General features: G+C 71.2%; 47 protein-coding genes (1 of these 47 cut by a window edge). 32 read left to right on the forward strand and 15 right to left on the reverse strand.

Annotated features, from left to right (window positions below; all coding sequences use genetic code 11):
* A protein-coding gene (locus ACLQ25_RS14510; protein WP_425731394.1) for an NAD(P)-dependent oxidoreductase crosses the window boundary here: on the reverse strand, positions 1-58 show its 5' portion. 842 nt of this gene lie to the left of the window's left edge; only the first 58 of its 900 coding nucleotides appear in the window; the start codon lies at positions 56-58; its stop codon lies off the left edge, out of view.
* Between the two features lie 58 nt (positions 59-116).
* Here ACLQ25_RS14510 and ACLQ25_RS14515 point away from each other — a divergent pair, with 58 nt between their 5' ends.
* Positions 117-485 (forward strand): MerR family transcriptional regulator, encoded by a 369-nt coding sequence (locus tag ACLQ25_RS14515; RefSeq protein WP_425731395.1) that lies wholly within the window; start codon positions 117-119, stop codon positions 483-485.
* Between the two features lie 42 nt (positions 486-527).
* Here ACLQ25_RS14515 and ACLQ25_RS14520 read toward each other — a convergent pair whose 3' ends face one another.
* Entirely contained in the window at positions 528-1,559 is a 1,032-nt protein-coding gene (locus ACLQ25_RS14520) for a hypothetical protein (protein ID WP_425731396.1), read from the reverse strand.
* A gap of 145 nt (positions 1,560-1,704) precedes the next feature.
* Here ACLQ25_RS14520 and ACLQ25_RS14525 point away from each other — a divergent pair, with 145 nt between their 5' ends.
* Positions 1,705-2,457 (forward strand): TIGR03089 family protein, encoded by a 753-nt coding sequence (locus ACLQ25_RS14525; protein ID WP_425731397.1) that lies wholly within the window; start codon positions 1,705-1,707, stop codon positions 2,455-2,457.
* Between the two features lie 7 nt (positions 2,458-2,464).
* Here ACLQ25_RS14525 and ACLQ25_RS14530 read toward each other — a convergent pair whose 3' ends face one another.
* The gene (locus ACLQ25_RS14530) at positions 2,465-3,127 is read right to left on the reverse strand and encodes a tetratricopeptide repeat protein (protein WP_425731398.1); all 663 of its coding nucleotides are present in this window, start codon (positions 3,125-3,127) and stop codon (positions 2,465-2,467) included.
* A gap of 218 nt (positions 3,128-3,345) precedes the next feature.
* On the opposite strand from ACLQ25_RS14530, the gene ACLQ25_RS14535 reads away from it, so the two are divergent.
* A complete protein-coding gene (locus tag ACLQ25_RS14535) occupies positions 3,346-4,290 on the forward strand; it encodes a zinc metalloprotease (RefSeq protein WP_425731399.1) in 945 nt (314 codons plus the stop codon).
* A gap of 82 nt (positions 4,291-4,372) precedes the next feature.
* Here ACLQ25_RS14535 and ACLQ25_RS14540 read toward each other — a convergent pair whose 3' ends face one another.
* On the reverse strand, positions 4,373-4,660 hold the full coding sequence (locus ACLQ25_RS14540) for a hypothetical protein (protein WP_425731400.1): 288 nt from the start codon (positions 4,658-4,660) through the stop codon (positions 4,373-4,375).
* 492 nt (positions 4,661-5,152) lie between these two features.
* Here ACLQ25_RS14540 and ACLQ25_RS14545 point away from each other — a divergent pair, with 492 nt between their 5' ends.
* The 7 genes from ACLQ25_RS14545 (at position 5,153) to ACLQ25_RS14575 (ending at position 14,979) form a co-directional block, all read left to right on the forward strand.
* The gene (locus ACLQ25_RS14545; protein WP_425731401.1) at positions 5,153-5,362 is read left to right on the forward strand and encodes a winged helix-turn-helix domain-containing protein; all 210 of its coding nucleotides are present in this window, start codon (positions 5,153-5,155) and stop codon (positions 5,360-5,362) included.
* Between the two features lie 235 nt (positions 5,363-5,597).
* Complete coding sequence (locus ACLQ25_RS14550; protein WP_425731402.1) at positions 5,598-6,695, forward strand: hypothetical protein; 1,098 nt, start codon at positions 5,598-5,600, stop codon at positions 6,693-6,695.
* 11 nt (positions 6,696-6,706) lie between these two features.
* Positions 6,707-7,567, forward strand: coding sequence for a hypothetical protein (locus tag ACLQ25_RS14555; RefSeq protein WP_425731403.1), 861 nt, complete (start codon positions 6,707-6,709; stop codon positions 7,565-7,567).
* 134 nt (positions 7,568-7,701) lie between these two features.
* The gene (locus tag ACLQ25_RS14560) at positions 7,702-8,043 is read left to right on the forward strand and encodes a type II toxin-antitoxin system HicB family antitoxin (protein WP_425731404.1); all 342 of its coding nucleotides are present in this window, start codon (positions 7,702-7,704) and stop codon (positions 8,041-8,043) included.
* 146 nt (positions 8,044-8,189) lie between these two features.
* A complete protein-coding gene (locus ACLQ25_RS14565) occupies positions 8,190-8,918 on the forward strand; it encodes a hypothetical protein (RefSeq protein WP_425731405.1) in 729 nt (242 codons plus the stop codon).
* 147 nt (positions 8,919-9,065) lie between these two features.
* Entirely contained in the window at positions 9,066-13,997 is a 4,932-nt protein-coding gene (locus tag ACLQ25_RS14570; RefSeq protein ID WP_425731406.1) for a carbohydrate-binding protein, read from the forward strand.
* A 286-nt stretch (positions 13,998-14,283) separates the two neighbouring features.
* A complete protein-coding gene (locus ACLQ25_RS14575; RefSeq protein ID WP_425731407.1) occupies positions 14,284-14,979 on the forward strand; it encodes a hypothetical protein in 696 nt (231 codons plus the stop codon).
* A 101-nt stretch (positions 14,980-15,080) separates the two neighbouring features.
* Here ACLQ25_RS14575 and ACLQ25_RS14580 read toward each other — a convergent pair whose 3' ends face one another.
* Positions 15,081-15,449 (reverse strand): DUF4267 domain-containing protein, encoded by a 369-nt coding sequence (locus ACLQ25_RS14580; protein ID WP_425731408.1) that lies wholly within the window; start codon positions 15,447-15,449, stop codon positions 15,081-15,083.
* 89 nt (positions 15,450-15,538) lie between these two features.
* Between ACLQ25_RS14580 and ACLQ25_RS14585 the strand changes: the two genes are divergently transcribed.
* From ACLQ25_RS14585 to ACLQ25_RS14595, 3 genes are all read left to right on the forward strand, one after another.
* Positions 15,539-16,111: a TetR/AcrR family transcriptional regulator gene (locus ACLQ25_RS14585; protein WP_425731409.1), complete on the forward strand. Its 573-nt coding sequence runs from the start codon at positions 15,539-15,541 to the stop codon at positions 16,109-16,111.
* A gap of 102 nt (positions 16,112-16,213) precedes the next feature.
* Complete coding sequence (locus tag ACLQ25_RS14590; RefSeq protein WP_425731410.1) at positions 16,214-16,894, forward strand: NAD(P)-dependent oxidoreductase; 681 nt, start codon at positions 16,214-16,216, stop codon at positions 16,892-16,894.
* 4 nt (positions 16,895-16,898) lie between these two features.
* Entirely contained in the window at positions 16,899-17,777 is an 879-nt protein-coding gene (locus tag ACLQ25_RS14595) for a sigma-70 family RNA polymerase sigma factor (protein WP_425731411.1), read from the forward strand.
* Positions 17,778-17,854: 77 nt separating this feature from the next.
* On the opposite strand, the gene ACLQ25_RS14600 is transcribed toward ACLQ25_RS14595, so the two are convergent.
* Positions 17,855-19,534 carry a DNA repair helicase XPB gene (locus ACLQ25_RS14600; protein ID WP_425731412.1) on the reverse strand — a complete coding sequence of 560 codons (1,680 nt, stop codon included), beginning with the start codon at positions 19,532-19,534 and terminating at the stop codon, positions 17,855-17,857.
* A gap of 173 nt (positions 19,535-19,707) precedes the next feature.
* Here ACLQ25_RS14600 and ACLQ25_RS14605 point away from each other — a divergent pair, with 173 nt between their 5' ends.
* Together ACLQ25_RS14605 and ACLQ25_RS14610 are read left to right on the forward strand one after the other, a co-directional pair.
* On the forward strand, positions 19,708-20,592 hold the full coding sequence (locus tag ACLQ25_RS14605) for a L,D-transpeptidase family protein (protein WP_425731413.1): 885 nt from the start codon (positions 19,708-19,710) through the stop codon (positions 20,590-20,592).
* A gap of 96 nt (positions 20,593-20,688) precedes the next feature.
* Complete coding sequence (locus tag ACLQ25_RS14610; RefSeq protein WP_425731414.1) at positions 20,689-20,925, forward strand: hypothetical protein; 237 nt, start codon at positions 20,689-20,691, stop codon at positions 20,923-20,925.
* A 25-nt stretch (positions 20,926-20,950) separates the two neighbouring features.
* On the opposite strand, the gene ACLQ25_RS14615 is transcribed toward ACLQ25_RS14610, so the two are convergent.
* Positions 20,951-23,434 (reverse strand): helicase-associated domain-containing protein, encoded by a 2,484-nt coding sequence (locus tag ACLQ25_RS14615; protein WP_425731415.1) that lies wholly within the window; start codon positions 23,432-23,434, stop codon positions 20,951-20,953.
* A gap of 84 nt (positions 23,435-23,518) precedes the next feature.
* Here ACLQ25_RS14615 and ACLQ25_RS14620 point away from each other — a divergent pair, with 84 nt between their 5' ends.
* Together ACLQ25_RS14620 and ACLQ25_RS14625 are read left to right on the forward strand one after the other, a co-directional pair.
* The gene (locus ACLQ25_RS14620) at positions 23,519-24,142 is read left to right on the forward strand and encodes an HAD family hydrolase (RefSeq protein WP_425731416.1); all 624 of its coding nucleotides are present in this window, start codon (positions 23,519-23,521) and stop codon (positions 24,140-24,142) included.
* 27 nt (positions 24,143-24,169) lie between these two features.
* Positions 24,170-24,556, forward strand: a complete 387-nt coding sequence (locus ACLQ25_RS14625) for a cold-shock protein (protein ID WP_088986676.1) — start codon at positions 24,170-24,172, stop codon at positions 24,554-24,556.
* Here the strand turns inward: ACLQ25_RS14625 and ACLQ25_RS14630 are convergent.
* Complete coding sequence (locus ACLQ25_RS14630; RefSeq protein WP_425731417.1) at positions 24,517-25,347, reverse strand: 1,4-dihydroxy-6-naphthoate synthase; 831 nt, start codon at positions 25,345-25,347, stop codon at positions 24,517-24,519. The genes ACLQ25_RS14625 and ACLQ25_RS14630 overlap by 40 nt on opposite strands.
* 532 nt (positions 25,348-25,879) lie before the next feature.
* On the opposite strand from ACLQ25_RS14630, the gene ACLQ25_RS14635 reads away from it, so the two are divergent.
* On the forward strand, positions 25,880-26,011 hold the full coding sequence (locus tag ACLQ25_RS14635) for a hypothetical protein (RefSeq protein WP_425731441.1): 132 nt from the start codon (positions 25,880-25,882) through the stop codon (positions 26,009-26,011).
* On the forward strand, positions 25,990-26,784 hold the full coding sequence (locus ACLQ25_RS14640; protein WP_425731439.1) for a helix-turn-helix domain-containing protein: 795 nt from the start codon (positions 25,990-25,992) through the stop codon (positions 26,782-26,784). The genes ACLQ25_RS14635 and ACLQ25_RS14640 overlap by 22 nt, the downstream gene beginning before the upstream one ends.
* Positions 26,785-26,851: 67 nt before the next feature.
* Here ACLQ25_RS14640 and ACLQ25_RS14645 read toward each other — a convergent pair whose 3' ends face one another.
* Both ACLQ25_RS14645 and ACLQ25_RS14650 read right to left on the reverse strand, forming a co-directional pair.
* Entirely contained in the window at positions 26,852-27,502 is a 651-nt protein-coding gene (locus ACLQ25_RS14645; RefSeq protein WP_425731418.1) for a futalosine hydrolase, read from the reverse strand.
* The gene (locus tag ACLQ25_RS14650; protein WP_425731419.1) at positions 27,499-29,130 is read right to left on the reverse strand and encodes an MFS transporter; all 1,632 of its coding nucleotides are present in this window, start codon (positions 29,128-29,130) and stop codon (positions 27,499-27,501) included. Before ACLQ25_RS14650 ends, ACLQ25_RS14645 begins: the two co-directional genes overlap by 4 nt.
* An 89-nt stretch (positions 29,131-29,219) precedes the next feature.
* On the opposite strand from ACLQ25_RS14650, the gene ACLQ25_RS14655 reads away from it, so the two are divergent.
* Positions 29,220-30,059, forward strand: coding sequence for a DUF3027 domain-containing protein (locus ACLQ25_RS14655; RefSeq protein WP_425731420.1), 840 nt, complete (start codon positions 29,220-29,222; stop codon positions 30,057-30,059).
* A gap of 26 nt (positions 30,060-30,085) precedes the next feature.
* Here the strand turns inward: ACLQ25_RS14655 and ACLQ25_RS14660 are convergent, their stop codons facing one another.
* Positions 30,086-30,331, reverse strand: coding sequence for a DUF2530 domain-containing protein (locus ACLQ25_RS14660; RefSeq protein ID WP_007454822.1), 246 nt, complete (start codon positions 30,329-30,331; stop codon positions 30,086-30,088).
* 88 nt (positions 30,332-30,419) lie between these two features.
* On the opposite strand from ACLQ25_RS14660, the gene ACLQ25_RS14665 reads away from it, so the two are divergent.
* The 5 genes from ACLQ25_RS14665 to thpR all read left to right on the forward strand — a co-directional run bounded on the left by ACLQ25_RS14665 (position 30,420) and on the right by thpR (position 35,052).
* On the forward strand, positions 30,420-31,898 hold the full coding sequence (locus tag ACLQ25_RS14665) for an NCS2 family permease (protein ID WP_425731421.1): 1,479 nt from the start codon (positions 30,420-30,422) through the stop codon (positions 31,896-31,898).
* A gap of 118 nt (positions 31,899-32,016) precedes the next feature.
* The gene (locus tag ACLQ25_RS14670) at positions 32,017-32,466 is read left to right on the forward strand and encodes a MarR family winged helix-turn-helix transcriptional regulator (RefSeq protein ID WP_396800347.1); all 450 of its coding nucleotides are present in this window, start codon (positions 32,017-32,019) and stop codon (positions 32,464-32,466) included.
* 79 nt (positions 32,467-32,545) lie between these two features.
* Positions 32,546-33,829: an MFS transporter gene (locus ACLQ25_RS14675; protein ID WP_425731422.1), complete on the forward strand. Its 1,284-nt coding sequence runs from the start codon at positions 32,546-32,548 to the stop codon at positions 33,827-33,829.
* Positions 33,830-33,952: 123 nt separating this feature from the next.
* Positions 33,953-34,462 (forward strand): hypothetical protein, encoded by a 510-nt coding sequence (locus ACLQ25_RS14680; RefSeq protein WP_425731423.1) that lies wholly within the window; start codon positions 33,953-33,955, stop codon positions 34,460-34,462.
* 11 nt (positions 34,463-34,473) lie between these two features.
* Entirely contained in the window at positions 34,474-35,052 is a 579-nt protein-coding gene (thpR, locus tag ACLQ25_RS14685; RefSeq protein ID WP_425731424.1) for an RNA 2',3'-cyclic phosphodiesterase, read from the forward strand.
* A gap of 100 nt (positions 35,053-35,152) precedes the next feature.
* Here the strand turns inward: thpR and sepH are convergent, their stop codons facing one another.
* From sepH to ACLQ25_RS14700, 3 genes are all read right to left on the reverse strand, one after another.
* Entirely contained in the window at positions 35,153-36,235 is a 1,083-nt protein-coding gene (sepH, locus tag ACLQ25_RS14690; RefSeq protein ID WP_425731425.1) for a septation protein SepH, read from the reverse strand.
* Positions 36,236-36,420: 185 nt separating this feature from the next.
* Positions 36,421-37,548 carry a phosphoserine transaminase gene (gene serC, locus ACLQ25_RS14695; RefSeq protein ID WP_425731426.1) on the reverse strand — a complete coding sequence of 376 codons (1,128 nt, stop codon included), beginning with the start codon at positions 37,546-37,548 and terminating at the stop codon, positions 36,421-36,423.
* 202 nt (positions 37,549-37,750) lie between these two features.
* The gene (locus ACLQ25_RS14700) at positions 37,751-38,857 is read right to left on the reverse strand and encodes a citrate synthase 2 (RefSeq protein WP_425731427.1); all 1,107 of its coding nucleotides are present in this window, start codon (positions 38,855-38,857) and stop codon (positions 37,751-37,753) included.
* Between the two features lie 280 nt (positions 38,858-39,137).
* Between ACLQ25_RS14700 and pdxH the strand changes: the two genes are divergently transcribed.
* The 7 genes from pdxH to ACLQ25_RS14735 all read left to right on the forward strand — a co-directional run bounded on the left by pdxH (position 39,138) and on the right by ACLQ25_RS14735 (position 45,224).
* Positions 39,138-39,767 carry a pyridoxamine 5'-phosphate oxidase gene (gene pdxH / locus ACLQ25_RS14705; protein ID WP_425731440.1) on the forward strand — a complete coding sequence of 210 codons (630 nt, stop codon included), beginning with the start codon at positions 39,138-39,140 and terminating at the stop codon, positions 39,765-39,767.
* Positions 39,764-41,062, forward strand: coding sequence for an MFS transporter (locus ACLQ25_RS14710; RefSeq protein WP_425731428.1), 1,299 nt, complete (start codon positions 39,764-39,766; stop codon positions 41,060-41,062). The genes pdxH and ACLQ25_RS14710 overlap by 4 nt, the downstream gene beginning before the upstream one ends.
* An 18-nt stretch (positions 41,063-41,080) precedes the next feature.
* Positions 41,081-42,010 (forward strand): aldose 1-epimerase family protein, encoded by a 930-nt coding sequence (locus ACLQ25_RS14715; RefSeq protein WP_425731429.1) that lies wholly within the window; start codon positions 41,081-41,083, stop codon positions 42,008-42,010.
* The gene (locus tag ACLQ25_RS14720) at positions 42,010-42,612 is read left to right on the forward strand and encodes a nitroreductase family protein (RefSeq protein ID WP_425731430.1); all 603 of its coding nucleotides are present in this window, start codon (positions 42,010-42,012) and stop codon (positions 42,610-42,612) included. The genes ACLQ25_RS14715 and ACLQ25_RS14720 overlap by 1 nt, the downstream gene beginning before the upstream one ends.
* A 187-nt stretch (positions 42,613-42,799) precedes the next feature.
* Positions 42,800-43,105, forward strand: coding sequence for a type II toxin-antitoxin system VapB family antitoxin (locus tag ACLQ25_RS14725; RefSeq protein ID WP_393219867.1), 306 nt, complete (start codon positions 42,800-42,802; stop codon positions 43,103-43,105).
* A 64-nt stretch (positions 43,106-43,169) separates the two neighbouring features.
* On the forward strand, positions 43,170-44,330 hold the full coding sequence (locus ACLQ25_RS14730) for an acyl-CoA dehydrogenase family protein (protein WP_425731431.1): 1,161 nt from the start codon (positions 43,170-43,172) through the stop codon (positions 44,328-44,330).
* Positions 44,331-44,429: 99 nt separating this feature from the next.
* Positions 44,430-45,224: a DUF4230 domain-containing protein gene (locus ACLQ25_RS14735; protein ID WP_425731432.1), complete on the forward strand. Its 795-nt coding sequence runs from the start codon at positions 44,430-44,432 to the stop codon at positions 45,222-45,224.
* Between the two features lie 508 nt (positions 45,225-45,732).
* Here the strand turns inward: ACLQ25_RS14735 and ACLQ25_RS14740 are convergent.
* The gene (locus tag ACLQ25_RS14740; protein WP_425731433.1) at positions 45,733-45,942 is read right to left on the reverse strand and encodes a PspC domain-containing protein; all 210 of its coding nucleotides are present in this window, start codon (positions 45,940-45,942) and stop codon (positions 45,733-45,735) included.
* Positions 45,943-46,313: the final 371 nt, after the last annotated feature.

Raw genomic sequence — 46,313 nt, forward strand, 5'->3', positions numbered from 1 at the left:
GGCCGAGCCCCAGGACGGCGACGGCGGCGGGCTGATCGTCCAGGTTGGAGTGAGGCACAGCGACGACGCTAAACCTTCACGTTGACGTGAAGGTCAAGCCCTGATCTGCTGTCGGGGTGCGGATCAGCGAACTGGCGCGGGAGGCGGGCACGACCCCCCGAGCCCTGCGTTACTACGAGGAGCAGGGCCTCTTGCGACCGGCCCGTTCCGCGAGCGGTTACCGCCATTACGACTCCCAGGCGCTGCGGGCGGTGCGGCACATCCAACTGTTGTTGTCCGCCGGCTTGAACACCGCGGCGATCGCCGAGATCCTTCCCTGCATCCCCGACGACGTGACCGTGCTGGCCCCCACCTGCCCGGAGCTCCTCGACGCGCTGGCGGTGGAGCGCGCCCGCATCACGGCGTCCATGGATCGACTCGCCGCCGCTCGCGACGTCCTGGATCGGCTCATCCAGGCCGGCCCTGCTGCCGGTCGCCGGTCCTGACCACCGTCCCTGCTGTTCCGGCTCGCCACAGCCGTTCCGACGTCAACGTGCGGCGGCGTGAACAGCGGGCGAATCGCCGCGTAGCCGCCACCACGCGCCGCAGACCAGGGCCACGGTGACGACGGTGACCGCGACGTCGCCGGCCAGGGCCGCCGCCGGGCTCGCCGGGGAGTAGGGCGGCACCAGGTACGCGAACGCGGCGGCGCTGACCACGTTCGCCGAGGCGGCGGCGAGTACGTGGCGCTGCGACCAGCGCGCGCCCCTCGACCAGTACGCGACGACTGCTCCCACGGTGGCGGTGAGTGCCAGCGCGACGGCCACCCCCGGCCAGCCGGGTGTCGGGTCGGTGAAGAGGTGGGCGAGGACGACCAGCAGGCCGACCCAGAGCGGGTGCGGCACCCGCCGGGCGCGGCGCGGGCGGGTACGACGCCAGCGGGGCAGCAGGGCCGCCGCGACCAGGACGAGGACGACCGCCGTCGCGAAGAACAGCTGCAACGGGCTGGCCAGGAAGTTCTTGCGACCCTCGGGCGACGTGAAGACCAGCAGGCTGCCGAGCAGGTAGAGCACTCCGACCACCGCCAGCCCGGGTCGCCCGAGCCAGGGCCGATGCCGCCGCTTCGCGCCGAGGAACGACTCCACGAACACGATCGGCGCGCAGATCGTCAGCAGGATGTGGTTGCCCACGTAGTCGTACGCCTGCCGGAGGCTGAACCCCAGCCCCGGCACCAGTGACGCCTCGGCGGCGGCGCGGGTGTCGGCGTACTGGGTGTCGTCGAGGTAGCCGGGGTTGAACAGCGACTGGTCCACCAGACCGGCCTGCAGGACCCCGAACGCGGCGGCGAGCAGCACGATCGTCGGCCATCCCGCGCCGAGGCGTCGGGCGGTCTCCCGGATCAGGATCGCCGCTCCGCCGTACATCGGGCCCAGGCTGATGATCACCGGGAGGACGTCGTCGATGGCGAACCCGCCCCACGAGCATTCGGCCGCCCACGGCGCGAGCAGCAGCAACGCCACCACCGGCACGAGCCGGCGGCGCAACGGGAGACGGTCGGCGGGGTCGGGTTCAGGCGGCACGGGTGCTCCTCGGCGGCTCGGCGGTCGTCGTCGGTTACCGTGCGCGAGCCATCCGGCCAGCCGCTACGGCCATCGGCCGACGGAGACGGTGACCAAAGTCGTTGCGTAGGGTGGTGCGGACGTCGTCACCACCGGGAGCACGCGGATGCAGCCACACGCCACGGCCGACCTGACGGTCCCGCCCACGGTCACCGAGAGCCCGCTACTCAGCTACCGCGACGAGGCGACCGGTGAGCGCGTCGACCTCACCGCCCAGCAGGTCGGCGCCTGGTCCGCGCGCAGCGCGAGCCTGCTGCGGGACGGCTGCGGGCTCATCCCCGGCAGCCGCGTAGCGGTGCTACTGCCGCCGCACTGGCGTACCGCCGTGGTGTTGTTGGGCGCGTGGGCGTGCGGCCTGGCGGTGTCGTTCCGGCCGCGCGCCACGGCGGGCCTGCCGGTGCTGGAGCCGGGCGGCGACCGGCCGTTCGACGCGGCCTTCGTGACTCCGGAGCGCCAGGACGACTGGTTGGAGGACGTCCCGGACGCGCCGCACCGCTACCTGGTCGGCACCGGGCCGGGCCGGCTCGCCGACGTGCCGCTGGGCTGGTTGGACTGGTCCGCCGAGGTGCTTCGCCACCCGGACGTGACGCCCGACCACACCGCCCTCCGCCCGACGGACCCGGCGAGCGCGGACGGCACGACCTACGGACAGTGGGGTGCGCTCGCCCGGGAGGTCGCCGGGATGCTCGACCTGCGCGCCGGCGACCGACTGCTGGTCGACGCGGCCGAGCACGAGCAGCCGTTGAAGTGGCTGCTCGCGCCGCTGTCGGCCGGCGCGTCGGTGGTCATCAGCGCCAACCTCGACCCCGCCCGAAGGGACGCGGTCGTCGCCGCCGAACAGGTCACCCGAATCCTCTGACCGGCCCTCAAATCTGCGTTCTCGCCTGTTCGATCTGCCGCACGATGACGTGGGCGCCGTGGGCCTGTGCGATGGCGTTCGCCTCGTCGAGGGTCGCGAGCGCGTCCGCGTGGCGGTCCTGGGCGGCGGCGACGTAGGCCAGCCCGACCATGTTGGCGGCCACGCCCGGCAGCGCTCCGATCTCTCGGCGCAGCCGTGTCGACTCCTCCAGCCGCTCGCGCGCTTCATCCAGCCGACCGGCCACGTGCGCCGCGATGCCCAGGTGACGCAGCGCCTCGGCCTCGGTTGACCTGTCGCCGACCTGCGCCGCCAGTTGGCGGGACCTCTTCAGGTGCGGGACGGCGGTTTCGTTGTCGCCCCGGATGACCTGGTGCAGGCAGCCGATCCAGAACAGCGCCTCGGCCTGGCCGCGGGTGTCTGCGAGGGCCTGGTACAGCTCGCTCGCACGCTCGAACAACGGCAGATCCGCCGGGTCCTCGACGGGCGACGTGTCGCCCCGGGCGCGTTCGTCGAGATACCGCGCGTGCAGGATCCGCCCACGCGCCAGCGCGGCGTCGGCCTCCACCGCGTCCAGGTCCCGCTCGGCGTCAGCCAGTATGCGGGCCCCGCCGCCGTACACAGCCTGTTCGTAGAGTTTCCGGGCCCGTCCGATGCGATCTTCGGCGTTCATTCGCCGCCCCCGTCCTGGCATCGCCACTAAGTGCCGGATCAGCAGCCTAATGGTCCACAACCGCGCGGAGCGACCCCAATCAGCGCTGCCCGATCCGGTTCCGTTACATCGGTATATGCCCTGCTCAGAGGGTCTTTTGTGGATGTTGTCGACGTGTTCTCATACCGAAGCGACGGCATCGTCGAACCCGCACCGCTCCCTCACCGAAAGGTGCACCGATGCAGAGCAGATCCCCCTTCCGACTGGCGGTTCTCACCGCCACCGCCGCCACGTTGCTGGCGTCCGGCGGCGCGTCCGGGGCGCTGGCCACCGCCGCCCCCGTGACCGCGTCCCCGGGCGTCGCCGCGTGCGCCGGCGAGCAGAGCGCCGCCCGGGTCACCACGGGCGCGACGGCCCAGGAGCCGGCGCTGTACTCGAAGAACGAGGCCAACGCCTACGGCGTGATCAAGGACGCGCCGCGCCTGCCCAACGGCAGCGTCACCGTGCCGACGGTCTTCCACATGGTCTCCGACCACCCGTTCACCGCCGCCGAGACGGCCCGCTGGAAGACCCTCATCGCGGCACAGATGACGGTCCTCAACGACTCGTACGCGGGCCGCACGTCGGCGGACGCCTCCGACACGCCGTTCCGGTTCTCGCTGGTCGACACGACGTGGACGGTGAACAGCGCCTGGTACACGGTCGAGCCGGGCAAGAACGAGCGCGACATGAAAAAGGCGCTCTACACCGGCGACTCGGAGACCCTCAACGTGTACGCGGCCAACATCGGCGGCGGCCTGCTCGGCTGGGCGTACTTCCCGAAGGGCTACAACAACGGCCGCGACTACATCGACGGCGTGGTGATGCTCGACGAGTCGATGCCGGGCGGCACGGCCGGCAAGTACGCCCTCGGCGACACGCTGACGCACGAGGTCGGGCACTGGCTGATGCTGGAGCACACCTTCGCGCACGGCTGCTCCGCGTCCGGCGACTTCGTCGCGGACACCCCGCGCGAGGCGGCCCCACAGTTCGACTGCCCGGTCGGCGCGGACACCTGCACCGCACCCGGGTTGGACCCCATCCACAACTTCATGGACTACACGCAGGACTCCTGCATGGACATGTTCACCGCCGGCCAGGCCGACCGGATGAGCGACGCCTGGGTGGCGTTCCGCGCCGCCTGACGCGTCCCCGCCGGGCAGCTCGACCGCGTTGATCAAGAGGTTTGCGTCACCGGAGTGCTGATCGGTGACGCAAACCTCTTGGTCAATTCCGGGAGGGCGCGTAGCGCCGGCGGTTGAGCCGGGGCGCGCGCCGCGAGCAGGGCGCGGTGTGGTCGGCGGGCAGGGCACACCGGCCGCCGCCGGGCAGTCGCTGATCGCAGAAAACCCAGTGGCGTACGCACTGCTGGTCCTCGGCCGACACGGTCACCCCGCCCGGCTCGACGCGGGCGGTGAGCCGGGCCAGCACGCGGGCGGCGGTCCGGGCGAGGATCCGAGCCCGGAACAGGTCGGGCGCGGTCACCGGCAGGTGAATCACCCAGCGCTCGGTCATCGGTGACGGTGGGACTTGTTCGGGCCTGCTGCTGCCATCGGTGGTCGTTCTTCGCGTCGGCTCGCCAGCCGGCGGATCAGGTCGCGCACGGGGGACCGCCCTTCGTCGGGTCGTGTCGAAGTGGAGGGGGCGGTCTCCGCCGGTTGCGGGCGGCGGAGACCGCCCCACCCTGCGACCGCAGCCTCGATCGGCGGTACGGCAGCAGGGCCGCGCCGGGGGAGCGCGGAGGGTGGGGTCTCGGCGGCGATGCGAGACCGGTACGAGAGGCGCCAACCGACCGCAGCAGCACCGCATCACCGACAGTGACGCTACCGATGCAGCATCACCTACGTCAAGTACTGCTCTGTCCTCTTCTACCGAAGCATCATCACCGTCAGCTATGTCACCACCTTCACCTCTTTCAGTACATGCATTGCCTGCGTCGAGGGGGTGGATCAATACTGGGTGGGCCAACCGACTGCAAGGGGCCGCATCGTGCCTATCCCGCCCACCATGGACGAGTTGTTAGACGACCTGCGCGGCAAGATCAAGGACGGGACGTATCCGCCGGGCAGCCAGTTGCCCTCGGGTCGCGCGCTTGCCGACTCCTACGACGTCTCACACTCGACGATTCAGCGGGCGGTCGCCACGTTGCGGGAGCAGGGTGTGTTGGTCGGGCGACCGGGCCGGGGCGTCTTCGTCGCGGAGTCCCGCCGGCGCTGAGCCAGCTGCGGGCTTGTCATGAGGCACAGGATTTGCAGCCTCCACGGGAGGTCTGAGGCGTTCGCCGCCTGCCGCTCGAGCTGACGAGCTTACTCAGAGCCGGTCGCCGTGCCTGCTTCAGTTTGGCTCCAAGGGATGTTTGCTGAGGTGCCAAAATCGTGGATCTGGTAAAAGTTTGCCAAAGTTGGCTGGTTTGGCGCGTCAGCAAACAGGGGTCCGTGCAAAACTTCTAGTGGTGGAGACAACTGAGGCTGAACTGCTGGAGCTCGCACGTGGCCAACTCGTCGAGCTGCTTCCGGAGCACTTCGAGCTGACTGACGCACCAATAAACGGGCCAGGCAACCCGCCGGACTCGGGGGACGCTCTATGGCAGCTGAAGGAGCAGTACAGCGGATACGCGCTCCTCCTGGTCGAGGCGAAGACGTCGTTCACACCTCGGCACGTTGAGAAGATCCACGGGCGCCTGTCGGGCGCTGTTCGCCGGGCGATGCGCGACCCAGTGATCTTGGTGGTCGCCCCCTGGCTGAGCCCGCGGTCGCGGGCCATGCTCGAAGAGCGAGGCTACTCGTACCTGGACCTCACCGGGAACGTCTGCCTGCGTGTCCAGAGACCAGCCGTGTTCATACGGCTGCAGGGGGCAGAGCGTGCTCCGCGCCCGTCTCACCGCGGCCCTGCCCGGCTGGACGGCCCGAAGGCGCGCCGCCTCGTGCGCCTGCTAGTCGACGTAAGGCCGCCGCTCAGGCTGACCGACCTGGCCCGGGTGGGCGGCCTCAACCGAGGCTACGTATCTAGTCTGCTGCAGGCGCTAGATGAACAAGCCGTCATCGAGCGGGACCGCAGAGGCGCAGTGGTCGACGTCGACTGGCCAGGGCTGTTGGCCCTCGCTGCCGAGCGCTATGACCTCCTCAAAACCAACCCCAGTTCGCTGTTCGTCTCACCTGCTGGTGCGGCTGAGTTGTTCAACCGGCTGGTGGACGATGTCGCGCCGCCAGTGGTGGTCACTGGATCCTTCGCAGCGTCTGCGATCGCCCCGATTGCTGCCGCCACCCAGCTCGTCCTTTACACCGACACCCCGAGTGATGTAAGTCAATTCGGCCGGCTGCTTCCGACTGAACGAGGCGCTGATGTCGTGTTGCTGCGCCCGGAAGACAAGGCACAGCTCGCCGGCGCGCGCCAGGTGACGGGGCGGTGCCACGTAGGTCTCAGCCAGCTGGTGCTGGACTGCCTCGGCGGCAACGGCCGACTGCCCGAGGAGGGCCAAGCTCTCATTGACTGGATGCGCGAACACGAATCGCACTGGCGGTTGCGGGATCTTCCGGAACTCGATGTGTAGGGTCGCTTTCCGTGACGTCACCGGAGTCTGCGCCGCTGTACGTGGCGGCGCGTCGCGTGCTGTTGGATGCTCTTGATGCGCTCGCCGAGCACCGCAAAGCGGTCATCCTCGCCGGCGCGCAGGCGATCTACGTACGTACCGGCAGCGCCACGCTTGACGTCAGCGTTGCGCCGTATACCACCGACGCAGATCTTGCACTTGATCCGCGGGTGTTGGGAGCCAACCCAGCCCTCACAGAGGCAATGGAGTCTGCTGGTTTCTGGCTAAGCAGTGAACCTGGAATCTGGCAGAGGTCCGTCTTCGTAGCCGGCAAACAGGTCATCGTGCCCGTGGATTTGCTAGTACCAGAGGCGCTGGCAGGCAAAGGCCGTCGCTCAGCGCAACTGCCTGCGCACGGCCCGAACGCAGCCCGCCGCACACCCGGGTTGGAAGCAGCGGTGGCAGACCACAGCGACGTAATGATCGCCAGCTTGGAGCCGGGCGCCGACGATCGAATGATGCTGGTACCGGTGGCTGGCGCCGCCGCCCTGTTCATAGCCAAGGCGCACAAGCTGTACGAACGGTTCCACGACGCAAGCGCAGGTAAGCCAGCGCGCCTAAAGGCCAAAGACGCCAGCGACGTCATCCGCCTAATGCAGGCAGAACCCGCCGAACAGGTCGGCCGCCGGCTGCGCGAGATCGCTAGTGATGAGATGGCCGGTGAAAGCGTGCGCCAAGGAGTGAACCACCTCCGCGAGCTGTTCGGGCGAGGTCGTTCCCGGGGCGTCAACTTGGCGGTGGCCGCTCTCGGCGCGGCCCTACCGGAGGCTGCTGTCCGGGCGCTCGCGCCCGCCTACCTCAGAGCGCTGCTAGGTGCCTACGATCCTCACTGACCAACGCTGCTGCAATCGAGGCGCCCCCCGCCCTGCAGTGCCCAGGTCAGAGTGGCGACAACCCACGCATCGTGGCAATAAATCTCCGGCTGAACGCATCTTGTCTCCCGTTGGCTTGAGAAGGAGGCCATGTGATGCAGACCGATCCCCATCCTGAGGTGTCCCACTACGCCTACCGCGTCACGTGGTCGGTCCAGGATCGCGAGTTCGTCGCCACCTGCGCGGAGTTCCTGTCCCTCTCGTTGGCGCCTTCCCAGATCGAGCCCCTGCAAGGGCTCCAGGACCTACTGCGTGAAGTGATCGCAGACATGGAGGAGCAGGGCGAGGCGGTGCCGCAGCCGTTCGCCGAGCGCAGCTACTCGGGCAAGTTCAACCTGCGTGTCGGCGAGAGTCTGCACCGCGAGCTGGCCATCCACGCCGCCGAGGATGGCATGAGCCTCAACCAGTACGTCCTACGGAAGCTCAGCGCCGCCTGAGGGAAGCGCAGTTGATCAACTAACTGTTCACCCCCGCTGCGCCCGCTTCTCATCAAGCTCGCCTGGCGAGTTCGCCAACGGCCGGCAGGGTCACTGAACGGCCGCGCCCACCGGCGTGCCACAGCCCTGTAGACCGGAGCGCTGGCATGCCCGCAACCGTTCGGTGGCCCCGCCGTATCGTGATCTCGGCGGCGATCGCCCTCACCCTGCTCGCCACGGCAGGTCCCGCCGACGCCCACCCGTACGGCTATCCGCAGACCGTTACCGTCGCGCCGGACGCGGTCCGCCCCGACGTGGTGCACCTGACGTGGAAGGCGGGCGGCGTCGACGAACTGACCCTGCTCGGCGTCCATCTTGGCCTGTTGCCGCAGGACCGCGTCCTGCTCGACGGCGCGGTCGACACCCGGGACGCGGACGCGACAGTCCTCGCCTCCTCCGCCTCGTTCGCGAACTACCTGACGCGGCAGATGACCGTCAGCAGCGACGGTCGGGCCTGCGCCGGCGTCGTCGGCAGGGTGGGTGACATCGCCGTCTCCGGTGTGGACGTCGACTACACCTGCTGGGGTGCCGTCGGCATCGCCCGCGTCGAGGTCCGGATGCTGACCGACCTCGACCCCGCGTACCGCACGGTCGCGACCGGGCCCAAGGGCAAACGCCAGGTGTACGGCACCGACGAGTACTCCCACGACTGGCTGCTCGGCGACGCGCCACCAATAAGCGCGGCGACTCCGGCGAGCGCGCCTGAGCACGGTCCCACCACCGCCTGGAAGGCCGCCAGAAGCGTCGGTCCGCTGTTGCTGCTCGGGGCCGTCGGGTCGTTGCTGCGACGCCAGGTACGTCGCCGACGGAACACCCGCGTTCGACCGTCGTCCTGAGACCGCCCGCCACCAGGGCGGCCCCCTCTGCCCGCCGCAGTCGGCATCACGGCGTCGGCGGTTCTTCGCACCCAACAAAGGAGATGCCCCGCCATGACGCACGACCAACGTGCGCGCCGGAAGCGAACACGCGGACTTCTGTCCGCGATGGCGCTCGTCCTCATCGCCGGACCGGCGACGACCCTGCATCCGGCGCTGGCCGGAGCGGACGCCGTGCCGGCCAGCGCCACCACGCCGCTGATCAACCTGAGCGCCGGGCAGAACGTCGAGGGCAAGGTGCCCGTCGTCGTCGAGCCGGTCAGCGAGAACGATTCCGTGACCACGCTCGCGGTCGACGGCGACAAGATCAGCGCCGAGAAGACCGCCGGCACCGCCCACTTCGCGTTCGAGATGGGCGGCAACGGCACCGAGGCCCGCTACCGCAACTACCTCACCGTCAACGGGCACACGGCCGAGGCCGACCGGGTCTACTTCCCGGACGTCCCGGGCGGGAGGGTCGGCACCCTCGACTTTCCCGGCGACTGGCTCAAGCCGGGCGCGAACACCGTCTCGGTCCACGCCGGCGCGAACTGGGTCGACACCACCACGAAGACCGCCGTCGGCTACCAGGAGCTGCCGAACGGCGAGGGTGGCCGCTGCCCCAACTACGACGACTACGCGCTGAGCAGCATCAGCCTCAGCCTCCTCGGCGTGGTCGCCGACGGCGAGCAGAACCTGTTCAGCTACAACTTCGGCGACGGCACCTGCGGCAGCTCGGCGAAGCTGCTCAACCAGGACCTCACCTTCGTCATCTCCGGCGAACCGGGCAGCACGTCCGGCCTGCGTACCGACCTCGACACCACGAAGCTCACCAACGGTACGCACACCGTCAGCGCGACGAGCCTGTCGGGCGCGAAGACGAGCGTCACGGTCGACGTCAACAACGCCCCGGCCGGCGCGGCGGTGGTCACCCCCGGTGACGGCGCCCGCGTACGCGGAACGCAGCCGGTCATCGCCGCGCTCGCGAAGTACGGCAAGGACCGCGTCGAGTCGCTCGCCATCGACGACAGGCCAGCCGAGAACGCGGAGACGCTGGCCGCCGGCACCGCCATCCTCGGCCTCGCGGTCGAGGCCGGCAATTCGATCGAGGCCCGCTACCAGAACTACGCGCTGGTCAACGGCCACCGGGTCGACCTCGGCGGCGACTACGGCGCGCTCGGCGCGGAGGCCGTGAAGCTGGCGTTCCCGAACCGGTTCCTGCACCTCGGCGACAACGTCGTACAGGTACGCACCGGCGACTACAACGGCACGCTCATCGGTGCCACGTGTGCCAACCACGACGACTTCAAGCTCACGCGGGAGGCCACCAGCCTCACGCTGAGTACGGCGGGCACGGTGACGGCCGGCACCACGTACCTCGTCTCCACCAGCGGTACGACCGTGACGAAGGCAGAGACGACCGCCGCGTCCCTGGCGCTCGGCGACGGCACCTGCGGAGCCAACAAGGACGCCGAGTTCCACTTCACCATCGCGGACGCGCCGACGACGCGCACCGTCGACACCCTGGCCGCCGGCGGCGACGCGCACCTGAAGGTGTTCGTCGGCGGCAACGGCAGCGACAACGGGTACGACAACAAGGTCCTGATCAACGGCATCCCGCTGGAGATCGGCATGTGGGAGAAGGAGGTGGCCGACTTCGCCTTCCCGAACGAGTGGCTGGTGCCGGGTGTCAACGCCCTGGAGTTCGTGGCGGGCAGCGACCACGGCAGTGCCAAGCCGGCCGGCTGCGACAACTACGACGACTTCACGCTGCGGGACTTCGAGCTGCTGCCCAGCGGCGCGAAGGCGAGCCGGCTGACCCGCTCGGTCGCGCAGACGACGGTCACCATCGGCTCGGCCACCTACCCGGCCGGCTCGCCCGTGACCACGTACCTCGGTGACGGCACCTGCGGCAGCAGCTTCAACGGCGTCCTCACCACGATGGTCCTGTTCGACGTCACCGCCCAGGACGGCTCGGCGCTGCCGGCGCTGGGCAAGCGCGCCGACGTGGACACCACGACGATCGCGGACGGCGCCCACACCATCAAGGCGGTCGTCGGCGACAAGACCTCCACGCGGCGGTTCACCACCGACAACACCGCGCCGGAGATCGCCAGCAGCGTCCCGGGGGCCGGCCAGCGGCTGACGTCGACCGTGGCGCTCGACGTCAGCGTCAAGGACGCCAGCGGCGTGGTCGGCACGCCGGCCATCACGCTCGACGGCACGGCCGTGAAGCAGGGCGATCAGATCGGTCACGGCCTGCCGGCCGGCGAGCACGTCATCGCGATGACGGCGATCGACGCGCTCGGCAACACCGCGACCCGCGAGGTGCGCTTCAGCAGCGCGAGCATCCCGGACGTCCCGACCGAGCTGAACGCCACGGTCAAGAACACCGACCCGCTCTCGGCGGAGTTGTCCGCCCGGATTCCCGGCACCGAGGGCGTCGGGCTGACCGCGACCTTCACCAAGGCCGACGTCGTCCTGCCGACCAAGGGCTACCAGGGCGAGGCGACCGACGTGCCGACCACGCTCGACGTCCAGCACGACAAGAGCGTGGACGTCACCTCGCTGCGTCCGCTCGACGGTTCGACCATCGACAGCCCGTCCAGCCGTGGGGTGGTCTTCCAGCGGTACGACCTGTCGCTGGGCGCCACCAAGCAGGAGCCGACGCTGCGCTGGTCGGGCAGCATCGACCCGGCGCGGATCGTGGCGCTGCGGGCCTGGAACCCGGCCACCGGGAAGTGGGTCGTGCTCACCAGTTCCCGTGGGCGGGCCGGGCAGGACACCGTCCTGACCACGTCGGTCGAGGCCGGCTACCGCGACGGCGGCGTCGTGCACGTGCTGGTCACCGGCGAGGACCCGTTCGCCGACGACCTATCGCCGCGCGACGCGACGGCGCAGAACGACAAGGACCGCTTCGAGGACCCCGCGTCGTACGACTTCTCGTTGGCGCACTTCACCGACACCCAGTACGTCACCGAGGGCGCGGCCGGCGGCACGTACGACGACTTCGACGGCAACGCCGAGCCCTCGGACGTCGAGACCGCCGAGGAGCAGGCGATCTGGTCGGCCGCGTACCGCGACCAGATGCAGTGGATCGCCGACAACGCGGACAGCCGCAAGATCGCGTACGCGGCACACACCGGTGACGTCATCGAGAACGACTACTACGACCCGCTGGCGAAGAACCCGGACGGCTCGCTGAAGCGGCCCGGTCTGCACGAGCAGGTCCAGAAGGAACTCGCCACAGCCTCGGGCTTCCAGAAGATCCTCGACGACAACGGTGTCGTCAACCAGGTCATCGCGGGCAACCACGACGACCAGCTGGGTGCCGAGACCGGCCCCGACTCCCGGTTCAGCCGCACCTTCAGCGCCGACCGGTACTACGGGACGGCGAAGTCCTGGCCCAAGGGCACCGAGTACCACGCCTGGGACGAGAGGACGAACGCCGACAGCTCGGTGACGCCGGGTAAGGACAACCAGAACAACTACCTGCTGTTCTCCGCCGGTGGCCTGGACTTCGTGGCGGTCGGCCTGTCGTACGGCGTCACGCCGGCCGAGGCCAAGTGGGCCGACTCGATCTTCAAGCGGTACAAGGACCGCAACGGGATCCTGCTCTCGCACGACTACCTGAAGCCGTCGGCCAACCCCGACGGTCGCGGCGCGGACTTCTCCGCCCCGGACGGCTCGCCCCTGTTCAAGCAGGTAGTCGAGACCAACCCGAACGTCTTCCTGGTCCTCGCCGGGCACGAGCACGGCGTCGGCACCAACCTGAAGTCGAAGATCGGCGTGACGGTCAGCCACGACGTCGTCGAGCTGCTGGCCGACTACCAGTTCTACACGGTCGCCGCCGCCGAGCTGTGGCCGAACCAGGTCGCCGCCGACGGCACGATCGACGTCAACGGCGACGGCAAGCCGGACCACAAGGCCACCGACCGGTTGCAGTTCGGCGCGAGCTTCCTGCGGCTGCTCCAGTTCGACGTGGACCGGGCCGAGATGCACATCGACACGTACTCGCCGTTCCTGAAGAACTTCGGGGCGACCGAGTACGACATCCGCCAGGACGGCAGCCAGCCGAAGCCGCGCTACAACGGCGCGGAGGACAACCTGACCCTGCCGGTGGACCTCACCACCCGCAAGACGTCGTTCACCACCGACTCGCTCGCCGCGTACGTGCCGGCCGGCACGATCGGCACCGACGAGGTCACCTCGAACGACGTGGCCACGACGACGTGGGACAAGCTCCTGCCGGGCACCTCGTACGGCTGGATCGTGTCGGCGAAGAGCGCCGACGGCGGCGAGGCGGTGGCCCAGCCCGCGGTGTTCACGACCGCCAAGCGGGTCCCGACGATGACCGTCACCACCACCCCGACCGCCTGGGGCACGGCGGCGACGGTGACCGTCAAGGTCGCGGCCGGCAGCACGCCGGTCACCGGCGCGGTGGAGTTGCGCGAGGGTACGACCGTTCGCGGCTCGGCCACGCTGACCAACGGCACGGCGACGTTCACCCTGCCGGTGGGGTTGGCCGGCGGCCAGCACGCGCTGACCGCGTCGTACCCGGGTGACGACCACCTCACCGCGGTCGAGGCCACCGCCACCCTGACGGTGAACCTGCCGACGCAGTGGAGTTCGTCGACGGTCTACAACGACGGCGACCGGGTGACCTACGAGGGCCGGGTCTTCCGGGCCTCCTGGTACACGAAGAACCAGAAGCCCGGCGCGGACGCCAACGGCGCGTGGCAGGACATCGCCATGACCGAGGACGGCACCGCGATCTGGACCGCGTCGCGGATCTTCAACTCGGGCGACTTCGCCATGTACGACGGTAGGAAGTGGCGGGCCCAGTGGTACACCCGCAACCAGAAGCCGGGTGACCGCAACGGGTCCTGGGAGGAGATCGCCCCGACGCCGCCGGACAACAGCCCGGCCGCCTGGACGCTGACCAAGGTGTACACGGCCGGCGACCGGGTGTCCTTCAAGGGCCACGTCTACGAGGCGAAGTGGTGGACGCGCGGCCAGGAGCCGGGCGACACGAACGGCCCCTGGAAGCTGATCAAGTAGGCAGGGTTCGCGTGAACGCCGGCCCGGGACCGATGCTGGTCCCGGGCCGGCGTACGCGTTGATCGACTCGCGTTCCTGGAAGCCGGGACGTCCCGAGCGCTCCGACACCCCGCCTTCCTGGAACACGAGTTGACCAATGCGTCACCCGTCCGGTGGAGGCCACCGGTTCCACCCGCTCTCACGTTTGCCCTGCTCCTACGCCTCGCCGGAGGCGGGCGCGGGCGAGGCGTCGGCCACTTTCGACACCGGCGGAGGGCAGATGGCGTCGAGGCGTACACCTCGGGTTGTGGTTGCGGCGGTGGCCGGCGCGCTGTTCGCCCTCGGCGTGGTCGCGCCCGGCCCGGCCGCCGCGCCGCCGCCTCGCGCGGCCCGGGCGGACGGCGATGTGGTCCCGGTGCCGCGCGAGCCGCGCCCACCGCTGCTCCCGGCGGACTTCCGGGGCACCGGCCGGTACGTCGTGCGCGACCTCGGCATCGACGTGCCGTTCACCTGGCAGGGCCGGGACGGCAACAGCCAGATGATCGCCGGTGGCCCCGAGCACCCCATCTGGTTCACGAACCTGATCTACGAGAACACGCTCTACACGCTCACCTACAAGTGGCCGAACATCCCGCTGTTCCCGCCGCGCGCGTGCAGCAAGGTGCCAGGGTTCTTCAACCGGCAGATCTTCAACGACAAGCTGAAGACGTCCCGCTATGTCGGCCCGGAGATCCTGCAGGGGGACAAGGACCGGAAGGTGGACCACTGGCGGGTGGGAGTGGTCGGCGGCTCGACCGTGCCGGGGGAGTTCTTCCGGTTCCCGCTCGCGCTCGGCGATATCTACGTCGACCAGCGCGACCCGAGCCGGTGGTGGCAGGTGCTCCAGTTCGGCCTCCAGAATCTCTTCGACCCCGAGCTGGACGAGTGGTTCACGTTGGACACCTTCGACCACCACCCCGGCGAGGTAACCCTCCCCGACCGCTGCCCACCGCCCACCCCCTGACGTCTGCCCCCGGTGATCAAGAGGTTCGCGTCATGGATCGGGCAAAATCTGACGGAAACCTCTTGATCAACAGGGCAAAGCCCCGGGCGCGGCAGGCCGGGTTACAGGGCGAAGAGGAGGGCGGCGTTCAGGAGGACGACCAGGGCCGTCGCGAAGTGGATGCCGAACGCGACAGCCTTCGTTCCGCCGTTGCGCAGCACGATGAGGGTGTCGCCCAGGGGGACGAGCGCGACGATCAGCATGTACCACGCGACCGCGTCGGCGGTGGTGAAGGCGATCAGGGCGAGGCCGAGCAGCCCGAACGTCAGGTCCTTGAGCCCTTTGACGGTCAGGTAGGCGGAGTCGCCCGGCCGGGCCGGTACGCCGTATCCGGCGGCTGCGGCCTGCGGCGCCAGCAGGAACCGCGCGCCGATGAAGGCGACGAAGAGGCTGAGTACGACGGCGAGCCCGTAGGCGAGAGGGGTAAGCATGAGTCTGCTCCGATTCCTAGCGGTGCTAGATTTTAGAGCAATGCTAACAGAGCATCGACCGGAATGCTAGCGGTGCTAGGATTGCAGCCATGTCGACTCAGACGCGCAGGGAACGCGAGCGGGCGGAACGGGAACGCGCCATCGTCGCCGCCGCCCGGGAGTTAGCCCTGGCGGAAGGCTGGGACGCGGTGACGACCAGGCGGCTCGCCGCCGAGATCGAGTACAGCCAGCCCGTCCTCTACAGCCACTTCAAGGGCAAGGACGCCATCATGGCGGCGGTCGCCGTCGAGGGCTTCGCCGAGCTGGCTGTCGCGCTGGTCTCGGCCCGGGTCTCCGCCGCCGGCCCCCGGCAGGCCGTCGCCGACGTCGCGGCGGCGTACACCACCTTCGCCGAGCAGCGGCCCGCGATCTACGACGCGATGTTCACCCTCGCCGTCGACCTGCCGTTCGCCAGCTCGGACGTCCCGACCGACCTCGCCCGGGGTTTCGCCGAGCTGTCCGAGACCGTGCGCCCGTTCGCCGGGACCGACGACCTGGAGTCGGTCACCGAGACCTTCTGGGCCGGCCTGCACGGGCTGGTCACACTGATGCGCAGCGGCCGACTCCGCCGCGCAGACCACGACCGCCGGTTGGCCGTGCTCGTCCGCAGCTTCTCCCGATGAGTGTCGTCGCCATCGTTGAACGCGCTGACCTGCGGTTTGTCACACGCGAGCCGTGCGGATCGACGTTCCTTTCGACAGCCACCTCGGGAGGGAGCACACCGGATGCGTATCGTCGTTCTCGGCGCGAATGGGGGCACGGGTCGTCGCCTGGTACAGCAGGCGTTGGACGCCGGCCATGACGTACGGGCGGTGACCCGGCAGCCGAAGTCGTTCCCGGTCAGTGGCCCCGGCCTGGAGGTGGTAGCCGCCGATGCCACAACGGATGCCCCGGTGGGCGGCGCCGACGTGGTGCTGTCGACGTTGGGAGCGCCGTTCACCCGTCAACCGGTGACCCTCTACAGCCGCAGCACCGCCAGGGTCCTGGCCGCGATGCGCCGGGAGGGTCTGCGGCGACTCGTCGTCGTCAGTTCCAGCGCCACCGAGCCACACCACCACGCCGAGGGTGGCTTCTTCCTCAACCGGGTCATCCAGCCGCTGGTCACCGCCACGATCGGCAAGTCCACCTACGACGACATGCGTGCCATGGAGACACTGGTACGCACTAGCGACCTCGACTGGACGATAGTGCGACCGTCCGGACTGTTCGACAGCGACAGCGTCACCCGCTACAAGCTCTCCGAAAATTACTCCGACGGTGTCTTCACCAGTCGCGCGGACCTGGCGGCCTGTCTGCTGGCGCAGGCCACCGACACTGCCTGGATCGCCCGGACCGTCGCCGTCACCACCGCCGAGGGCACGCCGACGCTGTTGGCGATGCTGCGGCGGGAAGCGTTCGGGAAGTAGGCGGATGGACGACCAGCAGTGGTTCGCCGAGCAGTTCGCGCAGCATCGCCAGCGTCTGCGGGCCGTCGCCTACCGGCTGTTGGGTTCGCCGACGGAGGTCGACGACGCGCTTCAGGAGGCGTGGCTGCGCACCACGCGGGCCGATCCGGCCGCGATCACCAACCCCGCGGCGTGGCTGACCACGCTGGTCGGCCGGGTGTGCATCGACATGCTGCGGGCCCGGCAGGCGCGCCGCGAGCAGTTGAGCGCGACCTGGGAGCCGCTGGTCAGCGAGTACGGCGATCCGGAGGAAGCCAGCCTGCACACCGACGCGGTCGGTATCGCGTTGCTTGTGGTGCTGGACAGCCTTGAGCCTGCCGAGCGGCTCGCGGTGGTGCTGCACGACATGTTCGGTATGCCATTCGATCAGGTGGCCACCGTCGTGGGGCGTACGCCGGCGGCCACCAGGCAGTTGGCCAGTCGCGCCCGGCGGCGACTGCGCGAGCACGCCCCGCAGCCCCGGGCCGGTCTGCCCGCCCAGCGACGAGTCGTCGACGCGTTCCTGGCCGCCGCCCGCGCCGGTGACTTCGACGCCCTGCTGGCCCTGCTGGACCCCGACGTGGTGTTCCGCTCCGACCACGGACGCCGTGCGCGGCTCGCACCCGCCGTGCTCACCGGCGCGCACGCCGTGGCCGGCCGTGCCGCCGACGCCGGGCCACGATTCGCGCGCCTCTGCGCTCCGGCTCTGGTCAACGGGGTTGCCGGGGTCGTCGCCCGGGACCGGAGCGGCAAGCCCATCGCCGTCGTCGGCTTTACCGTTCGCGGCGATCGCATCGCCACCATCGACATGATTCTCGACCCGGACAAACTCCCCTCGGAGCTGCGGACGCCTCCGGTTCGTTGATCCGGCGGTATCCGAGTCGTTCGGATACCGCCAGATCGGCGACCTGAAGTCGACCAAGCGGCTGCCGACGCGGGGGGTCAGTCGAAGGACGGCAGGGACGGGCCGAGGACGTCGTCGGCGTCGACGATCGTGTACGCGTACCCCTGCTCGGCGAGGAAGCGCTGCCGGTGTGCCGCGTACTCGGTGTCGATCGTGTCCCGGGACACCACCGTGTAGAAGTGCGCCTGCCGGCCGTCGGCCTTCGGACGCAGCACCCGACCCAACCGCTGGGCCTCCTCCTGCCGTGACCCGAACGTGCCGGACACCTGGATCGCCACCGCCGCCTCGGGCAGGTCGATGGAGAAGTTGCCGACCTTCGAGATCACCAGGGTCCGCAACGAGCCGGACCGGAACGCGTCGAACAGCCGCTCCCGCTCCTTGTTCGTGGTCGAACCCTGGATGATCGGCGCATCCAGGTACTCGCCGATCTGGTGCAACTGGTCGATGTACGCGCCGATCACCAGCACCTGATCCTCGGGGTGCCGGTCGACGAGCGCCTTGACCACCGGCAGCTTCGTGCGCGCGGTCGCCGCCATCCGGTAGCGCTCCTCGGCCTCCGCTGTCGCGTACGACATGCGCTCCGCGTCGGTGAGCGTCACCCGGACCTCGACACACTCGGCCGGGGCGATCCAGCCCTGCGACTCGATGTCCTTCCACGGCGCGTCGTACCGCTTCGGCCCGATCAGGCTGAACACGTCGCCCTCGCGGCCGTCCTCGCGTACCAGAGTCGCCGTCAGGCCCAGCCGGCGGCGGGCCTGGAGGTCCGCCGTGAAGCGGAAGATCGGCGCGGGCAGCAGGTGTACCTCGTCGTAGACGACCAGGCCCCAGTCGCGGGCGCCGAACAGGTCCAGGTGGGTGAACGCGCCGCCACGCCGCGAGGTGAGCACCTGGTACGTGGCGATGGTGACCGGGCGGATCTCCTTGCGCTCGCCCGAGTACTCGCCGATCTCCTCTTCGGTCAGCGACGTACGGGCGATCAACTCGCGCTTCCACTGCCGGCCGGCCACCGTGTTGGTGACCAGGATCAGCGTCGTCGCCTTCGCCTCGGCCATCGCCGCCGCGCCAACCATGGTCTTTCCCGCGCCACAGGGCAGCACCACCACCCCCGACCCGCCGGCCCAGAACGCCTCCACCGCCTCCCGTTGGTACGACCGCAGGGTCCACGGCTTACCGCCGTCCTTGCCGGCTTCGGCCAGCTCGATCGGGTGCGCCTCACCGTCGACGTAGCCGGCCAGGTCCTCCGCCGGCCAGCCCAGCTTGAGCAGCGCCTGCTTGAGTCGGCCGCGCTCGGACGGGTGCACCCGGATGGTGTCGTCGTCGATCTTGTCGCCGAGCATCCCGGCGAGCTTCTTGCTCTTGGCCACCTCGATCAGCACCAGGCGATCGAGCGCCCGCAGCACCAGCCCGTACGCGGGATCGTTGGCGAGCTGGAGCCGGCCGTACCGGTCCATCGTCTCGGCCACGTCCACCAGCAGCGCGTGCGGCACCGGGTAGCGTGAGTACTTCAACAGCGAGTCGACGACACCCTCGGCGTCGTGCCCCGCCGCGCGGGCGTTCCACAACCCCAGCGGGGTCAGCCGGTACGTGTGCACGTGCTCCGGAGACCGCTCCAACTCGGCGAAGGGCGCGATCGCCATCCGGCAGGCCTGCGCGTCGGGGTGGTCGATCTCCAGCAGCAGCGTCTTGTCCGACTGCACGATCAGGGGTCCACCACTCACGCCAGCGTCCTCTCCTCGGTTGGCCGTCGGGACTGCGGTGGGCGCATACCCGCCGCTGGCCGACCATCCAGTGTTGCACGACGGGGAACGTCCCAAGAAAGATGCTCACCGGATGCAACCAGGACGGCACTCACGAACGTCTAGGAAAGGGACGACTGTCCAGGGGAGGTGCCATGCGGCGTGTCCGGCATACTTCCCGGCTGTTTGCCCTGGTGGTGGTCGTGCTGGTCGGCGCCGGCGCGTGCACGTTCGATCCGCAGTCCGGCGGGAGTGGTGGCGGGGGAGCCGCCCCGGTCGGCGCGGCGGAACAGGCATCGGGGGCGAGCGGCACGTCCGGGCCGGCCCAGCACGGCCGGCCCACCACACCGTCGCCCACCCCACGCCCCACCACACCACCACCGACGAAGAGCACGCCGAAGCCGAAGCCGAAGCCGACCACCGCCAGGTCGACGTCGCCGACCGCCGCCGGCTGCCCGCAGGGCCAGCACCAGCGCGCGGTGGAGACGTACCTCGCCCGGCTGGGCGGGTTCGGGGCCGTCACCGTCGACGGGCGGCAGTCCGCCGCCGACTGCGCCGCCATCAAGAAGTTCCAGCAGAGGTACGGCATTCGCCCCGTCGAGGGTCGCGCCGGACCGACCACCCTCGACGTGGCCCAGCGCCTCGCCACCACCGACACGACCCGCTGCCAGGCCGGCGCGGGCACCACGTTCTGCGTGGACCTGACCCGGCAGACCGTCTGGGCGATGCGGGGCGGCAAGGTGGTCATGGCACCGACCGTGACCCGCACCGGAATGTCCGGCTACCGCACCCCTTCCGGCACGTACACGGTCAACTTCCGCAACCCGAAGGAGTGGTCCGACCCATACGAGGTGTGGCTGCCCTACTGGCAGCACTTCACCCAGGGCATGGGCTTCCACGAGACCACCACCTACCTGCACGACAAGTCGATCGGCTCGCACGGCTGCGTCAACCTGCTGCACGCCGACACCGTCCGGATGTGGGAGCTGGGCAAGGTCGGCACCCGTGTGGTGCTGATCGGTCGCCGCCCCGGCACCTGAGCGGCACGCCCCCACTTCCGGGTTTTATCCCCTGTCACACCGGTCGCAGGAGTGTCACGCTGGGAGTCCAGGGCCGGACCGGGCGGGAGGCTGGGTATGACGGTCGACCGGGAATTGGTCACGCAGTACGAGCAGGCGCCGCCCGACGAGGTGTCCCGCGCGACGGTGTTCGCGTACGCCTTCGCGGCGGCGCTGCTCTTCGGGTGGTTCCTCTTCGGGTGGTTGGTGCTCCAACAGGGCTTCGTCGACTCGGTCGGCGAGTCGGCCGGGGCCGGCTTCGCCCTCCTGCTGCTCGTCTCGGTGGTCGGCACCGTACGACGCAGCCGCCGCTGAGCGACCACGGGAGAAACGGAGCCGCTCAGTCCGCCAGCACCGCCGCGGTGATCCGGTGCAGCGCGAAGGTGTGCAGCATCTCGGTCCGCTCGTCCTCGGCGCGCAGGTAGCCAGCCCCGATCGAGACGGGCTTCACCAGCCGTGACGCGGTCGCCCCGTGGGCGTCCACATACCCGACCCAGACCAGCGCCCGATCCCGGACCGCCTGTTGAAGCACGGCGAGCGCCTCGCTGTGCGTGTGCGCCGGCACCGGGCCGCCGCCCAGCCCCGCAGCCCCACCCCGGACCACCGCCGGGGCGCGACGGGCCGCACGCGCCGCCGCCTCGCCCCGCCGGATGTGCTCCACCACCCCGAGCAGCCGGGGCATCGGCAGCTTCGGGGTGACCAGCGGGTCCAGCGTCCTGGTGCTCACCCCTACCCGCGCCGGAGCGCGCCGGACCCGTGGCCGGATCAGCATCGTGCTGCCCGCGCCGTCCTCCTGCACCGGCGCGTACCCGGCCTCCCGCAGCGCGCTGAGCATACGGCTGACCTGGTACGGGGTGGTCAACACCGTCGGCGCCAGCCGACGCAGCGTCAGCGACTCCAGCCGCCGGTCGGCCAGCACTTCGGTGAGGAGCGCCTCGTCGTCGCTGCGCAGGTACGCCCCGGCCGAGCCGGCCCGCAGCCCGCCGTGCTTACGGGCCACGTCGTCCACCAGGTAGCTGAGCCCCTGCGGCACCGGGGTACGCGATCGGCGACGGAACAACTCGTGCAGGTCGTCGGCCGTGTAACCGGCGTCCAACGCCCGCCGGACGCTCGCCGTGGTGACCCGGTGCACACTCGCCCCGCCGGCCGACTCGAGTTCGGTCGTCGCCTCCAACTCGGCGGCGAGCGCCGGCTCGGGCGGCCCGGGTACGACCACGGTCAGGTCGGCCTGCACCAGGAAGTGGTCGACCGGGGCGGGCAGCAGCGCGTCCAACGCCCGTGCCGCACCGGACGGATCGCCACTCTCGGTGTCCGCGTGCAACCCCAGCGGGTCGCCGCCGGACTCGTCGGTCGACGTCAGCTCGCCCAGCAACAACCGTCCGTACGAGGTGAGCGCCCCCAGCCCGGTCATACCGAGCTGCGCCCCCTCGGCCAGCACCTCCCGGTGGGCGGCCTCCCGACCTCGGCTGCGCCGTGGCATCCGCCAGTCCAGCAGGGCCTGCAATTCCTCCGGGGTGGGCGCGGTCGCCGGCTCCAGGTCGGCGAGCACCCCGAGCACCGCCCGGCGGGTTGCCGGCGCACCGGCCCGCTCGGCCTCCGCGGAGAGCGCGGTGATCGGCCGGTCCCGGTCGTCACGCCGACCGACCAACCCCACCTGCCGGGTCATGGTCATCCAGGCGCGGGCCAGGTGCTCCCACCGTAGGGCCAGTGATCCGGCCCGCCACACCTCGTACCCGCCGGTCGGCAGCACCTGCTGGTCCGCCCCGTACCGACCGGTGGTCGTGCCGGGCATCTCCATCTCACCGGCGAGCCCCGCCGCGTACGCCACCTCGAGCAGCAGCGCGGTGGTCGGCTCGTCCAGGCCGGCGGTGCGGGCCAGCCGGCGCAGGTCGCGGACGCCGATGCCACCCGAGCGCAGCACCGGGGCGGGTTCGGCGGCGAGCTGTTCCAGCAGCCCTTCGGTGTGCCGGACCACCTCCATGGTCTGCCCGGCGCCGGCCGAGTCGACCATCTTGGGCTCGCGGGGAGCGGCAGCCACCGACGGCGGGCTGGTCTGCAACGGCCCGAGCGGACCGCTGTCGCGCCGCAGCAGGAGGCCGATTTCACGGGGCAGCTCGACGGTGCCGCCAGCCGTCGCCGAGCCGGCCGAGATGGTCACCAGCAGCCGGTTGTCGACCAGCCAGCGCACCGGTGAGCCGGTTGGCGCGCCGCCGTTGGTCGGGTCGGCGAGGACGTCGTCCTGCGCGCCGATCGCCGGTGCCTGCAGCGCGCCCGGGGGCACGCTACCGACCGGCGGTCCGGCCGCCAGCCGGTCCAGGATCGCCCGGGCCGACGGGGGCGCCGCGAGCAGCGTCCGGCGCAGTTTCGCCGGGTCCGCGCAGAGAGCGGCCGCGCGAACGTCCAGGTCCGCGGCGGGTCGACCAAGTCCAGCGGGGTACGGGGAGACCTCGTCGACGGCGGCCGCCACGTGCAGGGCGTGCTCGGGGCCGTACAGCAGGAACAGCGCCCGCAGCCGGCTCACGGCGGCCCGGACCGCCGTCGGCGCCGGTGGGTGCGGCCCGGCGGTCGCCATGGCGAGGATCGTGTCGGTGGCGGTCGTGCCCTCGTCCGGGTGCCGGGTGAGCCGGCCGGCGTCCAGGATCAGCAGGGTGAACTGGTCCAGCCCGTCCAGCGCGCGGGCCACCGAGACCCGGGACTGGGCGCGGATGGCCAGAGCGGAGATGTCGGCCGGCACGGGCACGACGAGGTCTGGCCGCAGTTGCAGGAGTGCGGCCAGTGACTCGTCGGGCAGCGACCGCAGATGGTCGGCGAGTGAGGTGGTCATCGTCTTTCCACGCTAGCCCGGGGTGGGCCGGTCGCGCCCCTCGGACGTATGGCCGGCTGTGCGTCGGCGAGTAGGTTTCTCGACATGTCTGCACTGACCGTCGGATTCGACCTCGACATGACCCTGGTGGACTCCCGTCCCGGCATCGCCGCGGCCTACCGGGCGCTGACCGCGAGAACGGGCGTTCCGGTGGACGCCGACCTGGCGGTGTCCCGCCTGGGCCCGCCGCTGCGCACCGAGATCGCCCACTGGTTCCCGCCGGAGCAGGTCGAATCGGCCGTCCTGTTGTATCGCGAGCTGTACCCGGCGTACGCGATCACCCCGACGGTCCCGATGCCCGGAGCGCGGGAGGCCATCGACACGATCCGTGCCCGGGGCGGAAGGGTGCTCGTCGTCACCTCCAAGATCGCCCGGTTGGCCCGGCTGCACCTGGACCATCTCGGCCTGGTGGTGGACGAGCTCGCCGGTGACCTGTTCGCCGAGCAGAAGGCGACCGCCCTGCGGGAGCACGGCGCGACCCACTACGTGGGCGATCACGTGGCGGACATGGTGGCGGCGGGGGTCGCCGGGGTGCCCGGAATCGCCGTGGCGACGGGCCCGTGCTCCCCGGATGAGCTGCGTGCGGCGGGGGCGAGCGTCGTGCTGGACGATCTCACCGGATTCCCAGCGGCGCTCGACGGCATGATCCAGCTAGCCTTGGAGCAGTAGCGGCTCAAGTGAAGCAGGGGTTTTCAGGTGCCTACGGGTCGAGTGAAGTGGTACGACACGGCCAAGGGATACGGCTTCGTCACCAGCGACGAGGGCGGTGACGTGTTCCTGCCCAAGGGCGCGTTGCCGGCGGGCGTCACCGACCTAAAGGGTGGTCAGCGGGTCGACTTCAGCGTGGTGGACAGCCGCCGTGGCGCCCAGGCCATGGGCGTGAAACTGCTGGACGCGCCGCCGTCGATGGCGGAGCTGCGGCGCCGGCCGGCCGAGGAGCTGCACGGCCTCGTCGAAGACATGATCAAGGTGCTGGAGGCGAAGGTCCAGCCGGACCTGCGTCGGGGCCGGTACCCGGACAAGAAGACCGCTCAGAAGATCGCTCAGCTGGTCCACGCGGTCGCGCGCGAGCTGGAGGTCTGAGGCACCAGCCCGGCGGTGGCGGCGCGGTCGAGGAGCGCCGTCACCGCGGCGAAGCCGGCCTCACCCAGGTCGGCCGTGAACTCGTTGACGTAGAGGCCGATGTGCCGGTCCACCACGTCGAGTTCCATCTCCTGGGCGTGCGCGAGGACGTACTCCCGGCTGACCGTCGGGTCCGCCCAGGCCTGCCGGACGGACTCGCGGATCCAGCCGGCGGCGGCCTCCGGGTCGACCGCGCCGCGACGGGCCAGGATCGCGCCGAGGGGAATGGGCAGGCCCGTGTCGGCCTCCCACCACTCGCCGAGGTCGACGAGCGCGGTCAGGCCGTGCCGGTGGTAGGTGAAGCGGGCCTCGTGGATGACCAGGCCCGCGTCGTAGCGGCCGGCCGCGACGCCCGGCATGATCTCGTGGAACGGAACCACCTCGATCCGGGCCGGCGGCCGTCCGGCCGACCAGAGCCGGAACAGCAGGTACGCGGTGGTCCGGTCGCCCGGCACGGCCACCGTGGCACCGGTCAGGTCGGTGCGGTCGCCCCGGGTGAGCACCAGCGGCCCGCACCCGCGACCGAGCGCGCCACCGCAGGGCAGCAGGTGGTAGTCGTCGAGCAGCCACGGCAGCGCCGCGTAGCTCACCTTCACCAGGTCGAACGCGCCCCGCTCGGCCGCCGTGTTGGTGACGTCGACGTCGGCGTACGTCACCTCGACCGGCGGTGCGCCAGGCACCCGCCCGTGCACCAGGGCGTCGAACACGAACGTGTCGTTGGGGCAGGGCGAGATCGCCAGAGAGAGCGCCACGCCCCTCACGTTAGCCCCGCCTTCACCCCGTGGTCCCTGCCCACCCTGCCCACTGTGATCCGCGACGGCTGGGCCCGACGGCTGGGCCCGACGGCTGGGCCCGACCGCTGGGCCCGCCCGCTGGGCCCGACGGCTGGGCCGACGGCTGGGCCGACGTCTGGGCGGTCGTCGGTGGGACGGTCGTCGGCTGAGTGGCCGTGGCCGTGGGCGGGGCGGCCGTCGGCGGCGTCGACGTCCACGTCGGCGGGCGGGAATGCGCCCCGGTCGACCCGGCACCTACCTCGGACATCCTTTGGAGCTGATGTCGGAAACGAATCGCTTGCGCTTTACCCGCGTCCGGGACCGGGGTGGGGTGGACCGGGGAACTGGACCGGTGTGTGTGTTGATTCCGCAGACGATTCAGCTCCAAAGGACTCGCGCAGAGGTCGTCGTCCACCACCCGAGAGGGTTTTCCACAGGGTTGTCCACAGCTTCGGCGGGGGTGTTGATAGCTCGCCGCGCAATCGGGACCATCGGCCGATGACCGATGTGAGTGATCCAGCCGGAGCCGGAGCCGGAGCCGGAGCCGGAGCCGGAGCGGACGTCGGCGTCGACGCCGACCGGAGCGGCGGATCGGCGAACCTGGGGCGCGTTCTTCGTGCCCTGCGTCGTCGAGCCGACCTGAGTCAGCGGCAGCTCGCCGCGAGATCGGGAGTACCCCAGCCGACGCTCGCGAGGATCGAGTCCGGGAGGGCGGTCGACCCCAGATTCCGGACGGTGGAGCGTCTCGTCGAGGCGGCGGGTGGACAGGTGGTCCTCGGCATACCGGCGGGGGACGTCAGCGAGCCGGCGTCGGTGCCGCACGACGATATGCGGGACGAGGCGGGACGTCGGTACCCGGCCCATCTGGACGTGTGGCCGGTGTACGAGCCCCGGGACTGGCCCGGCGCGTGGTGGGCGGAGTGGTATCGGTTGCCGCCAGAACGGTATCCACTGCCGTTGCCACCGGCCGCCTACGAGCTGAACCGGCGCTACCGCGACAACCGTCGGCGGGGCGCTGAGGTTCAACGGACAGTGCAGGTTCGCCGGATCGTCGGCGGCGATGTGCCAGCCACCTGTTGGCGGTACGTCGCGGAGCTTCCCGATCGCACCCTGGTCGGCGAACTACGGGCTCACGAGCGGAGTCCGCAGCTCGAGTACGGACAGCGGTTCCCCGGCATGCCGGAGCGGGAGGTGGCACTCGACGGCGTCCTCGTCGAGGCTCGACATCGGCGGTTGGGGCTCGGGCGACGCCTGGTCACGGCGCTGGTCACCGATATGCGAGCGGCGGGGATCGACGACGCTGTCGCCGTGGCGGAGGGCTTCGGCGTTGATCTGCTGCTCGCGTGCGGTTTCGAGATAGAGGCCCGCCGGCCGTTCGCACTCCGTCTGAGTCCCCCACGGCGGCCCGCCGGCTGACCTTGTGCGGGAAGGCGCAGCGTCGTCCGGAAAGGCGCAGCGTCGTCCGAAAAGCTCAGCCCCGGGGTCAGCCCAGCGCCGGAGCCGCCTTGGTCAGGGCGGTGAGGGCCTCGCGCAGCCGCCAGGCGTCGCGGTCGCGCGGGCCGATCGGGTTGGAGATGGTGCGCAGCTCGGCGAAGGGCACTCCGGCCTGTGCGGCGGCGACGGCTACCCCGTACCCCTCCATGGCCTCGGCCACCGCCTCCGGATGCCGCCGGCGTAGCTCCTCGGTGCCGGCGGCGGTGCCCGTGACGGTGCTGACCGTGAGCACCGGGCCGATCGTGGCCATGGGTAGGGCGGCTCGCAGCGTTGCCAGTAACGCCGGGTCCGCAGGGACGACGCTGCCGCCGCCGAGCAGCGCGGGTGGCATGCCCAGATCTTCGATACCGATGAAGCCGTCCGGTGAGTCGGCGCCCAGGTCGGCCGCGATGCTCGCGGTGCTGAGCACAGTGTCGCCGACGGCTGCGCGCCCGGGAAAGCCGCCGGCCACGCCGGCACTGATCACCGCACGGTACGGACGACCGGCCGCCTCGGCCAGGGTCAGCAGCCGCGCGGTGGCGGCACCCGCGACGGCCGGGCCCACCCCGACCGGGGCGACGGTCACGTCGGTGGCGGTCAGCCCGGCCTGTACGGCGTCCGCCTCGGCCGGCACCGCGGTCACCACCAGCAGACCGCTCACGAGAGCGAGCCGGGGGACTCGCGGCGGGTCTCGTCGTCCGCGCCCCCACCCGGGCCGCCGACCGACGAAGAGGGCCGGTAGATGTGGTAGCCCGGCGGCGCGAGCCCCGCTTCGTCCTGCCGCTGCGACGTGGCCTGAGGTGGCGCCGGCGAGGTGGGCGTGACGGTCTCGGGCGCGACGGTCTGGGGCGGGACGGTCTCGGGCGCGACGACCTCGGGCTCGTCCTCGGCCAGTTCGTCGTCACCCAGCGGCCGGCCGGCCAGCTTCTCGGTGCGTAGCCGAGCGGCGACCAGCACTCCCCGGACGGCGGCGACGATGCCCACCCCGGCGGCGACCGCGATGCCGGTCCGGCCGGCGAACGGCACCAGCCCGAGCCCGCCACCGACGACGAAGGCGAGCATGAGCACCGTCTCGGAGTGGGCGAAGGAACTGGCCCGCAGCCGCTCCGGGATGCGCTCCTGGATCGAGGCGTCCACGGCGAGCTTGGCCACTCCGCTGACCAGCGCGGTGACCAGGCAGAGCAGGGCCACCATCAGCAGCGAGAACTGGATGACGGCGAGTACCCCCACCCCCGCCACAATGATCATGCTGCTGGACTGGATGGCGGTCGGCCGGTGGATGCGCAACCGGGTGCCGACCGCGGTCGCCAGGAAGCTGCCGATGGCCAGGGCGCCGCCAATCAACCCCAGCGCCCACTCCGCGCCCAGGTCCCGCCCGAACACCCCGGTGGTCAGATCGCCCTTCTTGATGGCGAACGCGAGGAAGAGCAGCAGGAAGCCGTACACGGCACGCAGGGTCGCGGCGCCGATCAGAGTGGCGATCACCAGCCGTCCGGCGGGCCGGCCCCGGCCCAGCGGCCGGTCCTTCCGACGGCTCAGGGCGCGGAGCGCGCGGGGGACGCGCTCGGGTGGCTCCGAGTCCGCCTTCGGGGGCAGCCGCAGCGAGATCACCATGCCGATCAGGAAGATCACCGACGCGACCCGCAGCGGCCACTGCGGCCCGAACCAGAAGGCGGCCAAACCGATCGGGGCCACCAGCGCGCCCGCCACCGTGCCGTACACGCTGGCCCGGGCACCCACCTGGGAGAGGCCCAGCCCTTCCGGCAACAGCCGGGGTACCGCCGCCGAGCGGGCCACGCCGTAGGCGCGCGACAGCGCCAGCACGCCGAACGCGGCCGGATAGAGCCCGAAGCCGTGGATGTAGTCCGAGATCAGCCAGGCCAGGAACGCCCGGCCGAGCATGGTGGCGGCCAGCGCGTACCGCCGGCCGTGCCGGAAGTGGTCCAGCAGCGGCCCCACCACGGGTGCGAGCATCGCGAACGGCACCATGGTCACCAGCAGGTAGAGCGCGACCTTGCTGCGGGCCTCACCCAGGGGCACGTTGAAGAAGATCGTCCCGGCCAGGCCGATGGCGATCAGGGTGTCACCGGCGCAGGAGACGGCGTGCAGGTCGAACAGCCGGATCATGCCGACCTCGCCGCCGGCGCCCCGCGTCCGGGCCCGACCGGCCCGGCGGGTCACCCAGCGGCCGCTGCCCACCGAGCCGCGCAGGAGCAGACGGATCGCCCGAATGCCGGTGCCGACGGTCCGCCCGAGGAGGGATCGCCCGGAGTGGGAGTACGGCGGCATGTGCACCATCCTCGCCCATCCGACGCAGGTGTGTCGCATCAGTCGCGGTGAAAGGTTCCCCGGGAGTCCCTGTCACCCCCGCGGGGAGCATGGGGAACAATGGTCTGGTGACCAGGCCCGTCTCCACCCGTGCCGCCCGCCTCGACCAGGTCTGCGCCGCCGCCGTCGAGGTGGCCCGCGCCGGCATCACCGAGGTGGACGCCGACGACGTCGGCGACCACCTGCAGGTCGTGTCCGAGGGGGAACGGCTGGTCACCCACTACTTCGAATGCCGCCTCGCCGGCTACCGAGGTTGGCGGTGGGCGGTCACCGTCACCCGCGTCCCGCGCAGCCGTACGGTGACCATCTGCGAGACGGTGCTGCTGCCCGGTCCGGACGCGCTGCTCGCGCCCGGCTGGCTGCCCTGGCAGGAGCGGCTCAAGCCCGGTGACCTCGGCCCGGGTGACCTGCTGCCGACCGCTCCGGAGGATGAGCGGCTGGTCCCCGGCTACCTGCTCTCCGACGACCCGGCGGTCGAGGAGACGGCCTGGGAGCTGGGTCTCGGTCGGGCCCGGGTGCTCTCCCGGGAGGGTCGGGCCGACGCGGCGCAACGCTGGTACGACGGCGAGCACGGCCCGACGGCGGCCATCTCCACCGCGGCGCCGGCCGCCGCCCGCTGCGGCACCTGTGGCTTCTACCTTCCGTTGGCCGGGGCGATGCGGCAGGCGTTCGGCGCGTGCGGCAACTTCTACGCACCCGATGACGGCCGGGTGGTCAGCGCCGACCATGGTTGCGGCGCGCACTCCGAGACGCTGATCGAGGCCGCCGAGACCGCGGTCGAGGACCTACCAACGGTGTACGACGACAGCGCCGTGGAGGCCATGTCGGTCAGCCGTGCGCCGGGTTCGGTCGATGCGGGGGAGCCGGCGGAGCCGTACGGGCACCCCTGAGCGTGCTTCGGCGCGGGCCGGTGCGTTCAGTTCGCCCGGCGGCGGCGTCGGTTGGCGTCGTGCCGCAGCATGACGGCCAGGCCGGGGAAGCCCCACAGGAAACCGGCCAGGCAGGTCCAGAGCCAGTTCTCGTGATCGTGCTCGGTCAGCCAGCCCCGGAAGAACACCAGTAGCACCAGTCCGACGACCGCCCACGCGATCAGGCCGGCGACGGCGAACGGCACCATCGGCGGGTCCAGCGGCGCGGGACGCGGTGGCTGGTCGTTCGGCATCGGGCAAGCGTACGCGATGCACTTCCCCTGCCCGCCAGCGATCTGGGACGATGCGCGCGTCAACCGGAAGATCACCTGTGAGGTCCTCATGGCAGTAGCGCCGCCCGAGAATGACACACCTCCCAACCCCGCTCAACCGCGTAACGGCTTCGACCGGTTCTTTGAGATCTCCGCCCGCGGCTCAACGTTGAGCCGTGAGGTACGAGGTGGCCTGGCGACCTTCTTCACGATGGCGTACATCGTCGTGCTCAACCCGCTGATCCTGGGCGGCGCGGTCGACGGTGACAACAAGACTCTCCCGATTCCGGCGCTGGCCGCCGCGACGGCGCTGGTCGCCGGCCTGATGACCATCCTGATGGGTGTCGTCGGCCGGTTCCCGTTGGCGCTCGCCGCGGGTCTGGGCGTCAACGCCCTGGTGGCGTACGAGATCGCTCCCGAGATGACCTGGGCCGACGCGATGGGCCTCGTGGTGATCGAGGGTGTGATCATCGCGCTGCTGGTGCTGACCGGTCTGCGTACCGCGGTGTTCCGCTCGGTGCCCACGCAGATGAAGACGGCGATCGGCGTCGGCATCGGCCTCTTCCTGACCATCATCGGTCTGGTGGACGCCGGCTTCGTCCGGCGGCTCCCGGACGCCGCCAACACCACCGTCCCGGTCGGCCTGGGCGTCGGCGGCAAGCTGGTGAGCTGGCCACTGCTCGTCTTCGTGGTGGGCCTGCTGCTCACGCTGGTGCTCGTGGTGCGCCGGGTCCGGGGCGCGATCCTGATCGGCATCCTCGCGTCCACCGTGCTGGCGGTGATCGTGGAGGCGATCGGCAACATCGGCCCGTCGTTCGTCGACGGCAAGCCCAATCCGAAGGGTTGGGCGCTGAACGTGCCGGAGCTGCCCAAGACGGTTGTCGACGTGCCGGACCTGTCGCTGCTCGGCAAGTTCAACGTGCTCGACTCGTGGGGTCGGGCCGGCTGGGTCGTCGTGCTGATGTTCATCTTCACGCTGCTCATCACGGACTTCTTCGACACCATGGGCACGATGGTCGCCGTGGGCCAGGAGGGTGGCCTGCTGGACGAGAAGGGCACCCCGCCGAGGGCCAAGGAGATCCTGCTGGTCGACTCGATCGCGGCGGCGGCCGGCGGTGCGGCCAGCACCTCCAGCAACACGTCGTACATCGAGAGCGCGGCCGGTGTCGCGGAGGGTGCCCGGACCGGTGTGGCCAACCTGGTCACCGGCGCCCTCTTCCTGCTGGCGATGTTCCTGGCGCCGCTGGTGGTGATCGTGCCGTTCGAGGCGGCCTCGACGGCGCTGGTGGTGGTCGGTTTCCTGATGATGACCGCGGTACGGACGATCGACTGGTCGGACTACGAGATCGCCATTCCCGCGTTCCTCACCATCGTGCTGATGCCGTTCACCTACTCGATCTCGAACGGGATCGGCGCTGGTCTGATCACCTTCGTGGTGGTCAAGCTGGCCCGGGGCAAGGCCCGGGAGGTCCACCCGCTGCTGTACGGGGTGGCCGCCCTCTTCGTGCTGTACTTCCTGCGCGGGCCCATCGAGTCGCTGGTGCTCTGACAGGTGTCGTCCGGGCGGGGGGTCGACTGTGATTCCCCGCCCGGAACAGCACAAACATCCCCGTGAGCCTGGTCATAACAGATGTCGTTAGCCAGGCTCATTAGTTAAGCTAACTAACGTGACGGAGCGGACGGTGACGGCGGAACGCGTGCCACCGGCGCAACTGGCTCCCCAGTTGCGAGATGCGATCACCCGACTCAACCGGCGGGTCCGACGGGCCCGGCCGGTCGGCGACCTCACGGTCACCCAGGTCTCCGCGCTCACCAGCCTGCGGCTGGCGGGCGGGATGACGCCACGGGAACTGGCCGAGATCGAACGGGTGCAGCCACCGACGATGACCAAGATCGTCGCGAAGTTGGAGGACCGTGGCCTCGTGCGGCGGACCCCCCATCCGACCGACGGCCGACAGGTCATCCTCGCGGCGACCGAAGGAGGGCAGGCCGTGCTCGACCAGTTCGAGCGGGCCCGCGACGAATGGCTGGCCCACCGGCTGGCCGCGCTCGACGAGGACCAACGGGAGACCCTGCACAGGGCCGCCGAGATTCTCCAGCAGCTCGCTCGCGCCTGAGCCTGAGCCCGCGCCCGCGCCACCGGGCCGTGCCGTCACCTGACGATGACGCGTACGTCCTTGAGGAGGCGCACCGAGAGTGCAGGCCAAGCTGAGCACGATGTTCCAGTCCCTACAGGTTCGCAACTACCGCCTTTTCGCATCCGGGCAGCTGATCAAACTGGTCGGCGTCTGGATGATGTTCATCGCCCAGGACTGGCTCGTTCTCGACCTTTCCGACAACTCCGCCACCGCGCTCGGCGTGGTCACCGCCTGTCAGTTCACGCCGGTGCTGTTGCTCACGCTCCTGTCCGGCCGCCTCGCCGACCGGTACGACAAGCGGGTCCTGCTGTTCGCCGCCAACGCCTTCTGGACGGTGCTGGCGCTCGTCATGGCCCTGCTGGTCCTCACCGACCTGGTGCAGCTGTGGCACGTCTTCGCGTTCGCCGCGCTGCTCGGCGTGGCCAACGCCGTGGAGACCCCGGTCCGCCAGGCGTTCGTCTCCGAACTGGTCGGCACACCGTTGCTGCCGAACGCGCTGTCGCTGAACGCCGCCGTCTTCAACTCCGCCCGGATCGTCGGTCCGGCGGTCGCGGGTCTGGCGATCGCCGCCTTCGACGTGGGCCCGGTCTTCCTGTTCACCGCCGTCAGCTCCATCGCGCCGCTGGTGAACGTCGTCCGGATGCGGACCGCCGACCTGCACCGCGACGCGCTCCTACCGCGCGACGAGCGGGCGTCCGCGAAGGTCGTCGACGGGCTGCGGTACGTGTGGCGGCGGCCGGACCTGCTGCTGCCGATGGCGGTGATGTCGGTGATCGGCATGTCGCTGTTCAACTTCCAGCTCACCCTGGCCGCGCTGGCGAAGACGGTCTTCCACACCGGCGCCGCCTCGTTCGGACTGTTCAGCACCGCCCTTGCCGTGGGCGCGCTGGGCGGCGCGCTGAGCGGCACCGGCCGGCGCAGCCGCCCGTCGGTGTGGCTGGTGCTCGGCGCCGCGGTCGGCTGTGCCAGCTTCGGCACCCTGGTCGGGTTCGCGTCGACGTACTGGCTGGTCGTCGCGCTGCTGGTGCCCACCGGCTTCTTCATGGTCTTCTTCGCCCAGGCCGCCAACCAGCGCGTCCAGCTCGGCGTGGACGCCGCGTTCCGGGGACGGGTGATGGCCCTGTGGGTGCTGGTGTTCCTGGGCACCAACCCGGTCGGCGCACCGCTGATCGGCTGGGTGGCCGAGCACTTCGGCGCCGGCGCGAGCATCTGGATGGGCGGGCTGATCTCGCTGGCCACCGCGCTGATCGCGTTGACCTGGCAACTGCGCCGATCCGGTGCGCGGCTGCGCTTCCGGGTGCTGCCCATGCCCCGCTTCTACGTCACTTCCGCCGACTGCTGAGCCACACGCTCGGGCCCCCGCCGACCGCCGGGCAGGGGCCCCCGAGCGTGGCCCCGATCGACGGATAGCGTGGATGCGGCCAAATCGCTGGCGAGGTGGCACGACGGGGCTTAGCGTCGATACGTGGGAGTCGGACGCGCGCTGATGCTGGCCCTGGCGTTCCTCGCCATGGCCAGCATTCCGGCGGTGTTCGCCCTGCTCTTCTGCTACGACGAGATTCTCGACCGGGCGGTCTGCGGCTGGGCCGAGTGGCGGGAGGGCCGGCGGGAGCGACGCACCATCGCCCGCCTCGACCGGGCCATCGAAGCCGACGCGCTGACCCGGGACATCGACCTCAGCGAGTTCGACCGCACCGACCGTCGTCCCCTGGAACAGCTCGCGGCCGACCTGCGCCGACTCGGCGGTCAGCGACTCGGCGGCATCGGCCGGCCGATGGTCTGGCACGGCGCGGTGGTCCAGGCGTACGACGACCGGCTCCGGCTGGCCTGCCGCGCCCTCGGGATCACCGAGCACCTGGCCGAGCTGACCGGCGTCGACCAGGAGATCGAGCGGGTACGCGTGGAGGGCGTGCTGCACGCCGCCGGGTTGACCCTGCCGGCCGCCCGAGCCGGGCACCGGCAACGCCACCGTTGACGGGCCCCCGAATGCGGCTGTTCGTCGCCGTCAACCCGCCCGCCGAGGCGGTTGACCACCTCGGCGCGCAGGTCGCCCGGCTGCGGGTCGCGGCGGCGGCCGCTGGTGCCCGGGTGCGGCTCGCCGACCCGGCGGACCTGCACCTCACCCTGGCGTTCCTCGGTGACGTCGAGGCCGCCCGACTGGTCGACGTGGAGACTGCGCTCGGGCTCGCCGCCGACTCGTTCCACGACGGCCTCGATGCCCCGCCCCGGCTGCGTCTCAGCGGCGGTGGCGTGTTCGGCGATGGCCCGCGCACGGTGCTCTGGGTGGACGCCCAGGGCGATGTCGAGGCGCTGCACGGCCTGGCCCGGCTGGTCCGGGATCGGCTGCGGCTCGCCGGGGTGGCGTACGACGAAAAGCCCTTCCGCCCGCACCTGACCGTGGCCCGGCCCGGGGACCGGATGGATCCGGCCGCCGTCGAAGCCGACCGCGCCGCACTGGACGAGTACGCGGGCCCGGAGTGGCCGACCACGGAGTTGCTGCTGATGCGCAGCCGTCCCGGGTCGGGACGCCCGCGTTACGAGCGGCTTGCCGCTTGGCCGCTCTGATCCACCCCGGGTTCACGGAAGCCGGGGTGTCCGGCAGGCGCCGACAGCGCGACTTCCGTGAAGCCGAGTCGATCAAGCAGTGACTGTTCGACGCGGAACGTCAGGAGGACTCGCGGGCGGCCGGACCGCTGCCGAAGAGCACGTCGTCCCAGCTCGGCAGCCGCTTGCGCGGCTTGCCGTTGGCGTCGGTGGACTCGCCGCCGGCCGCCGCAGCGGCCGTGCCGGTCCGTCGGGGTCGCAGCACCGCCAGCGACGGCACGGCCGGGACCTCCTTGGGCGCGTCCGAGTCGTCGTCGAAGGCCGACCCCTGGCCGCCGCCGAGCAGCGCGGCAGCGCCGCCGCCGACCGGCCGCTGCCGGGGCGCGTCCGAACCGGCCAGAGCAGCGGGGGTACGCGGTTCGAGCCCGCGACCCGACGAGGCCCCGAGTGGACGGTCCAGCGAGGCGAGTAGGGCGTCCCGGCCGGCCCGGATCGGATCGCGGCCCGGTCGCGGGTGCTCGGACGCCGCCGGCAACCCGTGCCCACCACGACTCGGCTCACCACGCGACGGACCGGGCAGGCCGTGCCCACTCCGCTCCGGCGCCGGCTCCTGGCCGAGGATCGGCGTGGGCCGCTCGGCGCATAGGTACTGCGCCATGTCGTCGTGCGGCGTGACCACCTGCCGGGCCTTGTCCATGTCCCAGATGGCCTGCGCGGTCGCCTTGCCCGACGGCCAGGTGGCGATGATCCGCCAGGTGCCGTCGTCGCGCCGGTACGCGTCCCAGGAGATCTTCTCGGTGTCGATGCCGTGCTGGCTCAGCCGACCGTTGACCACCTCGGCGAGCGGGGTGGGCTTCTCCGCGCCCTTGAGCCGGGTGCGGCGGGCGTGCTGGGCGAGCATGGCCCGCTCCTGGAGCACCGGGCCGGCGTAGCGCAGGACCCGGTCGACCGGCACCCCGGCAATCCGGGCGACGTCCTCGGCGGACTCACCGGAACGGATGCGGGCCTGGATGTCCCGGGGGGACAGCGAGGGGATCGGGTCGACGGTGCTCGGTGCCACCGCGAGCGGCGGGGCACCTGGCTCGGGGTGCATCACACCGGCGATGCGCTCGTCGATCGGCAGGGCGAGCAGTCGCCCGACCTCGTCGGCGAGCACCAGGGCCTGGCCGTCCTCGGAGAGGGCGACGAAGCGTACTGGGCGCATAGCGTTGCCTCCGTCCCGCTTCGCTGGCCGCACGCCACGAGTCGGCCACCCAGGCGTCTCGGACCACCGTACGCGCATCTGTCTCAGGGTGGGGGAAGCGACACCCCGCATGTCGTGACTGAGCTGCGGCAATGATCACGGTGGGTGTCCGTCGAGGCGTCAACGGACACCCACCGTGACGAAGCTCAGAGGCGCTCGACCACGTAGTCGATGGAGGCGGTCAGAGCCTCGACGTCGGACGGCTCGACGGCCGGGAACAGCGCCACCCGCAACTGGTTGCGGCCGAGCTTGCGGTACGGCTCGGTGTCGACGATGCCGTTGGCGCGCAGCGCCTTGGCGATCGCGGTGGCGTCCACCCCGTCGGCGAAGTCGATGGTCGCGACCACATTGGACCGCAGCGCCGGATCGGTGACGAAGGGCGTGGCCACCGTGGACCGCTCGGCCCAGCCGTACACCGTGGCGGCGCTCTCCGCCGTGCGCTTCGCCGCCCACGCCAGGCCGCCCTGCGCGTTCATCCAGTCGGTCTGCTCGGCGGCCAGGAAGATGGTGGCCAGTGCCGGGGTGTTGTACGTCTGCTCGAGCCGCGAGTTGTCGATCGCGGTCACCAGGTCGAGGAAGGCCGGGATGTAGCGCCCGGACGCCTTGATCTCGGCGGCCCGGTCCAGCGCGGCCGGCGACATCAGGGCCAGCCAGAGGCCGCCGTCGGAGCCGAAGCACTTCTGCGGCGCGAAGTAGTAGACGTCGGTCTCGCCGACGTTGACCTCCAGGCCGCCCGCGCCGGAGGTGGCGTCGACGAGCAGCAGTGACCCCTCGTCCGCGCCGGCCACCCGGCTGATCGGCACGGCCACGCCGGTCGAGGTCTCGTTCTGCGGCGTCGCGTACACGTCCACGCCGGCCTCGGCGACCAGGGCCGGGGCGCTGCCGGCGGCGGCCTTGCGGACGGTGGGCTCGCCCAGGAACGGAGCGTCGGAGACCGACTTGGCGAACTTCGCGCCGAACTCGCCGAAGTTGGCGAACTGGGCCCGGTCACGGACCAGGCCGAAGGTGGCGACCTCCCAGAAGGCCGTGGTGCCGCCGTTGCCGATCACGACCTCGTAGCCCTCGGGCAGGGAGAAGAACTCGGCGATGCCGGAGCGCAGCCGCGCCACCTGGTCGCGGACCGTCTTCTGCCGGTGCGACGTACCCAGGTAGCTGGTCGCCACCTCGGCGAGCGCGGACACGGCCGCCGGACGGACCTTGGACGGGCCGCAGCCGAAACGGCCGTCGGCGGGCTTGATCTCGTCGGGAATCCGGATGATCGGTGCGTCAGCCACGGTTCTGAAGATCCTTCCGCAAGGGCGAGGGCGGGCCCGGCGACACTGCCGGCCCTCATCCTCGCACCTGGGGTTGGCGGCGACGGCCGGGGTCCCGACGGGGGGTCTGAGTCCTTCGCCACACCGCCACTGTCGAACGGGACGCGACGCGAAGAGGCCCCCGTGCGACGCGGAACGTCGGACGGGGGCCCCGGTGAGCAGCTCAGACGCCGTGCGGAACGGCGCCCCAGCCCTCGACGTCGGACGGCTTGCGCGTCTCCGGGCCCATGTAGCGGGCGGACGGCCGGACCAGCCGCTGAAGGCGCTTCTGCTCCAGGATGTGCGCGCTCCAACCGCCCATCCGCGCGCAGGTGAACATCGACGTGAACATGTGCGCCGGCACCTCGGCGAAGTCCAGCACGACGGCCGACCAGAACTCGACGTTGGTGGCGAGCACCCGGTCCGGGCGGCGGGCCTGGAGCTCGGCGAGGGCGGCCTTCTCCAGCGCCTCGGCGATCTCGAAGCGCGGCGCGCCCAGCTCCTTGGCGGTGCGCCGGAGCACGCGGGCGCGCGGGTCCTCGGCACGGTAGACCCGGTGGCCGAAGCCCATCAGCCGCTCGCCCCGGTCGAGGACACCCTTGACGTACCCCTCGGCGTCGCCGCTGCGCTCCACCGCCTCCAGCATGGTGAGCACGCGCGACGGCGCGCCACCGTGCAGCGGGCCGGAGAGGGCGCCGATGCCCGACGAGATGCAGGCCGCCGCGTCGGCGCCGGTGGAGGCGACGATGCGTGCGGTGAAGGTGGAGGCGTTCAGGCCGTGCTCGGCGGCCGAGATGAAGTACGCGTCGACGGCCTTGACGTGCCGCGGGTCAGGCTCGCCCCGCCAGCGCTTCATGAACCGCTCGACGATGGTCTGCGCCTTGTCGATCTCCTTCTGCGGCACGGCCGGCAGGCCGAGACCGCGAGCGGACTGGGCGACGAAGGAGAGCGCGGTCACCGACACCCGGGCCAGGTCCTCGCGGGCCTGCTCGTCGGAGATGTCCAGCAGCTGGCTGAGCCCCCAGTACGGCGCCAGCATGGCGACCGCCGACTGCACGTCGACCCGGATGTCACCGGAGTGCACCGGCACCGGGAACGGCTCCGCCGGCGGCAGGCCCGGCCCGAACCGGCCGTCGACCAGCAGCGCCCAGACATTGCCGAACGAGACCTGGCCGATCAGATCCTCGATGTCGACCCCGCGATAGCGCAGCGCGCCACCCTCGCGGTCGGGTTCGGCGATCTCGGTCTCGAAGGCGACGACGCCCTCCAGACCGGGTTTGAAGTCGGCCATGTCGCTCTCCTGGATCTGGTCGGTACGCCCGATCAGCTGATCCGGCCCGGTCGGCCGAGCGCCTTAGGCGACCCTCAGGGATGTGTTCGGAACATCTTGCCTGCTGGGTAACCGGATACGCGACCCAGTGCGACTGTGCTGCACGCGACATCTCCGGGCGCGCATTCTCCGCGCCGGTCGGTGAGACTGGGCGAAGCGGTCTGGCCAGCGCGGGAGGGTGCCGGTCAGCACGCCGAGAAGGAGTGGGGACGTGACGGGCGACACACCAGCCCCGGCCGCGATGCGTAACGAGTACGCCGCGGACCTGGGCCTGACCGAGGCTGACCTGGCCGCCGACTGGTACACCCAGTTCGACAGGTGGTTCGCCGACGCGGTGGCTCACGGGCTGCCCGAACCCAACGCCATGGTGGTGGGCACGGCCGACGCCGCCGGCCGGCCGAGTGGGCGGACCGTACTGCTCAAGGGGTACGACCCGGAGGGCTTCGTCTTCTTCACCAACCAGCTGTCCCGCAAGGGTGTCGAGGCGGCCGGCAACCCGTACGCCAGCCTGGTCTTTCCGTGGTTTCCGATGCAGCGGCAGGTGGTGGTCTCCGGGTCGATCGCGCCGGTCGAGCGGGCGGTGACCGAGTCGTACTTCGCCAGCCGGCCGCGCGGGTCGCAGGTGGGCGCGTGGGCCAGCCCGCAGTCGTCCGTGGTGCCGGACCGGGCCACGTTGGAGGAGCGCTACCGCGAGGTGGCCGAGCGGTACGACGACGAGAGCGCCATCCCGCCCCCGCCGAACTGGGGCGGCCTGCGTGTTCGGCCGGACTCGGTGGAGTTCTGGCAGGGCCGGTCCGGTCGGCTGCACGACCGCCTGCGCTTTCGTCGCGTCGACGGAAGCGACTGGATCGTCGAGCGGCTGGCGCCGTGACCGGTGTGCAGGAGGCCCGGCCGCGCGGAGCGCGCCGCTGGGCGATCGACCTCCGCCCACTTCGTGTCCCGGCGTACCGGCGGCTGTGGCTCGGCAACACCGTGGCGATGTTCGGCTTCCAGTTCACCGCCGTCGCGGTGCCGGTGGAGATGTACGCCCTCACCCGGGACTCGTTCTGGGTCGGCCTGCTGGGCGTGGCTGCCTTCGTACCCCTGCTGATCTTCGGGCTCTGGGGTGGCGCGGTCGCCGACGCCCGCGACCGCCGTGCCGTGCTGCTCGGTGGCTCTTTGTTGCTCTGGGCATCGACTCTCGGGCTGCTGGTCCAGGCGCTGCTGAACGTGGGCAGCCCGGTGCTGCTGCTGGTGTTGATGGCCGTGCAGTCGGTGGCGTTCGCGATCACCTCGCCGGCCCGCAGCGCCATGCTGCCCCGGCTGGTCCCCGACGACCTCGTCCCGGCCGCCACCACCCTGAACTACACGACCTTCACGGCCGCGTCGGTCGCCGGCCCGCTCGCCGCCGGCCTGATCCTCTCCGCCTCGTCGGACACGACGGTGGTCCTGCCGATCGCGTACGGGCTGGACGCGGTGCTGTTCACGGCGATGCTCTGGGCGGCGCTGCGCCTGCCGTCGCTGCCGCCCGAACCGAGCGCCGACGGTCAGGTCCGCCGTGCCGGCCTGGCCAGCGTCATCGACGGCTTCCGGTACCTGGCCACCACGCCCGTCCTGCTGCTCTCCTTCGGGGTGGACCTGATCGCGATGATCCTGGCGATGCCGCGGGCCCTGTTTCCGGAGATCGCCAACGAGCGGTTCGGCGGAGGCGGCTCGGTCGGCCTGCTCTACAGCGCCATCGCGATCGGTTCCATGATCGGCGGGCTGACCTCCGGCTGGATCGGTCGACTCCGCCGCCAAGGCGTCGGCCTGGTCGTCGCGGTGGTCGGCTGGGGCTTCGCGATCGCCGCGGCCGGACTCGCCCACCAGCTCTGGCTGATGGTCCTGCTGCTCGCCGTGGCCGGCGCCGCCGACCTGGTCAGCGCAGTGCTGCGCCAGTCCATGCTGCTCGTCTACGCGCCGGACCGCATGCGCGGCCGACTCCAGGGCGTCAACACGGTGGTGGTGGCCGGTGGGCCCCGCCTCGGCGACCTGCGGGCCGGCACCATGGCGGCCGGGTTCGGCGGCGGGGTGGCCTGGGTCGCCGGCGGACTCGCCTCGGCGGTGCTCGTGGTGGTGCTCGCGGTCGCCTTCCCGGCGCTGCTGCGCTACCGGGCCACGACGGCGTCGAGCGGCGACCGGCCGTGACCGGTTAGGGTCGCCGGCATGGAAAGCCCTGAGCAGCGCCCCTTCTCCGGCGCACAGTGGACCATCGCCGCCGCGGGCCACGAGGCCGTCATCGTCGAGGTGGGCGGCGGGCTGCGGACGTACCGGCACGACGGCGTCGACCTGCTCGACGGGTACGGCGTCGACGAGGTCTGCCCCGGCTGCGCCGGACAGGTGCTCGCTCCCTGGCCGAACCGGATCCGGGACGGGCGCTACGCGTACGGCGACCGGACGCACCAGCTCTCGCTGACCGAGCCGGAGCGGCACGTCGCCATCCACGGGCTGGTCAACTGGGTGCCGTGGCGGCTGTTGGAGCAGTCCACGGACGCGGTGACCCTCGGCTACGACCTGCCGCCGCAGCCCGGCTACGAGTGGCCGCTGCGGCTGGTCAGCCGGTGGAGCGTGAGCGCGGACGGTCTGCGGGTCGAGCACGAGGTGACCAACGTGGGCACCGAGGTCGCCCCGTTCGGCTTCTCCGTGCACCCGTACCTGCAACTGCCGGGTGTCGCCGTGGACGACCTGGTCATGCGGCTGCCGGCGCGTACCCGGATCATGGTGGACGGCCGGTTGCTCCCGGTCGGCGTGACGCCGGTGGCCGGCACCGAGTACGACTGGGCCAGCCCGCGCCGGATCGGCGACGCCGAGTTGGACCTGTGCTTCGGCGAGGTCGTCCGCGACGCCGACGGCGGCTCCTCGGTGAGCCTCGCGGCGCCGGACTCCTCGTCCGGGGTGAGCATCTGGGCGGACGCGGAGTTCGGCTGGTGGCAGGTCTTCACCGGTGACGCGCTCACCGGCGAGCGACACCGCCGGTCGGTGGCGATCGAGCCGATGACCTGCCCGCCGGACGCGTTCCGGTCGGGCAGGGACGTGCTCGCGCTCAAGCCCGGCACGACCTGGCGGGGTGCCTGGGGCATCCGTCCCGGGGCCTGATGGAGTTCGCCGAGGTCGTCCGCCGTCGACGGATGGTCCGCAACTACGACCCGGACCGTCCGGTCCCGCCCGACGTGGTGGACCGGCTGCTCGACCACGCCGTACGCGCCCCGTCGGCCGGCTTCGCCCAGGGCTGGGGTTTCCTGGTGCTGGAGGAGCCGGCCGACCGGGAGCGGTTCTGGGTGGCCACCACGCCCGACGGCGGAGGCCGGGAGCGCTGGCTGGCCGGGATGCGCCGCGCGCCGCTCATCGTGGTGCCGCACGCCAACGAGTCGGCCTACCTGACGCGGTACGCGGAGCCCGACAAGGGCTGGACCGACCGGTCGAAGGACCGTTGGCCGGTGCCCTACTGGTACGTCGACACCGGCTTCGCCGCGCTGCTCATGCTCCTCACGGCGGTGGACGAGGGGCTGGGGGCGTGTTTCTTCGGTATCCCACCCCAGCGACTGGCCGCGTACCGGGAGAGCTTCGGTGTGCCGGCGGAGTACCAGCCCATCGGTGCCGTCACAATCGGTTACCGAACAGCGGACCATCGGTCACCATCGTTGCGTCGCGGTCGACGGGGGATGGACGAGGTGGTGCGGCGCGGCCGGTGGAGCTGAGCGCCGTGTCCCGTTCGTCGGGTTGAGGATCGGACGAGCGATAGCGAAACTGACATCAGGGAGCAGAACGTCGCGTGCGCGGGGCCGCTAGGCTGGCACGGTCATCGGTGCCGCGCCGCGCGTTGTCGGCCGCGGCCGGGCTCGGCGCCGTCGGTCCGTCCGGTCTCGGGGAGGGGAGCGTGCCGTCGTGATCTTCAGAGCGGTCCGGGACGGGCGTCCCTACCCGGAGCACAACCTGACGCTCAAGCAGTGGGCGGAGATTCCGCCCCGTCCGCTGCGTCTGGATCAGCTGATCACCACCAAGCGCGAGTTGGCGCTCGACAAGCTCCTCGCGGAGGACTCGACCTTCTACGGCGACCTCTTCCCGCACGTCGTGCAGTGGAGCGGTGGCCTCTACCTGGAGGACGGGTTGCACCGTGCGCTGCGCGCCGCGCTGCAACAGCGCAACCAGATCCACGCCCGGGTCCTGGTGCTCTCCGAGCCCGTCGACTGAGCGCGCGTGAGCGGCCCGGCCGTCGAGTGAGCGGCCCGGCCTGAGGCTTCACTAAGGTGACGGCATGACTGCCCTCGATCTGCTCGACCTGGACCCGTCGCTCACCGAGGAGGAGCGGCAGATCCGCGATGTCGTCCGCCGACTGGTCGACGACCGGGTCCGGCCGTACGTCGCCGACTGGTACGAGGAGGGTCGCGTGCCGGCCCGCGAGCTGGCCCGGGAGTTCGGCAAGCTCGGGCTGCTCGGCATGCACCTGACCGGGTACGGCTGCGCGGGCGCGTCCGCCGTCGCGTACGGGCTGGCGTGTCAGGAGTTGGAGGCCGCCGACTCGGGTGTGCGCTCGCTGGTCTCGGTGCAGGGCTCGCTGGCGATGTACGCCATCTGGCGCTTCGGCAGCGAGGAGCAGAAGCAGCGCTGGCTGCCCCCGATGGCGACCGGCGAGGCGATCGGCTGCTTCGGCCTCACCGAGCCCGACCACGGCTCCGACCCGGGGTCCATGGCCACCCGGGCCCGGCGCGACGGCGACGACTGGGTGCTCACCGGCGGCAAGATGTGGATCACCAATGCGCCGATCGCCGACGTCGCCGTGATCTGGGCGCGAACCGACGACGGGGTACGCGGTTTCGCCGTACCCATGGACACGCCCGGTGTCACGGCGCGCGAGATCCGCCGCAAGATGTCGCTGCGCGCGTCGCTGACCGGCGAGATCGTGCTCGACGACGTCCGGCTGCCGGCCGACGCCCAACTGCCCGAGGCCGTCGGGCTCAAGGCCCCGCTGAGCTGCCTGACCGAGGCCCGCCACGGCATCGTCTGGGGGGCCGTCGGCGCGGCGCGCGACTGCCTGGAAACCACCCTGGCGTACGCCACCACGCGCACCCAGTTCGGTCGACCGCTCGCCGCGTTCCAACTCACCCAGGCCAAGCTCGCCGACATGGCCGTCGAGCTGGTGAAGGCGCAACTGCTCGCGCTGCACCTCGGCCGGCTCGCCGACGCCGGCCGGCTCCGCCCCGACCAGGTGAGCGTGGGCAAGCTGAACAACGTGCGGGAGGCGCTGGCCATCGCCCGGCAGTGCCGCACCATCCTCGGCGCCAACGGCGTCTCCGGCGAGTACCCGGTGCTGCGGCACGCGAACAACCTGGAGAGCGTGTTGACGTACGAGGGCACCTCGGAGATCCACCAGCTGATCGTCGGCCAGCGGCTCACCGGGCTCTCCGCCTTCGCCTGACCTGCCCGTTTACGCATTCCGGCCGCTCGCCGCGCGGCTGTCGTACAGGGGCCGTACCGTCATTGACAGACGACGTGTCTGACGAGGACGGTGAGTGTGATGGCTCGGGACGCTGACATCAACGAGCCCACGAGGGAGTTCCCCGGTTACCCGACCGGCGACGACCTCAGGGAGCGCTCGGCCGCGACACCCGACCCGACTCCGGGCGGGCCGGGCGAGCCCGCCGGTCCCCCGAGCGGTGGGGGCGGGGGTGGGGGTGCGGCCCGTGGGCTCCTCCTGCTGCTCGGTGCCGCCGCGCTGGCCGTGGTGGTGCTGCTCGGCGTGCAGGCGACCGGCTTCCTGCCGGACTTCCGTAACCCGTTCGCCAAGGAGCAGACCGACCGCAGCCAGCCGCCGCTGCTGAAGTCGATCCAGGATCTGAGCCGCTACGTGGCGGCCGAAGGCAACTTCCAGGTCGTGGTCGACACCCAGAACGACCGGCGCAACGTCCCGGACTTCCTGCTCAACGAGCGCACGCTGTTCGTCGGAGCCGGCAGCGTCGAGGCGTACGTCGACTTCACCAAGATCGGTGAGGGCGCCATCGTCCAGTCCGCCGACGGCAAGTCCGTCGAGATCAAGCTGCCCGCGCCGCAGCTCGGCGAGACCAACCTCGACATGGAGAAGAGCTACGTCTTCGCCGAGCAGCGCGGCCTGCTCAACCGGCTCGGTGACCTGGTCGGCAACGACCCCAACCGGCAGCAGCAGGTCTACCAGTTGGCCGAGGAGCGGATCACCGCCGCCGCCCGGGACAGCGGCCTCTCCGCCCGCGCCCAGGAGAACACCCGCAAGATGCTGGAGGGGCTGCTGCGCTCGCTGGGCTACCAGCAGGTCACGGTCACCTACACGGCCCCCTGACCCCGGCACCAGGGCGCCCCCGGTCGCTCTGGCAACTCGACAGCGCCCGCCCCGACCATCGTCGGAGCGGGCGCTGCGGTGTCTGCCGTGCTTGGTGGGCTGCCGTCGTGCTTTGCGGGCTGCCGTGCTTTGCGGGCTGCCGTGCTTGGTGGGCTGCGGCCGTGCTTTGCGGGCTGCGGCCGTGCTTGGCGCGCTGTCGTGCTTGGCGCGCTGTCGTGCTTGGCGCGCTGCCGCGCTTGGCGCGCTGCCGCGCTTGGCGGCTGCGGTGTCTGCCGCGCCCACCGGGCTGCCGCGCTGTGCCGGGCGAGGTGCCGGCCAAGATCTGCACAACTACGGGGATACTGCTGCCTCCGGCGTCCGTGAGGCAGCAGTATCCCTGAAGTTGCGGCCCGCTCGGCCCGCTCGGCCGGCTCGGGCGGTTCGGGCGATTCGGGCGGTTCGGGCGGTTCGGGCGGTTCGGGCGGTTCGGCCCGCTCGGCCCGCTGCGGGCGGCGGGCGGCGGGGTGGGTCAGTGGCCGCTGGAGGCCAGGTAGCGGTCCTCGTTGGGCATGAGGATCCAGAGGATCAGGTAGACGACCACCTGCGTGCCGGGCAGCAGCAGCGACAGCAGGAACAGCAGTCGGACCATTCCGGCCGACATGCCGAACCGCCGACCGAGGCCGGCGCAGACACCGGCGAGCATGCGCCCATCGCGGGGCCGAACCAGTTTGCGACTCATCGTCGTACTCCCACTCTGCGGCGGTGCGCCGCGTCTGTAGTCCACGGTAGGAAGGGGTGACCGTCCCGCCCTCGGTCCCGAGGAGGATCGGCGGACCGTGGACCCGTAGGTACTTACCCGTGCGGCCCCGCTCGACGCCTCCGCGCTCTGCGCCCTTGCCCCCGCGCTCTGCACCAAGCGGCCGCGCCCGCACTCCGCACCAAGCGGCCGCGCCCGCACCAAGCGGCCGCGCCCGCACCGAGCGCCCGCACTCCGCACCAAACGCCCGCGTCCCGCGCCCGGCGCCAAGGTCGTGCTCGATCCTGGAGCTTGTCTCATCCTGTTTGGGCTGTTCAGGGGGGATTGGCAGGCTGCGTGGAGTAGTCGCGGTG

The sequence above is a fragment of the Micromonospora sp. DT44 genome (assembly GCF_049841635.1).
Taxonomy (GTDB): Bacteria; Actinomycetota; Actinomycetes; order Mycobacteriales; family Micromonosporaceae; genus Micromonospora.

What these genes read in the sequence shown, in the direction of transcription:
- ACLQ25_RS14595 (WP_425731411.1), top strand. Translation starts at nt 16,899, where the DNA reads ATGGACGACCAGCAGTGGTTCGCCGAGCAGTTCGCGCAGCATCGCCAG.
- ACLQ25_RS14735 (WP_425731432.1), top strand. Translation starts at nt 44,430, where the DNA reads ATGGCTCGGGACGCTGACATCAACGAGCCCACGAGGGAGTTCCCCGGT.
- sepH (WP_425731425.1), bottom strand. Translation starts at nt 36,235, where the DNA reads ATGCGCCCAGTACGCTTCGTCGCCCTCTCCGAGGACGGCCAGGCCCTG.
- ACLQ25_RS14610 (WP_425731414.1), top strand. Translation starts at nt 20,689, where the DNA reads ATGACGGTCGACCGGGAATTGGTCACGCAGTACGAGCAGGCGCCGCCC.
- ACLQ25_RS14730 (WP_425731431.1), top strand. Translation starts at nt 43,170, where the DNA reads ATGACTGCCCTCGATCTGCTCGACCTGGACCCGTCGCTCACCGAGGAG.
- ACLQ25_RS14585 (WP_425731409.1), top strand. Translation starts at nt 15,539, where the DNA reads ATGTCGACTCAGACGCGCAGGGAACGCGAGCGGGCGGAACGGGAACGC.
- ACLQ25_RS14740 (WP_425731433.1), bottom strand. Translation starts at nt 45,942, where the DNA reads ATGAGTCGCAAACTGGTTCGGCCCCGCGATGGGCGCATGCTCGCCGGT.
- ACLQ25_RS14720 (WP_425731430.1), top strand. Translation starts at nt 42,010, where the DNA reads ATGGAGTTCGCCGAGGTCGTCCGCCGTCGACGGATGGTCCGCAACTAC.
- ACLQ25_RS14650 (WP_425731419.1), bottom strand. Translation starts at nt 29,130, where the DNA reads ATGCCGCCGTACTCCCACTCCGGGCGATCCCTCCTCGGGCGGACCGTC.
- ACLQ25_RS14570 (WP_425731406.1), top strand. Translation starts at nt 9,066, where the DNA reads ATGGCGCTCGTCCTCATCGCCGGACCGGCGACGACCCTGCATCCGGCG.
- ACLQ25_RS14565 (WP_425731405.1), top strand. Translation starts at nt 8,190, where the DNA reads ATGCCCGCAACCGTTCGGTGGCCCCGCCGTATCGTGATCTCGGCGGCG.
- ACLQ25_RS14535 (WP_425731399.1), top strand. Translation starts at nt 3,346, where the DNA reads ATGCAGAGCAGATCCCCCTTCCGACTGGCGGTTCTCACCGCCACCGCC.
- ACLQ25_RS14605 (WP_425731413.1), top strand. Translation starts at nt 19,708, where the DNA reads ATGCGGCGTGTCCGGCATACTTCCCGGCTGTTTGCCCTGGTGGTGGTC.
- pdxH (WP_425731440.1), top strand. Translation starts at nt 39,138, where the DNA reads ATGCGTAACGAGTACGCCGCGGACCTGGGCCTGACCGAGGCTGACCTG.
- ACLQ25_RS14620 (WP_425731416.1), top strand. Translation starts at nt 23,519, where the DNA reads ATGTCTGCACTGACCGTCGGATTCGACCTCGACATGACCCTGGTGGAC.
- ACLQ25_RS14530 (WP_425731398.1), bottom strand. Translation starts at nt 3,127, where the DNA reads ATGAACGCCGAAGATCGCATCGGACGGGCCCGGAAACTCTACGAACAG.
- ACLQ25_RS14545 (WP_425731401.1), top strand. Translation starts at nt 5,153, where the DNA reads ATGGACGAGTTGTTAGACGACCTGCGCGGCAAGATCAAGGACGGGACG.
- ACLQ25_RS14660 (WP_007454822.1), bottom strand. Translation starts at nt 30,331, where the DNA reads ATGCCGAACGACCAGCCACCGCGTCCCGCGCCGCTGGACCCGCCGATG.
- ACLQ25_RS14590 (WP_425731410.1), top strand. Translation starts at nt 16,214, where the DNA reads ATGCGTATCGTCGTTCTCGGCGCGAATGGGGGCACGGGTCGTCGCCTG.
- ACLQ25_RS14665 (WP_425731421.1), top strand. Translation starts at nt 30,420, where the DNA reads ATGGCAGTAGCGCCGCCCGAGAATGACACACCTCCCAACCCCGCTCAA.
- ACLQ25_RS14580 (WP_425731408.1), bottom strand. Translation starts at nt 15,449, where the DNA reads ATGCTTACCCCTCTCGCCTACGGGCTCGCCGTCGTACTCAGCCTCTTC.
- ACLQ25_RS14715 (WP_425731429.1), top strand. Translation starts at nt 41,081, where the DNA reads ATGGAAAGCCCTGAGCAGCGCCCCTTCTCCGGCGCACAGTGGACCATC.
- ACLQ25_RS14540 (WP_425731400.1), bottom strand. Translation starts at nt 4,660, where the DNA reads ATGACCGAGCGCTGGGTGATTCACCTGCCGGTGACCGCGCCCGACCTG.
- ACLQ25_RS14525 (WP_425731397.1), top strand. Translation starts at nt 1,705, where the DNA reads ATGCAGCCACACGCCACGGCCGACCTGACGGTCCCGCCCACGGTCACC.
- ACLQ25_RS14615 (WP_425731415.1), bottom strand. Translation starts at nt 23,434, where the DNA reads ATGACCACCTCACTCGCCGACCATCTGCGGTCGCTGCCCGACGAGTCA.
- thpR (WP_425731424.1), top strand. Translation starts at nt 34,474, where the DNA reads ATGCGGCTGTTCGTCGCCGTCAACCCGCCCGCCGAGGCGGTTGACCAC.
- ACLQ25_RS14560 (WP_425731404.1), top strand. Translation starts at nt 7,702, where the DNA reads ATGCAGACCGATCCCCATCCTGAGGTGTCCCACTACGCCTACCGCGTC.
- ACLQ25_RS14655 (WP_425731420.1), top strand. Translation starts at nt 29,220, where the DNA reads ATGGGGAACAATGGTCTGGTGACCAGGCCCGTCTCCACCCGTGCCGCC.
- ACLQ25_RS14700 (WP_425731427.1), bottom strand. Translation starts at nt 38,857, where the DNA reads ATGGCCGACTTCAAACCCGGTCTGGAGGGCGTCGTCGCCTTCGAGACC.